The following is a 46,370-nucleotide window of genomic DNA, read 5'->3' on the forward strand; positions in this document are numbered from 1 at the left end:
GGCCACCCGCGTTGGACGGGGCCGCCGCTCAACGTCAGATTTCGGTTCACTCGGCCAAGAGGAGCGCGTCCCCTACGTCGATGCCAAGATACCCACTGTGTTCTCGATCTTAAAGTGACCGAAGAGTATCTGGATAGCTCGGATGTTGCCCTTCGCCTTATAGATCATCGGCGCTTTTGTGCGCCGAAGTGAGTGAGGCCTATATTCTTCTGGATGCAGACCGATCGCAGTCGTCCATCCGTCAACGAGGCGGGCATGGTCTGCTTCCGTGCAGGCAAATGCGTCAGCTTGCTGGGCGACGAATCCGAAGCGTTCGTTGGAAGGCCACGAACGTTCCCATCAGCCACACTATGGCGGCGAAGGTGCCTATCCACGCACCCAACAAGCACATGCGTCCGAGCAGCAGTCCAAGAGGAGTCCAAAAATCATCAGGTCGCCGAGCCTCATCGACATCTGCCTGAGCAAGCAGAGGGCAGCTATCGCCGTAAACTTCTGTGGCAGAAGATGTACAGAAAAAGCCGCGTACTCCGTGGTTGTAAGCCAGAAGCGAGAACAGCGACATGTAGGCTAATGCGCTGAAGACCAGGATAACGGCTCCCGTCACCATGGCGCGATTTACCGACTTCCTACCTGCATTAACCGAGAGTTGATAGACAAGTACCAAAACGACCAAATGGGAAACCGCAGTCACTTGAACTATGGCTGATGGCCAAGGTGGCGCGATGCCGATAAGTACGGTTACGAGGACAAGTGCCGTGGCGGCAGTTCCGGCCGCTCCACCCCAAACCCAAACACCCCGCTCGCCCTGCTCGCACCCCGCATCCCGTCCCCAAAATCCGGCACCTCATATTCAGCGATCAATCGCAGCCGCGACAGCGGCAGATCGTTGCGGCGGGGGTCGCCGACCAGCACTTCGATGCCTGATGCCAGGCAGCGATCGAGGAACGGGATGACCCGCAAGGCAACCTCGCTGGAGTAGAACACGTCGCCCGCCAGCACGAGGTCGACGGGCGGTGGCGGGCCTTTGGTGATATCCTTGCCGATGATGGTGATCTCGACGCCGTTGGCGGCGGCGTTGAGGCCGATGGCGGCGATGCCGTTGCGGTCGATCTCGGCGGCGATCACTTCTGCAGCGCCGGCCCTGGCGGCGGCGATGCCGACCAGGCCCGAGCCGGCGCCGAGGTCGAACACGCGGCGTCCTGCCACGCTTTGCGGATGGTCGAGAACATGGCGCGCCAGCACCGCGCCGCCGGCCCAGGCATAGGCCCAGTAGGGCGGTTGCGGCTCGGCCTCGTCGATATCGTCGTGCGGGCCGACGAGCCGCCTCAGCCCGCTGCCGGGATGCGGCGTGTAGAGCTGGATTTCGGGAACCGCGCGCACAGCAGCCAGGCGCAAATTCGCCTTGATGAAATCAGCCGGGTCGAGGCTTCGGCCCGGCGCTTCGATACCGGCCGGGTTGTCAGCCACTATTCCCGCAACGCCCGCCGCAGGATCTTGCCGACCGGTGTCTTCGGCAATTCGGTCCTGAACTCGATGAATTTCGGCCGCTTGTAGCCGGTCAGGTTCTCGCGGCAATAGGCGGTGATGGCTTCCGCCGTCAGGGCCGGATCCTTCTTGACGATGAACAGTTTCGGCACTTCGCCGGAATGCTCGTCCGGCACGCCGATCGCGGCCACTTCGAGCACGCCCGGATGCAGCGCCACGACCTCCTCGAGTTCGGTCGGATAGACGTTGAAGCCGGAGACGAGGATCATGTCCTTCTTGCGGTCGACGATCTTGGTGAAGCCGCGATCGTCCATGAAGCCCATGTCGCCCGACTTGAAGAAACCGTCCTTGGTCATCACCTTGGCGGTCTCGTCGGGCCGGTTCCAGTAGCCGGCCATCACCTGCGGTCCCCTGATGCAGATTTCGCCGACTTCGCCCAGCGGCACGTTGTTGCCGTCGTCGTCGCGGATGGCGATCTGTGTCGAAGGCAGCGGCAGGCCGATCGTGCCGGTGAACTCGCCGGAACTGAACTTGTTGGCCGTCGCCACCGGCGAGGTCTCCGAAAGGCCATAGCCTTCGCTGACCGGGCAGCCCGTCAGCGCCTTCCAGCGCTCGGCGACGCCCTTCTGCACCGCCATGCCGCCGCCCAGGGTCAGGAGCAGCGGCTTGAAGTCGAGCTTGCGGAAATCCTCATTGTTGAGCAGCGCGTTGAACAGCGTGTTGAGGCCCGGAAAGATATGGATCGGATACTTGCCCATCTCCTTGACGAAGCCCGGAATGTCGCGGGGATTGGGGATCAGTATGTTCTGGCCGCCCATCTGCATGCCCATCAGCGCGTTCACCGTCAGCGCGAAGATGTGGTAGAGCGGCAGCGCGCAGACGAGGTTGAGATGCGCGGGTTTCGGCTTGACCGTGTAGGCGTCCTGCAGCCACAGCGAATTCTGCTCGACATTGGCCAGCACGTTGCTGTGCAGCAGGGTCGCACCTTTCGAGATGCCGGTGGTGCCGCCCGTATATTGCAGAAAGGCGACATCGCTGGCCGCCACCGTGGCCGGCTTGAAAGTCATGCCGCGGCCAGCCTTGAGAGCCGCATTGAACTTGACGTGGCCGGGCAATGACCAGGCCGGCACCATCTTCTTGACGCGGCGCACGACCAGATTGACGATCGTCCCCTTCAAGCCGCCGAGCAGGTCGCCCATCGCGGCCACCACGACCTGCTTGACCGAGGTCCTGGCGATCACCGCCTGCAAGGTGTTGGCGAAGTTTTCGAGGATGACGATGGCCTGCGCGCCGGAATCCTTGAGCTGGTGCTCCAGTTCGCGCGGCGTGTAGAGCGGATTGATGTTGACCACGACGTAACCGGCGCGCGCCACCGCCATCATCGCCACCGGATATTGCAGCACGTTCGGCATCATCAGGGCGACGCGCGCGCCCTTCTGCAATCCGGTCGACTGCAGATAGGCGCCGAAGTCAGCCGAAAGCTGTTCGAGTTCGCTGTAGATGATTGACTTGCCCATGCAGGTGAAAGCCGGCTGGCCGGAGAACTGCTTGCAGGCGCCGACGAGGAAGTCGCCGATCGAATTGTAGGGAAGGGCGCCGATCTCGGCCGGCATGTTCTTGGGATAGCTGTTGAGCCACGGCTTTTCGGGCAGGCCGGCGGCAAGTTCGGTGAGCGCCTTCGGCAGCCGCTGGCTGGCCGCCGTCGCCGGCTTCGGCGCTGGTGCTGTCTTGGCTGGCGGCGGGCTCTTTGTCGCGGCCGTCCTGGCCGCTCCGGCCTTGGCTGCTCCAACCTTGGTCGCTCCAGCCTTGGCCGCGGGCGCCTTTGCCGGCGCGGCCTTGGCTGCCGGCTTGGTGGCGGCCTTTGGCGTGGTCGCGGCCTTTGCCGGGGGGGCTTTCCCGGCGGCCGCCGCCTTTGCGCTCACGGCCTTGCCTGCGGCCTTGCCCTGTCCATCGGCGCCGGCTGGTTTCGAGCCCGCCTTGGCCGATGCTTTCACCGGCGTCTTCGATGCTTTTGCCACCCGTTCCTCCCTAGCAATTCTTGTTCGCCTGTTCTTCTTGGCCCGTGCCGCGCTCGTCCCGCATTGCCCGAGACGCCCTCCGTCGCCGCCAGCCTGTGCATCTATGTATTGCCTCTATCGGCGGCGGTGCAAGTCTTGCCCCTGCGGCAAGTCGCCGAAAGATTTGCCGCCGAAAATCTTTCCCGTCGGCGGCGCTTGCGACCGGTATCCCGCAACCCCTCGATCGGCGGCGGGGCGGAAACGGAGCGCATGTCGTGGAATGGCTGATCAATAAAAAAATGCGGTCGTTAATAATCTCGTGAATGGAAAAAACTGCTAATTTTTTCTTCCATTTAACAAAATCGCGGATTTTTTTCCTGCTTCCCGCGGGGTAAGCAAACGGGGTGTTCCAAAGCCGGAAAAACGGTGCTTATATGCGCGCTTCGCGAGCCTGATAGAGGGGCTTGGAAGAACATCAGGGAGTGCTCAATGAAGAAGAAATTGACTTTTGCAGCCGCGTTGCTGGCTGCAAGCGTCCTGGGAGGCGTGGCCAACGCGAAAACTCTGGTTTATTGCGCTGAAGCGTCGCCGGAAGGTTTCGACCCGGCGCCGTACACCGCGGGCCAGACCTTCGATGCGTCCTCGCGTACCGTTTTCAACCGCCTTGTCGAATTCGATCACGGCAAGACTTCCGTGTCGCCCGGCCTGGCTGACAGCTGGACCATTTCGGACGACGGCAAGGAATATACTTTCAAGCTGCGCAAGGGCGTCAAGTTCGCGCCCACCGACTACTTCACCCCGACGCGCGATCTGAACGCCGACGACGTGGTGTTCTCCTTCGAGCGCCAGGTAGACAAGAACGGCCCCTGGTTCCAGTACATACCGGGCATTGCCTATCAGTATTACAATGACCAGTTCGGCGACAACATCACCAAGGTCGAGAAGGTCGACGACCTGACCGTGAAGTTCACCCTCAAGGAACCGGCGATCACCTTCATTCCGACGCTGGGCATGGATTTCGCCTCGATCGTTTCCAAGGAATATGCCGATAAGCTGCAGGCCGACAAGACGCCTGAACTCTTCAACCAGAAGCCCGTCGGCACCGGCCCGTTCATCTTCGTCGACTACCAGACCGACGCCGCCATCCGCTACAAGGCCAACCCCGACTATTGGGGCGGCAAGCAGAAGATCGACGATCTGGTCTTCGCCATCACCACCGATCCGGCGGTGCGCGCGCAGAAGCTTAAGGCCGGCGAATGCAACATCATGTCCTACCCGGCACCGGCCGACATCGCCGGCCTGCAGGCTGATCCGAACCTGACGGTCGCGGAGCAGGAAGGCCTCAACGTCGGCGCGCTGATGTACAACACCCAGCAGAAGCCGTTCGACGACGTGCGCGTGCGCAAGGCGCTCAACATGGCCATCAACAAGAAGGCCATCATCGACGCCGTGTTCCAGGGCGCCGGTCAGGTGGCGATCAACCCGATCCCGCCGACCATGTGGTCCTACAACAAGGACGTGAAGGACGATCCGTACGATCCGGACGCGGCCAAGAAGATGCTTGAAGAGGCCGGCGTCAAGGACCTCAAGATGAACGTCTGGGCCATGCCGGTGTCGCGTCCCTACATGCCGAACGCGCGCCGCACCGCCGAGCTCATCCAGGCCGACTTCGCCAAGGTCGGCGTCACCGTCAACATCGTCAGCTACGATTGGGGTGAATACCTCAAGCGCGCTTCGGCGGTCGATCACGACGGCGCCGTCATCGTCGGCTGGACCGGCGACAATGGCGATCCGGACAATTTCCTCGGCGTGCTCTTGAGCTGCGCTTCCGTCGGTTCGAACAACCGTGCGGAATGGTGCAACAAGGACTTCGACGCGCTCATCAACAAGGCCAAGACGGTTTCCGACCAGGCCGAGCGCACCAAGCTCTACGAACAGGCGCAGGTCATCTTCAAGGAGCAGGCACCGTGGGCGACGCTCGCCCACTCCAAGGTGTTCATGCCGATGCAGAAGACCGTCTCCGGCTTTGCGATGGATCCGCTCGGCATCCATCGCTTTGACGGCGTCGATATCGCCGAATAAGGTTCGCGAAACGGGGCGGCGCCATTTCGGTGCCGCCCCACCTCGCCCGCCATGCTGCGTTATATCCTCGGCAAGCTCGCCCTCATCATCCCGACCTTCATCGGGATAACCATCCTCGCTTTCGGCTTCGTGCGCATCCTGCCCGGTGATCCGGTGCTGGTGCTCGCGGGCGAACGTGGCCTGTCGCCCGAACGCCATGCGGCGCTGATGCACCAGTTCGGTTTCGACCTGCCGATCTGGCAGCAATATCTGGCCTATCTGACCAACATCCTCAGCGGCGATTTCGGCACCTCGTTTTCCACCAAGACGCCAGTGCTCAAGGATTTCCTGGTACGGTTCCCGGCAACGGTCGAACTCGCCATCTTCGCCATGATCTTCGCGGTCATCTTCGGTGTCGCCTTCGGCATCTTCGCTGCCATCCGCCGTGGCTCCTGGTTCGATCAGCTGACCATGGGCACCGCGCTCGCCGGCTATTCCATGCCGATCTTCTGGTGGGGGCTGCTGCTGATCATCGTTTTCTCCGGCACGCTGCACTGGACGCCGGTTTCAGGCCGCATCGATCTTCTTTACTTCTTCAAGCCCGTGACCGGCTTCATGACCATCGATTCCCTGATTTCGGGGCAGAAGGGCGCCTTCCGCTCGGCGGTGTCGCATCTCATTTTGCCGACCATCGTGCTTGGCACGATTCCGCTGGCGGTCATCGCCAGGCAGACGCGCTCGGCCATGCTCGAAGTGCTGGGCGAGGACTATGTCCGCACCGCGCGCGCCAAGGGCCTCGCGCCACGCCGCGTCATCGGCCTGCATGCCTTCCGCAACGCGCTGATCCCGGTCGTCACCACCATCGGCCTGCAGGTCGGCACGCTGCTCACCGGCGCCATCCTGACCGAGAGCATCTTTTCATGGCCCGGCATCGGCAAATGGATGATCGACGCCATTTCCAAGCGCGACTATTTCACCGTGCAGGGCGGGTTGCTTTTGATCGCGCTGATCGTCATGTCGGTGAACCTTATCGTCGACGTGCTCTACGCCGTCATCAACCCGCGTATCCGGGCGAATTGACATGACCAATGAAGGCCCAGCCACCGTCGAAGCCGCGACCGTCGTCAAGCCGCAGGACGCGCGGCTGCAGATGTTCGCCGAGTTCTGGCATTATTTCTCGATCAACAAGGGCGCGGTGATAGGCCTCTTCGTCTTCGCGCTGCTGATCCTGGTCGCCATCTTCGCGCCGCTGCTCGCACCGCACTCGCCCGATGACCAGTTCCGCGATTTCTTCCTGACGCCGCCAGCCTGGCAGGAAGGCGGCAACGCGCAGTTCCTGCTCGGCACCGACGCCGTCGGCCGCGATATGCTGTCGCGCCTGATCTACGGTTCGCGCTTCTCGCTCGCCATCGGCTTCGTCGTCGTCACCACGGCGCTGGTCTCCGGTGTCATCCTCGGCCTGCTCGCGGGTTACTGCCGCGGCTGGGTCGACACGCTGATCATGCGCATCATGGACATCATCCTGGCCTTCCCGTCCCTGCTGCTCGCGCTGGTGCTGGTCGCGGTGCTCGGCCCCGGCCTCGTCAACGCCATGATCGCCATCGCCTTCGTGCTGCAGCCGCACTTCGCCCGCCTCACCCGCGCCGCCGTGATGGCGGAGAAGAACCGCGAATATGTCGTGTCGGCCAAGGTCGCCGGCGCCAGCCACCTCAGGCTGATGCTGGTCACCATCCTGCCCAACTGCATCGCGCCGCTGATCGTGCAGGCGACGCTGTCCTTTTCCAACGCCATTCTCGAGGCAGCCGCATTGGGCTTCCTCGGCATGGGCGCGCAGCCGCCGACGCCGGAGTGGGGTACCATGCTTGCCGAGGCGCGCGAGTTCATCCTGCGCGCCTGGTGGGTGGTGACCTTCCCCGGTCTCGCCATCCTGATCACCGTCTTTGCCATCAACCTGATCGGCGACGGCCTGCGCGATGCGCTCGACCCCAAGCTGAAGAGGTCGTGAGCATGTCCCTGCTCGAGATCAAGAACCTCACCGTTTCCTTCGACACCGCCGCCGGGCCGTTCATGGCCGTGCAAGGCATCGACCTTTCGATCGAGCCGCGCGAGGTGCTGGCGATCGTCGGCGAGTCCGGTTCCGGCAAGTCGGTGTCGATGCTGGCGGTGATGGGGCTGTTGCCCAACACCGCGACCGTCAAGGCCGACCGCATGGCCTTCGACGGCGTCGATCTCTTGAAGCTCAGCCCGTCCGAACGCCGCAAGATCGTCGGCAAGGACATCTCGATGATCTTCCAGGAGCCGATCGCCAGCCTCAACCCGTGCTTTACCGTCGGTTTCCAGATCGAGGAAGTGCTGCGCTTCCACATGGGCATGGACCGCGCCCAGCGCCGGGCCCGCGCCATCGAACTTATGAAGCTGGTCGGCATCGCCGATCCGGAAGACCGGCTGAGCTCGTTTCCGCACCAGATGTCTGGCGGCCAGTGCCAGCGCGTGATGATCGCTATCGCCATTGCCTGCAATCCGAAGCTCCTGATCGCCGACGAGCCGACCACCGCGCTCGACGTCACCATCCAGAAGCAGATCCTCGATCTCCTGGTCTCGCTGCAGGCCAAATACGGCATGGGCCTGATCATGATCACCCACAATATGGGCGTCGTGGCAGAGACCGCCGACCGCGTCATCGTCCAGTACAAGGGCCGCAAGATGGAAGAGGCCGACGTGCTGTCGCTGTTTGAATCGCCCAAGAGCAATTACACGCGCGCCCTGTTGTCGGCGCTGCCGGAGAACGCCGTCGGCGACCGCCTGCCGACCGTTTCCGACATGCTGTTCGAGCCGGCTCCCTCGGCTGGCAACAAAGCCGGCGCGGGAGCCTCGGCATGAGCACCACGGTCCTCGAAGGCAAGAACATCGTTCGCGACTATCACATCGGCGGCGGCCTGTTCACCGGCCCGCGCACCGTGCATGCGGTCAAGGGCGTCTCCTTCAAAGTGGACAAGGGCAAGACGCTCGCCATCGTCGGCGAGAGCGGCTGCGGCAAGTCCACGCTCGCCCGCATCATCACCTTGATCGATCCCGCGACATCGGGTGACTTGTTCATCGACGGCAACAAGGTCGACATCGCCCGGGGCGGTCTGGCCAGGGAGATGCGCCGCAAGGTGCAGATCGTCTTCCAGAACCCTTACGGGTCGCTCAATCCGCGCCAGAAGATCGGCGACGTGCTGGGCGAGCCGCTTTTGATCAACACCGACAAGCCGGCCGCAGAGCGGCGCGACCTCGCCATGAAGATGCTGAAGAAGGTCGGCCTCGGTCACGAACACTACAACCGCTATCCGCACATGTTCTCCGGCGGCCAGCGCCAGCGCATCGCCATTGCCCGCGCGCTGATGCTGAACCCGAGCCTCTTGGTGCTCGACGAGCCGGTCTCGGCGCTCGACCTGTCGGTGCAGGCGCAGGTGCTCAACCTGCTCGCCGACCTGCAGGACGAGTTCCAGCTGACCTATGTCTTCATCAGCCACGATCTTTCCGTCGTGCGCTACATCGCCGACGACGTGATGGTGATGTATTTCGGCGAAGCGGTCGAATACGGCTCACGCGACGAGGTCTTCTCGGACCCCAAGCACAGCTACACCAGGACACTGTTCGCCGCCACGCCGCGCGCGGACGTGGCAAGCATCAAGGCGAGGCTGGCGAAGAAGAAGGCGGCTTGACAGGCTTTCCATGGTCGTTCTCGCCGGGCTTAACGCGCGGTTACCTCCCCACCTGGCGCCGCCATCGTCGGGCTTGTCCCGAGGATCTGTCAGCCTATCAAGAAAATCCGCCATACGGGCATAGGACAGTAGGTCCTCGGGACAAGCCCGAGGACGACGCCAGGTTTGGTGATAGCGGTGCGCGCCAAAGGAAGGTCTCGGGGAAACGCTACCGAGATGGCTCGGCCCGACCCATTTTTGCGAACGGCCGGGCAGAAATTGCCTCCGTCTACGACAGCTTGGCGATAACAGCCCGCAACGCCTCGCCGAACTTCCGGACCTCCGCGACCGTGTTGTAATGCACCAGCGAGGCGCGGATGGCGCCGCTGTCCATCGACAGGTTGAGGCGCTTCATTAGCCGTGGCGCATACATGTGGCCGTCGCGGATGCCGATCTGCATCTCGGCCATTTCCTCGACGATCCGCTGCGGTGACAATTTGCCGATGTTGAAGCAGAAGGTCGGCACGCGCTCGTTGATGCGGGCCTCGTCGGCGACACCGTAGATGGTCGCCCCGCAGCCCTTCAGCACGCCCATCATCTCGCGCGCCAGCAGCAACTCATAGTCTCGGATGGCGCCCATGCCGGCGACGATGTTCTCGCGCCGCGAGCGGTTGTTGGAGGGCGCCAGATTGCGGCCGATCAGCTCCAGATACTGCACGGCGGCATCCATGCCCGACACGTTCTCGTAGATGAAGGTTCCAGCCTCGACCTTGTAGGGCGGCTCGTCGGGGATGAAATCCTCGCGGAAGGTCGGCAGCCGCTTCAGCGTCTCGAAGCGGCCCCACAGAAAGCCCATATGCGGCGAGAAATTCTTGTAGCCGGAGCAGACGAGATAGTCGCAGCCCCATGCCTGCACGTCGATCAGCCCGTGCGGTCCGTAATGCACGCAGTCGAGAAACACTTCGGCGCCGGCGGCATGCGCGATATCAGCGACGGATGCCACATCCACGATCGAGCCGATCGAATGCGCCGTTACCGTGCAGGCGATCAGGCGTGTCCGTTCCGAGACCAGCGGCTTGAGGTCGTCGACATGCAGGTTGCCGTCCTCGCGCATGCGCCACCATTTGAACTTCGCGCCGGCTGATTCCAGCGCCAGCCAGGTGGCGATGTTGGCATCATGGTCCATGTCGGTGATGACGATCTCGTCGCGTTCTCCCAGCATCTGGCCGATGCCGAGGCTGACCAGGCGGATGAACGAGGTGGCGTTCATGCCGAAGCAGATTTCCGCCGGGCTGTAGGCGTTGATCAGCAGCGCAACGCTTGTGCGTGCATCGGCGACCGACTGGTCGACGGTGACGCTGCGCCCATAGCGGCCGCCGCGCTGGACATTGTGCGAGACCAGATGGTTGGTCACCGCGTCGAGCACGCTTTGCGGAATCTGCGCGCCGGCGGCATTGTCCATGAAGATGAAATCGCCGGCCCGCTGCAGGGCAGGGAACATGGCCCGGAGTTTTTCGACGGGGAACGCGGCGGCGTTCGTGGTGTCGGTCTGGTGCGTGTTCACGGACTATGCTCCTGCGAAGAGTTTGACGGGTGGGGATCGGTAGGCAAGGTCAGCGCGTCTTCTCGGTCTGGAAGCGGCGCTCCAGCAGGCTGACCAGCCGGACCATTGGCCAAAGGAAGATCAGGTAGACCAGCGCCGCGCCGATCAGCGGCGAGGGGTTGGCGTAGAGCGACTGCGCGTTGGTTGCCTCCTTCAACAATTCAGGCAGCGCCACGGTGGAGGCCAGCGAAGTGTCCTTGAACATCGAGACGCAATTGCTGGTCATCGGCGGGATGACGACGCGCACCGCCTGCGGCAGCACCACCTTGCGCAAGGTGAGCAGGAACGGCAGGCCCAACGCATGCGCGGCCTCGAACTGACCGCGCGGAATGCTCTCTATGCCGGAACGGAACACTTCCGCCGAATAGGCGGACATGATGATGGCGAAGGCGGTCACCGCCGATGCCCAGGACGACAGGCGGATGCCGAGGAAGGGCAGCGCATAGTAGATCAGGATCAGCACCACCAGCACCGGCAAGGCGCGGAAGATGTCGGTGTAGCCGACCGCCAGCCAGCGCACGGGCTTCGGCGCATAGAGCCGCAGCAGGCTGATCACCAGGCCGACCGGAATGCCGATGCCGATGCTGAGCAGGCCGAGCAGCAGCGTGTTCAGGAAGCCGCGCAGCAGCGCCGGCAGGCTCGACGCGATGACGTCGGCGTTGAAGAAAGTGTCGATCAGCGACATCGCGGCATTCCCGAACGGTGTTGCGTCATCTGACGCCGGAGCAAGAATGCTCGAGGTGGAACCGGTCGCCAATGGCGACATGGTCTGCGCGAAGCTCGGCGCTGGCTTGAAATAAACCGTGCCGGCCTGGAAAGCCGGCACGGTTTCAGCACATTGCCGCTCAGGCCTTGGGCAGCGGCATTTCCTTGACGGTCGAGGAATCGGCAGGTGCGTCGCTGCCGAACCACTTCTTGTGGATTGCGGCCAGCGTGCCGTCCTTCTTCATTGCCGTCAGCGCGTCGTTGAGCTTGCCGAGCAGCGGATGGTCCTTGGTCATCATCAGCCCGTACTGTTCGCCGGTCTTGATGCGCTGTTTGACCTTCAGGTCCTTCATCTTGGTGAAGGAATACTCCATGCCGGGAATGTCGCTGACGGCGGCGTCGACACGGCCAGCGCTAAGGTCGAGCAGCAGGTTCTGCTGGGTGTCGTAGCCCTTCACGTCGCTGAAGCCGTCGGCTTCCTGATGCGCCTTGACCCAGGTCTCCCCGGTCGAGCCGGACAGCACGCCGACGACCTTGCCCTTGAGGTCGGCCTCGGCGTTGATCGGGCTGTCGGACTTGGTGGCGATGCCCATGTCGGAATCGTAATAGGGCTGGGTGAAGGACTGCGACTTCAGCCGCTCCGGCGTGATGGTGATCGAGGAGATGGCGACGTCGATGCGCTTCGAGGTGGTGGCGGCGAACAGCGCCTGGAAGCCGAGGTCGGCGATATCGGTGGTCATGCCGACGCGCTTGGCCGCTTCGTTGACGATGTCGACCTCGAAACCCTCGAAGGTGCCGCTCTCGTTCTTGTATTCGAAGGGCGGGTTGGTCGGGTAGGCGCCGACATTGAGCACATCGGCGGCATAGGCTGTTGCCGGTCCCGCGGCGATGCCGACCGCGGCTGCGAGCAGGATGAGATTGCGACGGTTGAGCTTCATCTGTGGTTCCCTCTGGGGTGTCCCCTCTGGTTGTTGATCGGGCGGGCTGCCCCGCACGGTTTCTTGCCGTCCCGCCTCCCAGCGGGGCGTCAATTCATGATGGCGACCATAGGTTTGAGTGCGGCAGCGATCTGTTCGCTGCGTTATGCGCGGTCACGCCGAAATTGCCGATGGTGTCGATATGCGGGTCGCGGATCGGGGTGCACACGCCGTCGAAAGCATGGCGCACGCTGGACGATGAATGGGGCAGCACAAACGACAAAGGACCGAAACCCCTCCCACCCGGAGCACCGCGACGGACTGTCGGGAAAACCTCCCGCCCAACAGTCGGCATCGATTTTGAATGCTTATCCAAAGTGGGGCGCTTTTCAAGGCGAAAGTTTTAAGCTTAAAAGTTGCTCCGCCCCATTGCGCGGCCAATGCGCATCCTTGCCTAGCCGCCTTGCTCCAGTTCGGCGCGCGCGGCGGTGCAGTTGGCTGCGGCGCCGGCACCAAGAAACATCGTGTCGCTGGCGAGCACGAAGAAGCTCGCACCCGTCAGCGCCCATCGTCCGACAGTCTGTGGGCTGGCGCAGAATATGCCCGATGGCTTGCCGTGCGCGATTGTCGCGCGGACGATTGTCCGTATCGCGTTTGTCAGCTTGTCGGCGCCTTCCGGTCCAACCGCGTCGATCGATACGGAGAGGTCGCCAGGGCCGACGAAGATCACGTCGACGCCGTCGACTTCGGCGATCGCTTCAATGTTGGCCAGCCCCTCCGCTGTCTCGACCTGGACCGCGACGACGACCCTGTCATTGGCGGCGGCCAGATATTCGGGGATACGATAGCCGTAGCCGGCGGCCCGGCCCGGTCCGACGCCGCGCTCGCCGAGCGGCGGATAGCGCGAAGCCTTCACGGCGGCTTCGGCCTGGGCCGCGGTCGACACGCGCGGCACCAGCACGCCTTGCGCGCCGCTGTCCAGCGCCGCCTGGATGGCTTCCGGCGCATGGCCGGGAACGCGCACCATCGCCGGCACGCCGTGGACGTCGGCGGCGCGCACCATGGTCTCGATCGTGTCGCGCGAGATCTGCGCGTGTTCCCAGTCGATGCACAGGAAATCGAGACCGGACAGCGCCATCACTTCGACCGCGACGGGATGCGGAATGGCGACGAAGGAACCGATGAGATTGGCCCTGCTGATGCACTTCTGGCGGAATTCGCTCATGTCTGTCCCTTTTCTCATCCCGCCGGATTCATATCCGCAAACACCGGTCACGCGAAGCTATTTCAGGCTTGAAATATTCCCGCGCCGGCCTAGCCTGTGAGGCTTCAGCCGCGAGTTTTCCAAGATGATCAAACCGCATCCCCTGCAGGGCTCCAACAAACTGAAGCTCGGCGTCTTCTCGACCAACGCCGATGGCGGCCTGGCCATTACGGATGTGCCCGAACGCTGGACGGCAAGCTGGCAGGACAATCTGACGGCCGCCCAGATCGCCGACCGCGCTGGGCTGGAATTCATGCTGCCGATCGCGCGCTGGCGCGGCTTCGGCGGCCGCAACAAGGTGCGCGAATGGTCCTTCGAGACCTTCACCTGGGCGGCGGCTCTCGCGGTGGCCACCGAGCAGATCGGCCTGTTCATGACCGTGCATGTGCCGCTGGTGCATCCGCTTTATGCGGCCAAGGCGCTGGCGACGGTCGACCACATCAGCCAGGGCCGCGCCGGCCTCAACATCGTTTGCGGCTGGAACCCGAAGGAATTCGGCATGTTCGGCACGCCGCTGGTCGAGAAGGGCTATGAGCAGGCCGCCGAATGGATTGAAATCCTGGAGCGGCTTTACGCATCGAGCGAACCGCTCGACTATGAAGGCATCTACTATCGCCTGAAGGAAGCGGTCAGCCGGCCCGCCAGCCTTCAGGTTCCGCGCCCGGTGACCATGAACGCCGCGTTCGGCGGCCCGGGCCGCGATTTCGCGGCCGCTCATTGTGACTACCTGTTCACGACTTTTTCCGAGATGGGCGATGCCGGCAAGCATGTCGCCGATATCGGCGAGCGGGCCGACAAGATTGGCCGCGATGTCGGCGTCTACACCGTGGCGCATGTCGTCTGCCGCCCCACGATGGAGGAGGCCCGGGCCTATTACGACAGATATGCCATCGATCTCGCCGACCACGAAGCCGTCGATGCTCATATGGCCGGCAAGAAGGAATTCTCGCAGTCGCATGACCCGCACGCCTATGACCGTTACCGCCAGCGTTTCGCCGGCGGCGCCGGCACCTATCCGCTGGTCGGAACGCCGCAGACGATTGCCGCCGACATGGCCGCAATATCAGGGCACGGCTACCAGGGCATCGCACTGTCCTTCGTCAATTACACGCAGGAGCTACCCTATTTCTGCGATCACGTGCTGCCGTTGCTGAAGCAGGCGGGGCTTCGTGAATAGGATCATTCCGGGATAACCGCTGTGGCCTGGATCTCGATCTTGGCGCGATCTTCGACTAGGGCCACCACCTGCATGGCGGCCATCGCCGGGAAATGCCGGCCGATCACCGCGCGGTAGGCTTCGCCGATCCCTTTGAGGTTGCCGAGATATTCGGCCTTATCGGTGAAATACCAGGTCATCGAAGTGATGTGGTGTGGTTCGGCACCCGCCTCGGCCAGCACCGCGACGATGTTCTGCAGCGTCTGCTTGACCTGGCCGGCGAAGTCGTCGGTCTCGAACTGGCATTGGCCATTCCAGCCGACCTGTCCGCCAACGAAGACGAGCCTGCCGCGCGCCGCGACGCCATTGGCGTAGCCGACCGGTTTTGCCCAGCCTTCCGGCTGCAGGATCTCGTGCATGTCAACTCTCCGCCTGTCCAATATCGGGTCCGCAATATCCGCGTTCAAAAACAATCCAATCCATTGGCGCGACCCTCTCAGGCCGCGCCCATCACCTGCCGCGCGATCACCACCTTCTGTACGTCGGAGGCCCCCTCATAGATGCGCAGCGCCCGGATCTCGCGGTACAGGCTCTCCACGATGTGGCCCTTGCGCACGCCGTCGCCGCCATGCAGTTGGACGGCCTTGTCGATCACGTCCTGAGCCTTGTCGGTCGCAAACAGCTTGGCCATCGCCGCCTCGCGAGTGACGCGGGCGGCGCCCATGTCCTTGGTCCACGCGGCGCGATAGACCAGCAGCGCCGCGGCATCGACATCCAGGGCCATGTCGGCGACATGGCCCTGCACCATCTGCAGTTCCGCCATCGGCGCGCCGAACAGTTTGCGCTCGGCCACCCTCTTGATGCTTTCGTCGAGCGCGCGCCGAGCAAAGCCGAGGGCGGCGGCACCGACCGTCGAGCGGAACACGTCGAGCACCGACATGGCAATGCGGAAGCCGTCGCCGGGCTTGCCGATCAGCGCCGAAGCCGGCAGGCGCACCTTGTCGAAGGAAAGCCGTGCCAGCGGGTGCGGCGCGATAACCTCCAACCGCTCTGCAATGCCAAGGCCCTTGGCGTCGCCCGGCACGATGAAGGCGGAAAGCCCCTTGGCCCCTGGTGCCTCGCCGGTGCGCGCGAAGACGATGTAGAGATCGGCGATGCCGCCATTGGAAATCCAGGTCTTCTCGCCCGTGAGAACATAGTCCTCGCCGTCGCGGGTCGCCGTCATCTCGGTGTTGGCAACGTCGGATCCGGAGCGCGGCTCCGACAGGGCAAAGGCGGAGATCGCCTTGCCGGCGCGGGTTTTCGTCAGCCATTGCTGCTGGTCAGGCGCGCCGAACAGGCTGAGCGCACCTGTACCCAGACCCTGCATGGCGAAGGCGAAGTCGGCGAGCCCGTCGTGACGCGCCAGCGTCTCGCGCGTGATGCACAGAGCGCGCACGTCGAGGGGGGCGGGATTGTCGCTGTCGAGCGCCGTCGGTTTCAGCCAGCCGTCACGGCCGAGCCTGGCCACCAGGTCGCGGCAGGCGGCGTCGACGTCATGATGGTCGACAGGAAGGTTTTTCGCGCACCAGGCTTCCAGGCTTTCGGCCAGTGCACGGTGGCGGTCTTCGAAGAACGGCCAGTTGAGAAAACTCTTGTCAGCCATCAATTCCCCTCGAACACGGGCTTTTCCTTGGCCACGAACGCCTTGTAGGCGCGCTCGAAATCGCGCGTCTGCATGCAGATCGCCTGCGCCTGCGCTTCCGCCTCGATTGCCTGGTCCAGCCCCATCGACCATTCCTGGTTGAGCTGCGTCTTGGTGATGCCGTGGGCAAAGGTCGGGCCGGAGACGATGCGCGCCGCCATGTCGAGCGCGTCGGCCTCGATCGCGGCGGCGTCGACCAGCCTGTTGTAGAAGCCCCAACGCTCGCCTTCGGCTGCCGTCATCGTGCGGCCGGTGTAGAGCAGTTCGGCGGCGCGGCCCTGGCCGATGATGCGCGGCAGGATCGCGCATGCGCCCATGTCGCAGCCGGCAAGGCCGACGCGGGTGAACAGGAAGGCCGTCTTGGCTTCCGGCGTGGCGATGCGGATGTCTGAACTCATCGCGATGATGGCGCCGGCGCCGACCGCGACACCGTCGACCGCCGCGATGATCGGCTTGCCGCAATTGAGCATCGCCTTGACGAAATCGCCGGTCATGCGGGTGAAGGCGAGAAGCTCCTTCATGTCCATCTTGACCAGCGGGCCGATAATGTCGTGGACATCGCCGCCTGAACAGAAATTGCCGCCATTGGACAGAAACACCACGGCGTCGACGTCGTCGGCATAGACGAGGTCGCGGAACATGTCGCGCAGCTCCGCATAGCTGTCGAAGGTCAGCGGGTTCTTGCGCTGCGGCCGGTCGAGCCGGACCTTGGCAATCCTGCCCTCGACCTCCCAGAGAAAATGCTGCGGCTTGAGGCCGGCCATCTTTGTCATTCGCGTCCCTCCCAGTTGCTGCGGAACGAGGTCAGCATGCCGGTCAGCCGGCGCGCGTCCTCCTCGCTGACCTTGCCCAGCAATTCACCGATCCAGCCCTCATGCGCGGCGGCAATCGTGGCAAAGGATTTGGTGCCTTCATCCGTCAGCCGCACCATCGAGGTGCGGCGGTCGCCATTGCGCCGGGCGCGCGTCACCAGCCCTTCCGAAACCAGCCGGTCGACGATCCCGGTGACGTTGCCGTTGGACACCAGCAGGAAGCGCGAAAGGTCGCTCATCAGCATGCCTTCCGGCGCGCGGTAGAGTGCTGCCATCACGTCGAAGCGCGGCAGCGTCGTATCGAATTCCTTCTTCAGCCGCTCGCGCAGCTCGGCCTCGATCGTGCGTGAGGCGCGCAGCAGCCTGATCCACAGGCGCAGCCGGTCCTTGCCGGTTCCCGACGGCGCGGGCAGGGGGCCGGCTACCATGTTTCGCCTCCTGAGATCGAAATTGCCTGTCCGGTGATCGACGCCGCCGCATTGCCGCACAGCCAGATCACGGCGGCGGCCACTTCCTGCGGCTGGATAAAGCGGCCCTGCGGATTGCTCGAAGCAAGGTTCGCCCGGGCCTCGGCAACCGAGCGGCCGGTCTTGTCGACGATGCGCTGGACGGATTCCTCCAACATGTCCGTTTCGACGAATCCTGGACACACGGCGTTGACGGTGACGCCCGATTTCGCTGTCTCCGCCGCCAGCGCCCGCATCAGCCCGACCACGCCATGCTTGGCCGCCACGTAAGGCGCGACATAGGCGTAGCCTTTCAGTCCGGCGGTGGAGGCGACGAAGACGATGCGACCTGCTTTGCGCGCGGCCATGCCGGCCAGCGCCGGCTTCACCGTCAGGAAGGCGCCGGTCAGATTGACGTCGAGCGTTCGCTGCCAGTCGGCAAGCGCGGTCTTGTGCGCCGGCGTGCTGCCGGCCATGCCGGCATTGGCGACGACGATGTCGAACGGTCCGCGCGCGGCTTCCGCCTCCTTGTACAGCGCTGCCATCGCAACCTCATCGGTGACATCGGCGGCGATGCCGTGAATGCGCGCATTCTCGCCGGCCACCTTGGCGAGTTCGGCCTCGCGCCGCCCGCTTATAGTGACAGCCACGCCGGCCTCGGCCAGCGCGAGCGCGATGGCCCGGCCGACGCCGGAGCCGCCGCCGGTGACCAGCGCGTGACTGCCGGCGATCCTTGCGGCCGCAATCATACTTTCAGCCCCGCCGCCGCATCGCGCTCGGCCAGCCGGTAGATCTGGTCGCGCCCGGGCAGATAGGGATCCGGCCATTTGACGCCACGGTCGCCGAGCGTTACCGCCGCATGCAGCGTCCAGTAGGGGTCGGCCAGATGCGGCCGCGCCAACGCCACCAGATCGGCGCGGCCGGCCATCAGGATCGAATTGACATGGTCCGGCTCATAGATGTTGCCGACCGCCATCGTGGCCATGCCGACCTCGTTGCGGATGCGGTCAGAAAACGGCGTCTGGAACATGCGGCCGTAGACCGGCTTGGCGGCAATCGAAGTCTGGCCGGCCGAGACGTCGCATATGTCGACGCCCGCCTCATGCAGCATGCGCGCGATCTCCACCGCGTCGGCCGGCGTCACGCCTTCGATGCCCACCCAGTCATTGGCAGAAATGCGCACCGAGATCGGCTTGCGCGCCGGCCAGGCGGCGCGCACCGCGTGGAAGATCTCGAGGGGATAGCGCATGCGGTTTTCCAGCGAACCGCCATAGGCGTCGCTGCGCTGGTTGGTGACCGGCGTGATGAAGGACGACAGGAGATAGCCGTGCGCGGCATGGATCTCCAGCATGTCGAAACCGCAGCGATCGGCCATCTCGGCCGAGGCCACGAATTCGTCGCGCACTCTGTCCATGTCGGCGCGGTCCATGGCCTTCGGAACCTGGTTCTGCGGCGACCAGGCAATCGCCGAGGCCGCCATGACAGGCCAGTTGCCGGAGTCGAGCGGCACATCGGTGCCTTCCCAGCCGACACGGGTCGAACCCTTGGCGCCGGAATGGCCTATCTGGGCGCAGATCTTCGCTTCCGTCTCGGCATGGACGAAGGCGACCAGCCGCTTCCACGCCACCTCATGTTCGGTCGCGTAGAAACCGGGGCAGCCGGGCGTGATGCGGCCCTGCGGACTGACGCAGGTCATCTCGATGTAGACCAGCCCGGCGCCGCCCTTGGCGCGCTCGGCATAGTGGGCGAAATGCCAGTCGGTCGGGCAGCCGTCGACGGCCTTGTACTGCGCCATCGGCGAGACGACGACGCGGTTGCCGAGCTGCATGTCGCGCAGCTTGAACGGCGCGAACATCGGCGCGCGGCGTTGCCGGTTGCCGCCCGCACCCGCCTGACGCTGGAACCACTCCTCGGCGCCGCCAAGCCATTTGGCATCACGCAGCCGTAGGTTCTCGTGGCTGATCCGCTGCGAACGCGTCAGCAGCGAATAGTTGAACTGAACGGGATCGAGACCGAGATAGCGCTCGACCTCCTCGAACCATTCCAGCGAATTGCGCGCCGCCGACTGCAGCTTCAGCACTTCGGTGCGGCGTGCGTCTTCATATTTGCGGAAGGCGGCGTCGAGGTCCGGTTCGGTCTCGACATACTCGGCCAACGCCACCGCACTCTCCAGCGCCAGCTTGGTGCCGGAACCGATCGAGAAATGCGCCGAGGCAGCCGCGTCGCCCATCAGCGCCAGGTTCTTGTGGGACCAGCGTTCGCACAGCACGCGCGGGAAGTTGATCCAGGCCGAGCCCCTGATGTGGTTGGCATTGGTCATCAGCGCATGGCCACCGAGATGTTTTGCGAAGATGCGCTCGCAGACCGCGATGGACTCCTGCTGCGACATCGCGCCGAAGCCGAAGGCAGCCCAGGTTTGCTCGCTGCATTCGACGATGAAGGTCGCGGTCTCGCTGTCGAACTGGTAGGCGTGCGCCCACACCCAGCCATGCTCGGTCTTCTCGAAGATGAAGGTAAAGGCGTCGTCGAACTTCTGGTTGGTGCCGAGCCAGACGAACTTGCATTTGCGCGTGTCGATGTCGGGCTTGAAGATGTCGACGAAGGTGTTGCGCGCCCTCGAGTTCAGCCCGTCGGCGGCCACGACCAGATCATGCGTTTCCATATAGGGCCGCGGATCGGCGATGTCGCTTTCGAACATCAGCTTGACACCGAGTTCGCGGGCACGGCGCTGCAGCAGGATCAACAGCCGCTTGCGGCCGATGCCGCAGAAACCGTGGCCCGACGACACCGTGCGCACGCCGTCATGGATGACGGCGATGTCGTCCCAGTAGGCAAAATGCTTCTTGATCCAGACGGCGCTGACCGGATCGTTCTTCGCGAGATTGTCGAGCGTTTCGGCTGACAGCACCACACCCCAGCCGAACGTGTCGTCCGGGCGGTTGCGTTCGAACACCGTCACCTCGTGCGCGGCGTCCCTCAGCTTCATCGAAATGGCAAAGTAGAGGCCGGCTGGACCGCCGCCGAGAACCGCAACCTTCATCCGTGCGATCTCCTCTTCGCTTGCTGCATCTTCAAGTATCGCGCCGGAGCCAAGATATTTCAAGCTTAAAGTTTTATGCCGAAACGATTGTCGGCAAGCCCGTGAGGCGCGCTTGCGTGTCCTCCCGCAAGCGCGCCCGCAACGATCACTTGTCGGGGTTCTTCGGGCTCCACAGCACGGTATCGGCGCCCTTCTCATAGGCCATGCCGTCGGGATAGCTGATAGCTTCGAGCTGCAGTCCCCACGGCGCCTGGAAATAGAGGATGGTCTGGCCGGCGGCGGGCCCTTCCTTGACCGGCAGCGGCCCCATCCGGGTCTTCACGCCCTTGCCGTCGAGATAGGCTTTCGCCGCGGCGACATCGTCGACATAAAGCGCGATGTGGAAGCCGCCAATGTCGCTGTTCTTCGGCGTCAGATCCTTCTGGTCGGGAGCGGTGTATTTGAAGAGCTCGATGTTTGATCCATAGCCGCAGCGCACCATGGTGATCTCTTCGATGACAGCCTTCGGATCGACGCCCAGCACATCCTGCATGAAAGTGCCCTTGTCGTCGGCGAAGGGCCCGAACGACATCGCCTTCTTGCAGCCGACGACCTCTGTGAAGAAGTCGACCGCCTGCTTCATGTCGGGGACCGTGATGCCGGTATGGTCGTGGCCGCGCATGCCGGGGATCGAATCCGCCGAAGCCGCTCCCATCGAGCCGAACAGGATCGCGGCCAGCATCGTGCCGCGGGTTGCGTGGTTCATGTTACCCTCCATTCGCGGGCTGATTTCGTCCCCATGCACGTCCGAGGCCCGCTGTTCGGCGTGCGGGATAGACAGTCTTATGCCGGCGCCTTCGCGGGCGGCCGCAGCCAGTCGGCATCGATCTCGGGCAGTGGAATGGCGGCGATGAGGTCGCGCGTGTAGGCCTCCCTGGGATTGTCGAACAGCGCGTCCGTGGCGCTCGCCTCGACGATCCTGCCTTCGCGCATGACGATCACCTGCTGGCAGAGCCGCCGGATGACCGACAGATCGTGGCTGATGAAGGCGACCGTCAGGCCCATCTCCGCCGCGAGCTTCTCCAGCAAGGTGAGGATCTGCGCCTGCGTCGACACGTCGAGACCGGAGACGATCTCGTCGGCCAGCACGAATTTCGGCGACAGCGCCAAAGCGCGCGCGATGCCGACGCGCTGGCGCTGGCCGCCCGACAGCTGGTGGCGATAGCGGCTGGCGAAGCTTTGCGGCAGTCCGACCCGCTGCAGTGCTTCAGCCACTCTGGTCCTGAGATTGTCGCCAAGCCCGTTCTGCTTCAGCGGCGCCGCGATGATGCTGGCAATGGTGCGGCGCGGGTTGAGCGACGACATCGGATCCTGGAAGATCATCTGCAGGTCGCGCCGCAATGGCCGCAGCTCCGCCTCCGGCAGATGGGTGATGTCGCGGCCCTCAAAACGGACGCTGCCGGCGCTGGGTTCCAGCAGCCGCACCAGCGCGCGGCCAAGCGTCGACTTGCCAGACCCGGATTCGCCGACGATGCCGGTCACCGAGCCTTTGGGCAGGTCGAAGTCCAGGCCTTTCAGAATCTCGGCCAGCGGCGCGCGGCCGATCAGCGGCTTGCGCGTCATGTCGGGCAACGCCACTTTCAGCCCGCGCACGGAAAATAGCGGCTCAGCCATGCGGCCGCCTCCATGCCTGGTCCGCCATGGCGATCTCGGCCGCCAGTCCCGCCAGCACCGTTTCGTCCACCGGCTTCAGCGAAGCCAAGGGATCGGTATAGCGCGGCGTCGCGGCCATCAGTGCCCGCGTGTAAGGGTGCTGTGGTGCCGCGAACAGTGCGGCGGTTTCGGCCTCTTCCACCACCTTGCCGGCATAGAGCACCGACACTTTCTGGCTGATCTTGGCGACGACGCCGAGATCATGGGTGACGAACAGGATCGCGGTGCCATGTTCGCGCTGCAGCTCGGCGATCAGCAGCAGGATCTGCTTCTGCACGGTCACGTCGAGCGCGGTGGTCGGCTCGTCGGCGACGATCAGCCTTGGCTCGGCGGCGAAGGCGGCGGCGATCAGCACGCGCTGGCGCATGCCGCCGGACAGTTCGTGCGGATAGCTTTTCAGCACGCGGTCGGGATCGCGTATCTGCACCTCGTCCAGCAACTGCCTGACGCGTTTGTCCGCCTTGTCGCCGCTCCAGCCGAGGATGCGCACCAGCCGGTCGGTCATCTGCGGGCCGATGCGCCGCGACGGATTGAGTGCCGTCAGCGGGTCCTGCGGGATCAGCGCGGTGCGGGCGCCGATCAGCGTGCGCCGCGCCTTGGGTTGCAGCTTGCCGAGATCTTCGCCTTCGAGCCGCATATCGCCCTCGACGACGCGCACGCTCGACGGCAGCACGCCAAGCACGGCCTTTCCGATCATCGTCTTGCCGGCGCCGCTTTCACCGACCAGCGCGCGCACTTCGCCGGGCTGCACGGCAAGCGACACCGAGCGCAGCACGCGCTGGCCGTTCGCCAGCACGGCGCTGAGATTGTTGATATCGAGACAGGCGTTCATCGCAGCACCGGATCGAAGCGTGCTTTCAGCGCCTCGCCGAACTGGCTGAACGACAGCACGGTCAGGATCAGCGTGATCAGCGGAAACACCAGCACCCACCAGGCCTGATGGATCGACAGCCGGCCCTCGGCGATGATGCCGCCCCAGGTCGGGTCGTCGGTCGAGATCGACAGATTGACGAAGGACAGGATCGCTTCGACGATGACGGCGATGCCCATTTCCAGCGACAGCAGCGCCACGATCGACGGCACCACATTGGGCAGAACCTCGCGCAGCATGATGCCGACGCGGCCATAGCCGGCGATGCGGGCATTCTCGACATAGTCCATGCGCGACTGCCCCATCGCTTCGGCGCGGATCACCCGACAGAAGCGCGTCCAGTCGATGATCGCGATGGCCAGGATGACGGAACTCAGGCCCGTGCCGAGCACGGCGACCAGCAGGATGGCGAACAGCACCGGCGGAAACGCCATCCAGATGTCGACGATGCGCGAGATGGTGCGGTCGGCCCAGCCGCCGAAATAGCCCGCGATCAGCCCCAGCGTCGAGCCGACGAGGCAGGCGGCGATCGCCGCCGCGAAGGCGACGATGAAAGCGATGCGGCCGCCGAAGATCAGGCGCGAAAGCAGGTCACGGCCGAGGCTGTCGGTGCCCAGCCAGTAGCCGGGCTCGGCGCCGTCGAGCCAGAACGGCGGCAGCCGTTCCAGCATTAGATCCTGCGCCAGCGGATCCTGCGGCGCGACCAGCGGCGCGAAGATCGCGGCCAGAAGCGCCAGCAGCAGCCAGCCACCGGCCAGCCACAGCCTCGGGCTCAATCCGCGCTTGGCGATGCGGGCGTCATCCATGGCGAAGCTTCGGATTGAGCAGCGCATACATCATGTCGACGGCAAGGTTGATGAGCACGAACAGCAGCGCGAACACCAGCACGATGCCCTGGATCAGCGGCAGGTCGCGGTTGATGACGGCGTCGATCGCCATGTTGCCGAGGCCCTCATAGGAAAACAGCCGCTCGACGATGACCGTGCCGCCGATGAGGAAGGTGAACTGCACGCCGACCAGTGTCAGCGTCGGCAGCGCCGCGTTCTTCAGCGCCTCGCGCAGGATGACCTGCGTCTCCGAAAATCCTTTGACCCGCGCCAGCACGACATAGTCGAGGTCGAGCACTTCCTTGAGCGACTGTTTCAGCAATTGCGAGATGATGGCAGCAAGCGGCAGCGCCAGCGCGACCGCCGGCATCAGCATGTGCTTCAACAGATCCCAGGTCAGGTCGAAGCGCAGCCGAAGCAGGCTCTCGAAGAAATAGAACTGGGTGACGAAGGGCAAATCGAGCTGCGGCGAGACGCGCCCGGAAATGTCGAAGATCGGCACCAGCACGCCAAACAGCAGGATCAGCACAAGGCCCCAGAGGAAGTCGGGAATGGAAAGTGCGGCGCCGCTGGCGATGTCGATGCCTGCCTCCACCGCCGTGCCGCGCTCCCGGGCGCCGAGGATCGCCATCGTGCCGCCGAGCAGCACCGCCATGACCAGTGCGACGATGGCCAGCTCCAGCGTTGCCGGCAGCCGGTTGAAGACCAGGCCGAGCACGTCTTGCCTGAGCGAGATCGAGGTGCCGAAATCGCCCCTGACGACGCCAGACAGCCAGATAAAGAACTGCTGCACGATGGTCTTGTCGAGGCCGTAGAGCGCACGCAGCCGGGCTATGTCGTCATCGGTGGCGCCCGGCGGCAGCATCATGGCGATCGGGTCGCCGGGCGCGACGCGGATCACGACGAAGACGACGACGGCCACGCCGAACAGCGTGATCAGCATCGTCATGAGACGGATCAGGAATCGTTGCAGGAGCATGTGCGCCTAATCATTTTGGGGAACTCCCCCTCATCCGGCCCTTCGGGCCACCTTTTCCCCGAGGGGAGAAGAGGTCGCGGACGGCCGAGCCCGTCTCTTCTCCCCACCGGGGAGAAGGTGGCCGCGAAGCGGCCGGATGAGGGGGCCTGCCGGGCGAAGACCGGCAGGTGCAAGGCCGATATCAGGCCGGGGTCATCAGATGCGGCAGCAGCGCGCCCGAGATGTGCTGGACGACTTTGACGCCCTTGGCATGCACGATCGGCTGCGCGAACTGCACCACCGGCAGCACATAGGCCTGCTCGGCGATATACTTGTCGACCGCCTTCCAGCCGGCGATGCGCTTGGCCTCGTCCTTCTCTCCCCACAGCGGGCCGATCTTGGCGTCGAGGTCATCGGTCTTCCAGGACGAGTGCGGCGAGGGGCCGAACATGGCAAAGCCGGTCGATGTGGTCGGATCGCCAATGGCGTTGCCCCAGTTATAGAAAGCTGCCGGTGCCAGCTTGTGCGCGGCGCGCAGTTCATAGTGCTTGGCGATCTCGTAGACCTCGATCTCGGCCTCGATGCCGACCTTGCGCCACATGCCGACGATGGCCTGCACCATTTCGTAATCCTTGGGCTTGAAGCCCTTGGTCGTCTGAATGGTGATTTTGGCCGGCTTCTCCGGCGAGTAACCGGAGGCCTTGAGCAATTCCTTGGCCTTTTCCGGATTGTGCTCGACCTTGATCGACGGATCGTAGGCCGCGTATTCCGGCGTCTCCAGCGTGTCGATCGGTTGGCCGTAGCCGCGCAACAGCCGCTTGACCAGCAGTTCCTTGTCCACCGCCATCACGGCCGCCTGGCGGACATTCTTGTCCAGCATGGCATCCTTGTTGTTGAAGAAGATCATGCCGATGTCGGAGACATTCTTGATCGAGCCGGCAAGCCCGTCCTTGGCGATCAGGCGGTCATATTCCTCATAGGGGATTTCGAGCGTCACCTGCGAGGAGCCGGATTCGATCTCGGCGACGCGGCTGGCCGCGTCGGTGACGAACTTGATCGTCACATTGTCGAAGGCCGGCTTGCCGCCCCAATAATCCGGATTGGCCTTCAGCCGCAGGAAGGCGTTGCGTTCGAACTTGTCGACCATGTAGGGGCCGGTGCCGATCGGTGCCTTCTCGAAGCCTTCCGCGCCGACCTTCTCGTAATAGGCCTTGGGCAGGATGTAGCCCGTCAGGAACGACATCCACTTGAAATAGACCGGATCGAACTGCACCACGTCGCCGGTGATCTTGTTGCCGTCGATCTTGAAATTGTTGACATTCTTCCAGACAAACTGGATCGGGTTGCCGGTCTTTTCGTCACCCGCGCGCTGCAGCGACCAGACCACGTCTTCCGGTGTGAAGGGCGAGCCGTCATGCCACTTTACGCCTTCGCGCACCGTCATCATCACCTTGGTGCGGTCGTCGTTCCAGCCCCATTCGGTGAGCAGGCCGGGCGCGAAGGACAGGTCCGGCTTCTGCGGAATGAACTGGTCGAATACCGACTGGTAGAGACCCTGGATGGTCGGGTTGACCGCCGACGGGCCGGTGGTCGGATCCCAGGACGGCAGGTTGACGTTGTAGGCGATTGTCAGTTCGCCGGCAGCGGCCCTGGCGATTTTCGGCAGGCCGACGGCCGCCACTCCAAGAGCTGCCGCACTGTATCCGAGCAATTCGCGTCTGTTGATTGTCATGGTCGTTCCCCTTGTTGGTTTATTGTCTTTGCGCGGCTTGGTCTGTTCATGGTTCGGGCTTCGTGGGCAGCAGCGCCTTGCCTCTCGTCGCCTCATGAAATCGTCTGGCCTACCTCCCGCCAAGCTGTTGCGCGAGCATGAAGCCGGAGGCGGCACCGGTGCCGGCGCCAGGCCATGTCGCTGCGCCCGTCAGATGCAGATTGGCGACCGGCGTGTTCCAACCGGCGTAGCCGCGCGCCGGCCGGAACAGGAAGTTCTGCGCCAGATGATGGCTGCCGCAGACCTGGTCGCCGCCGACCAAATTGGGGTTTTCGCGCTCGAGATCGACGGGCGAGAACACCGCGCGGCCGAGGATTTTCGAACGCAGCCCAGGTGCGTAGCTCTCGATGATGTCGAGCACGCGCTCGGCATAGGCGTTCTTGACCTGATCCCAGGACGCCGGTGCGATCTTGCCGGCGGCATCGCCGACGATTTCGGCGGGCAGCATGCGCACCTGAACCCAAAGCACGTGCTTGCCCTGAGGCGCGCGCGTTGGATCGACCGCGGTCGGCTGGCCGACGACCAGAACCGGTTCGTCCGGCAGCATGCCTGATATCGCCTGCTGATAGGTGCGCGACATCGCATCGAGCGATGGCGACAGATGCACATAGGCGAACTGGCGAAGCTCCGCCCCGGCGCGCCAGTCCGGCAATTCGTCGAGCGCCAGGTGGATCATCATTGTGCCCGGTGCATGCCGAAACGTCCGCATGGCCGTGTCGAAGCCGGCATCGCCCGAGCCGTTGGGCAGCAGTTTGCCGGTCAACGCTTTTGGCGCGATGCCGGCAATGACCGCCCTGGTGGCCGTATGCGTTTCGCCGGATGCGAGCCGCACACCTGATGCCTTGCCGCCGGATACCGTGATCTCGGCCACATCGGCGCCGGTGACGATCTTGCCGCCGGCGGACGTCACCATGCCGGCCAGCGCCCGGATGATCGTATCAGCGCCACCCTTGCCCAGCACCATGCCGAAGCTCTGGTTGGCCATCGATTCCAGATAGGGGAACACGGCGCCGCCGGCGATATCGGGCGCGAAGTCGAGATGCATGCCCCAGGTGGCGAGCGTTGCCCTGACATGGGGAGACTCGAAATTTTCATCCAGCCAGGCGCGCGGCGACGACAGGAGCAGCCGGCCGGTATCGAGCGCGCCTGACATGCCCTTCTTGCGCCACAGGTTCCAGGCGGTGCCGGCAAGCGAGCGCGCACTCATCGGCGAGCCCAGTAGCCGGAACAGATGCTCGGCCTCGCCGGGGAAGGCGCCGACCAGCCTGCGCCAGGTCGCGGCATCGGCGGGCGAAAAGGCAGCCATGCGGACAGCGGTCTTTTCCAGATCGTTGCTGACGCCGAACCAGCGTCCGTCCGGGAAAGCGCTGGCGAAACAATCGGCGACCGGCGCGAACTCCAGCCCCTGCGCTTTCAATTCATTTGCATATTTCCGGTGGAAGGCGGAGCCGGCAAACAGGCTCAGATTCATCGCGCCGAAATCGTGGCGAAAGCCGGGAAGGGTGAATTCGCGGGTTTGCACCGCGCCGCCGATTGTTGCATTGCGCTCGAAAATGCCGGTTTTCCAGCCTTTGAGCGCCAGATGCGCGGCGCATGCCAGACTGTTGTGGCCCGCCCCGACAAAGATGGCGTCGAACTCGCTCACGCCCCGTTCCCATTTCCTTTATGCTTAAAGATAATTGCAGATGCATATGTTTTCGTCTAGTAGGATATTAAGGGCCGAGACGAGCCTTGATCATCACGAGAAAGAGGGAACATCAAACCATGGACACGCAAAAACTCCTCGGCGAAGTCGCCGGCCAGCTGCTTTCGGGCGCCATAAGGGTGGTCGACCTGTCGGCGCCGCTCGGGCCCGACACACCGCTGATCAAGCTGCCGCCGGAGCTCGCCGTCGACACGCCGAAGGTCGAGATCCACAACATCTCCCGCTATGACAAGAACGGTCCGTGGTGGGCCTGGAACTGGCTGAAGCTCGGTGAGCATTCGGGCACGCATTTCGATGCGCCGCAGCACTGGATCAGCGGCAAGGATTATCCAGACGGCGCCACCGACACCATTCCGGCGCAGAATTTCATCGGTCCGGTCAATGTCATCGACTGTTCGAAGGAAGCCGCCGCCGATCATGATTTCCTGCTGACCGTCGATCATATCAAGGCCTGGGAGGCCAAGCACGGCGCCATCAACCCTGGCGAATGGGTGGTGATGCGCACCGACTGGTACAAGCGCAACGGCTCGGAAGCCGAATTCCTCAACGCCAACGAGACCGGCCCGCACACGCCTGGCCCGACGGCCGAAGCCATCCAGTTCCTGATCAGCAAGGACATCAAGGGCTGGGGCTCGGAGACGATCGGCACCGATGCCGGCAAGGCTGGCGGCATGGAGCCGCCATTCCCGGCCCACACGCTGATGCACAAGGCCAACCGCTACGGCCTCGCCAGCCTCTGCAATCTCGACCAGCTGCCGCCCAAGGGCGCCATCCTGATCGCGGCACCGCTGAAGATCGAGCACGGCACCGGCAGCCCGATCCGCGCGCTGGCGCTGGTAGCAGGGAAATAAGGTCGAGGGTCTTCGGGAGAAGATCATGCTGGCGGACAATGGAGTGAAGGTGGAGAAGGGGTGGCAGCCTTGCAGCGCTGGCGCTCACCCCTCTCTGTCCTGCCGGACATCTCCCCCTCAAGGGGGGAGATTGGCGGCTTCCGCGCTTCGCTTTTCCTTGCGGCGTTGGCGACTGGCGAAAGCCGCGATAACAGCCGATCTCCCCCCAACAGGGGGAGATGTCCGGCGGGACAGAGAGGGGCGCCGTAGAGCGCCACCCCACACGATTGAACGACCCTTTGCGACGCCCGGGAGCACCCCTCTATGACCGCCCCCGATCACATCATCATCGGCAGCGGCATCAACGCGCTGGTCTGCGCGGCGATGCTGGGCGGCAAGGGTGCCAAGGTGCTCGTGCTCGAGCGCAACGACCGCATCGGCGGCTGCATGCGCACCGAGGAGATCACCGCGCCCGGCTTCATCCACGACGTGATGGCGACGACTTTCGTGCTGTTCATCACCTCGCCGGCCTTTGCCGCGCTGGGCGGCGACCTTGCCCGCCACGGCCTGGAATTCTGCCACACCGGCACGCCGACGGGCGTGCTCACGCCTGATGGCAGCCACGCCGTGCTCACCACCGACCGCGCCGCCAACATCGCCGCGTTGAACGGGATCGCGACGGGCGAGGGTGACAGGCATGCGGAAGATGTCGGCGGCGTCGAACGCAATGCCGGCCTGCTGTTCGGCCTGCTCGGCGGCGCGCTGTGGTCCTATCCGACCGCGAAGCTTCTGGCCGGCGATGCCTGGCGGCGTGGCCCGCGCGGGCTTGCCGCCTTCCTCGGCGATGCCCTGGTGCCGGCGCGCGGCTGGCTCGAAAGCAGCTACCGGTCCGAATTGGCCCGCGCGCTGTGGGCGCCCTGGGTGCTGCATGCCGGGCTTGGACCGGAGGACGCCTTCTCCGGCCAGATCGCCAAGGTGATTGCCTTCGCGCTGGAAGCGGCCGGTGCACCGATCGTCAAGGGCGGGGCAACGAACCTGCTCGCCGCCTTCGAGGCGCTGATCCGGGAACGCGGCGGCGATATCCGCACTGGCGCCGACGTCGCCTCGATCGTCCAGAGCGGCGGTCGCGCCTCAGGCGTACGGCTGGCGTCGGGCGAGACCATCGCGGCCGGCAAGAGCGTCATCTGCTCGGTCACACCGACGCAGCTTTATGGCCGCCTGCTCGGTAAGGAAGCGCCGAAGGATGATGTCGAGGCGACGCTGAAATACCGCTACGGCAAAGGCAACTTCCAGATCCACTACGCCCTCGACAGGCCGCCGTCATGGCGCGGCGAAGGCCTGGACAAGGTGGCGCTGCTGCACCTGACGCCTGGGCTCGACGGCGTCTCGAAAGCCTGCAACGAGGCGGCGCGCGGCATGCTGCCCGAAGTGCCGACAATCTGTGTCGGCCAGCCGCACGCGCTCGACCCATCGCGCTGTCCTCCGGGCAAGGCAATCCTGTGGCTGCAACTGCCCGAGGCGCCGCGCCACATCAAAGGCGATGCCGCCGGCAAGCTCGAGGCGCCGGCTGACGGCCGGTGGACGGACGCGCTGCGCGAAGCCTATGCGGACCGCGCCGAAGCGATCCTCGCCAGCCATATAGACGGTTTCAAGCAGAGCGTCCTTGCGCGGCGCGCCTATTCGCCGGCCGATCTCGAAGCGATGAACATCAATCTGGTCGGCGGCGATCCCTATGGCGGCTCCTCGACCATCGACCAGGCCTTCCTGTGGCGGCCGTTCAAGACCAGCCGCAACCACCAGACCGGCATCAAGGGCCTTTATCATATCGGCGCCTCGACCCATCCGGGCGCCGGCCTTGGCGGCGGCTCCGGCTTCCTTCTGGCGGGGAGGCTGTGATGGACGGCAAGGTCGCCGAAAAGCACCAGCGCATTTCCACCCTCGGCCAGATCGGTCTGCAGCAATTCGCGCCCTATCTGATGAACCGTATCATGGGCCGCTACAACGCCACCTTGCGCGACGATTTCCGCAAGCAGGGCCTGACCATTTCGCAGGTCCGCACGCTCGCGGTGCTTTCGGTCACCGACGGCGTCACCGTCAACGATCTCTCGGTCTACACGGTCATCGAGCAGTCGACCCTGAGCCGCACGCTGGATACGTTGGAGGGCCAGGGCTTCGTGCGGCGCGAGCAGGGCGTCACCGACAGCCGCATCCGCCACGTGTTCCTGACCGACGAGGGTCGCGCCGAGTTCACCCGCGCATGGCCGGCCATGCATGACGCCTTCGAGGCAATGTTCGACGATATCGACGATGCGGAATATGCAGCACTGATCGCCACGCTTTTGAAGATGCTCAAGAACATTCGCAAGCACGACATCTAGACGTACGCGCCGGCCCCATGGCCAGCAACGGAAGGTTGGAAAAATGGCCGAACGGTCTTTTGCCAAGGAAGTCGAAAAGCTGAGGCTCGGCGCCGGCGAAGAATTCGCCGGTGAAGGCATTCTCGCCATCACCAAGGCGCTGCTGCAATGCGGCGTCGGCTATGTCGGCGGCTATCAGGGCGCGCCGATCAGCCATTTGATGGACGTGCTGGCCGACGCGCAGGATATTCTGGGAGAGCTCGGCGTGCATTTCGAGGCGAGCGCCTCCGAAGCGACCGCCACCGCCATGCTCGCGGCCTCCGTGCACTATCCCATCCGGGGAGCTGCCACCTTCAAGTCGACCGTCGGCACCAATGTCGCCTCCGATGCGCTGGCCAACTTGGCGTCGGGCGGTGTGACCGGCGGCGCGCTGATCATCGTCGGCGAGGATTATGGCGAGGGCTCCTCGATCATGCAGGAGCGCAGCCATGCCTTCGCCATGAAGAGCCAGGTCTGGCTGCTCGACCCGCGCCCGAATCTGCCCTCGATCGTCAAGGCGGTGGAGGATGGTTTCGAGCTGTCCGAAATCTCCAACACGCCGGTCATGCTGCAGGTGCGCATCCGCTGCTGCCATGTGCATGGCCATTTCATCGCCAAGGACAACAAGCGCCCGCCGATGACGGTGGCCGATGCGCTGTCGGCACCGCGTCGCGACACCGGCCGCATCGTGCTGCCGCCCGCCTCCTTCCTGCACGAGAAGGAGAAGGTCGCCAAGCGCTGGCCGGCGGCCGTCGACTTCATCCGCAAAAACAAAATCAACGAATTCTTCGGCTCGGACCACGGCTCGGTCGGCATCGTCATGCAGGGCGGCATGTACAATTCCGTCATCCGCGCTCTGCAACGTCTTGGGCTTGCCGACACCTATGGCGAGACCGATGTGCCGCTCTATGTGCTGAATGCCGTCTATCCCCTGGTCGACGACGAATTCCTTTCCTTCTGCGAGGGCAAGCAGGCGGTGCTGGTGGTCGAGGAAGGCCAGCCCAACTACGTCGAACAGGCCTTTGCCGCCATGCTGCACAAGGCCGGGCGCGGCACCAGGCTGGTCGGCAAGGAGTATCTGCCGATGGCCGGCGAGTACACCGGCCAGGTCATGCTCGACGGCATCGGTTCGTTCCTGCGCGCCGAAGCGCCGCATCTCCTGCCGGGCGAGGTGCGCGCCCCCAACAAGGTGGGCGACGGCGTCGACACAGCCGACTTGATCAACGTCGTGCCGGGCCGCCCGCCAGGCTTCTGCATCGGGTGTCCGGAGCGGCCGATCTTCGCCGCCACGAAACTGGTCGAGCAGGAACTCGGCAAGCACCACATCGCTTCCGACATTGGCTGCCATCTGTTCTCGATCATGCCGCCCTTCGAGCTCGGCGCCACGACGATGGGCTATGGATTGGGGCCGGCCTCGGCCTCGGCCTTCAATTCGCCCAACGCCAAGCGCCGCTCGATCTCCTTCGTCGGCGACGGCGGCTTCTGGCACAACGGCCTGACCTCCTCGATCGGCAATGCGGTCTTCAACAAGAATGACGGCGTCATCGTCATCGTCGACAATTTCTATTCGGCCGCCACCGGCGGGCAGGACATATTGTCGTCGCGCGCCTCGAACCGGACCAAGTCGACCAAGCACCCGATCACCGAGGCGGTGAAGGGCATGGGTGTCAAATGGCTGCGCCACATCGACCGCACCTATGATGTCGGCAAGGTGCAGGACACGTTGCGCGAGGCGCTGACGACGGAGGAGAAGGGCCCGAAGGTCATCGTCGCTTCGTCCGAATGCATGCTCAACCGCCAGCGCCGCGAAAAGCCGCTGGTCGACAAGGCAATCAAGGGCGGCGAGCGGGTGGTGAAACCGAAGTTCGGCGTCGACGAGGACATCTGCACCGGCGATCATGCCTGCATGCGGCTCTCCGGCTGCCCGTCGCTGTCGGTCAAGTCGCTCGACGATCCCTTGCGCGACGATCCGGTGGCATCGATCGACCAGAACTGCGTCGGCTGCGGCAATTGCGGCGAGGTGGCGGATGCCGCCGTGCTGTGCCCATCCTTCTACCGCGCCGATGTCGTCCACAATCCCGGCCGCTGGGACCGTTTTCTGGAAAGCGCGCGCCGCGCCGTGATTGGCATGATGCAGCGCCGCCGCGAGAGCCGCCGGCTGGTGTTTGCCGATGCTTGACCAGGCCCCGCCCCTGCGTCCGAAATCCGGCGCCACCGACAACGAGCGGGTCATCAAGCTCGCCTTGCTGGCGGTCGGCGGCCAGGGTGGCGGCGTGCTTGCCGACTGGATCGTCGACGTTGCCGAGCGCAACGGCTATGTCGCGCAATCGACCTCGGTCGCTGGCGTCGCCCAGCGCACCGGCGCCACCATCTACTATGTCGAGATGGCCCGCCACACCGGCCGGCTACCGGTGTTCGCGCTGTCGCCCTCGCAGGGCGACGTCGACATATTGATCGCCGCCGAGCTGATGGAAGCCGGCCGCGCCATCATCAGGGGCTTCGTCACGCCCGATCGCACCACGCTGATCACCTCCTCGCACCGCATCGCTGCCGTGTCGGAAAAGGTCGAGCCGGGCGACGGCCGGGCTTCGTCCTCCAAGGTGCATGCGACGGCGGAAGCCGCGGCGAAGCGCTTCGTCGCCTTCGACATGGAAAAGATCGCCTCCGACAATGGCTCGATGATCTCCGCCAGCCTGCTTGGCGCGCTGGCCGGGTCCGACGCGCTGCCGTTCACGCGCGAGAGCTATGAGCAGGCGATAGGTGCTGGCGGGCGGGGCGTGAAGGCCAGCCTTGCCGCCTTCGGCGCTGCCTTCGACCGCGCACGCGGCGCGGCGGCGGCAGCTTCGCCAAAGCCGGCGGAGCCGGCGATTGTCGAATCCGCTTTGGGCGCCGGCCAGTTGCGTGGCCCGCAGAACCTTGTACAGGGCTGGCAGGCTCTTGCCGCCCGCATCGACCTGATGCCCGTTGCCGTGCGCGACATGGCGCTCCGGGGCTTGCGAAAGGTCGTTGACTATCAGGACATCGCTTATGGGCGCGACTATCTCGACCGGCTGGACAAGGCCGTGGCGCTGGATGATGCCGGCCACGCCCATGCGCTCTCCATCGCCGCCGCCAAGCACCTGGCCAACGCGCTCTGTTACGACGACATGATCCGGGTCGCCGATCTGAAGACGCGCTCGACCCGCGACCAGCGCGTACGCAAGGAAGTCGGAGCCAAGGCTGGCTCGATCCTGCAGGTGACCGAATATTTCCATCCGCGCATCGAGGAGTTCTGCGGCACGCTGCCAGCGGGGCTGGGCAGCTACATCGAGAACAGGCCGAGGCTGGCTGGCTTTCTCGACCGCCGCATCAATCGCGGCCGTCGCGTCCGCACAGACAGTTTCGCCGGCTTTGCCATGCTCTGGTTCATCGGCGGCCTGCGCCGCTGGCGCCGCAGCCTGCTGCGCCACAAGGTCGAAATGGCGCATGTGGAACGCTGGTATGCGCTGGCGCTCAGCCATGCACGCGAAGACTACGCGCTGGCCGTCGAGATCCTCAACTGCCGCCGGCTGATCAAGGGCTACAGCGACACCCATGTCCGCGCCCAGTCGAAATTCGACCGTGTGCTCTCGGCGCTTGATCTGCTCAAGGGCCGCGACGACGCCGCCGACTGGATCAGGCGGTTGCGCGAGGCGGCGCTGAAGGACGAGAAGGGCGACATGCTCGACGGCGCGCTGAGGACGGTAGCGACGCTCGGTTCGGTCCCGGCAAACTGATTCGCGGCAACCCGGTGCCGAGGGTCGTTCCCTTGGAAATCCTCCTCGAATGGCTCGCCCCTGGAACTTCGGTTCCTGTCGCATCGTGCGCAATCCAGGAATGGTGGCTGGCTATCGCGAACTCCGGGACGCGCCATTAGTCAGCCCCAATGTTGCTGCTTGGTCTGCGTCTTTCCGGGCAGCCGCCGTGGGGGCGGTCATACAGGGGCTTCCTTTCGATCGGGATTCCGAATTCGTGAACGTCGTTCATTTTTATCTTGAACATCGTTCAAAATCTGGTAAGCTGCGAACGTGAACAATGTTCATTGGTGCGTCGGCCACACAAAAGACATCCGATCCTGCACCACGCAACAAGATGGAACGCAGCAAGGAAGTTTAACCAGCTCACTGTTATCCCCGAATTGAAACAGTGCGCGCAACCGCGAAGCCAAAGGCATATTGCCTGACGGGTCTCGCCAAATGGAAATCGCCATGACCACGCATCTGATGCTGTCGCGACGTTTTGCACCGCTTTTCTGGACGCAGTTCCTGTCCGCCTTCAACGACAATTTCCTCAAGAACACACTGGTGTTCCTGATCCTTTTCACACTGGCCGCCGGACAGGCGGCTTCGCTGGTTACCTTGGCTGGAGCCGTGTTCATGGCGCCATTTCTGCTCCTGTCCGCTCTTGGAGGCGAGATCGCCGACCGCTTCGACAAGGCGCTGATCGCGCGCCGGCTGAAATTCGCCGAGATCGCCGCCGCGGCAGTCTCCGTCGCCGGTATCGCGCTGTCGTCGATCCCGGTGCTGATGGTGGCGCTGCTGATGTTCGGCATCATCTCGGCGCTGTTCGGTCCGATCAAATACGGCATCCTGCCCGATCACCTCGAGCGCAAGGAACTGCCCAAGGCTAACGCCTGGATCGAGTCGGCCACCTTCGCCGCCATCCTCGGCGGCACCATTGCCGGCGGCGTCGTTTCCGCCGATGGCATCGGTGTCTGGATCTTCGGACCGATCATGATGGCGCTCGCCGTCGGCTGCTGGTTCGTCAGCCGCTACATTCCGCCAACAGGTTCGGCTGCGCCCGACCTCGTCATCGACAAGAACATCTTCCGCTCGACCTGGCGTCAGGTCGCGGAGTTGCGCACCGACATGCGCATCTGGCGCGCCGGCCTGATGACCTCATGGTTCTGGCTGATCGGCGCCATCGTGCTTTCGATCCTGCCGACGCTGATCAAGGATTCTCTCGGCGGCAACGAGATCGCGGTCACCGCCTATCTCGCCGTGTTCGCCGTCTCCATCGCCATCGGCTCGGCAATCGCTGCCTGGATGTCGCAGGGGCGCATGGTGCTGCTGCCGGCACCGGTCGGCACGGCGCTGCTGGCGCTGTTCGGCCTTCATCTTGCCTGGACGATCTGGAGCATGCAGCCTTCGACCAAGGCCGACACCCTCGCGGCCTTCTTCGCCGGGCCGAACACGTTGCGCGTTGCGCTCGACCTTGCCGGCATGGCCATTGCCAGCGCCTTCCTGATGGTGCCGACCTTCGCAGCCGTACAGGCCTGGTCGCCCGAGGCGCGCCGCGCCCGCGTTGTTGCCGCCGTCAGCATCGTCAATGCCGGCTTCATGACGGTCGGCGGTATCGTTGTCGCCTTGATCCAGACGAAAGTCTCGACCGGCGGTATCCTGTTCGGGCTTGCCGGGGCCAACGCCGTGGCCGCCTGGCTGATGCTGAAATTCCTGCCGACCAACGCCTTCCGCGACTTCGTCTCCATCCTGTTCCGCGCCTTCCTGCGCCTGGAGGTCGAGGGTATGGAGAACCTCAAGGCGGCCGGCAAGGCGCCGATCCTGGCGCTCAACCATGTCAGCTTTCTCGACGGTCCGCTGGCGCTGACGCTGACCGACGAAGAGCCGGTCTTCGCCATCGACTATACGATCGCGCAGGCCTGGTGGATGAAGCCGTTCCTGAAGCTGACCCGCGCCCTGCCGCTCAATCCTGCCAAGCCGATGTCGACGCGCACGCTGATCAAGATCGTGCAGGGCGGCGATCCGCTGGTCATCTTCCCCGAAGGCCGCATCACCGTCACCGGCGGGCTGATGAAGGTCTATGACGGCGCCGCCATGGTGGCCGACAAGACCGGTTCGATGGTTGTGCCGATCCGTATCGACGGGCTGGAGAAAAGCCCGTTCTCGCGGCTGACCTCGCAGCATGTGCGCCGCCGCCTGTTCCCGAAGGTCAAGGTGACTATATTGGAGCCGGTCAAGCTGGAAGTGCCGCCGGAGCTGAGAGGCCGTCAGCGCCGCGCCGCGGCCGGTGCGGCCCTCTATCAGGTCATGTCGGATCTCGTCTTCCGCACCCAGGACATCGACAGGACGGTACTGGAAAAGATCATCCTGACCGCCAAGGAACGCGGCATGAAGCGGCTCGCCGTGCAGGATCCGGTCACCGGCTCGCTGAGCTACGGCAAGCTGCTGACGGCGGCCGCCGTACTCGGCGAGAAATTCCAGAACCTCTATGCTGATCAGCAGACGCTCGGCATCATGCTTCCCAACGCGAATGGCTCATGCGCCACACTGCTTGGCGTCATGTCGTCGGGCAAGGTCCCGGCGATGATCAACTTCACCGCGGGCGCCGCCAATATCCTGTCCGCCTGCAAGGCAGCCGAAGTGAAGACCGTGCTCACGTCCCGCGCCTTTGTCGAGCAGGCCAAGCTCGGAGCGGTGGTCGAGGAAATCGGCCGCTCGGTCGACATCGTCTGGCTCGACGATCTGCGCAAGACAATCGGTCTCAAGGACAAGCTGCTCGGCTTGCTGCGCAAGTCCACGCCGCGCGCGCAGCGCTTGCCCAACGATGCGGCCGTGATCCTGTTCACCTCGGGCTCCGAAGGCACGCCGAAGGGCGTGGTGCTCACCCACCGCAACATCCTGGCCAATGCCGCGCAGGCGGCCTCGCGCATCGACTTCCACTCGGGCGACAAGGTGTTCAACGTCTTGCCGATCTTCCATTCCTTCGGCATGACGGCCGGCACGGTGCTGCCGCTGATCTCTGGCGTACCGGTCTATTTCTACCCGTCGCCGCTGCATTACCGCATCGTGCCGGAACTGATCTACGCGTCCAACGCGACGATCATCTTCGGCACCGATACGTTCCTCAGCGGCTATGCCCGCACCGCGCATCCTTACGACTTCCGCTCGATACGCTATTGCTTTGCCGGCGCCGAACCGGTCAAGGCGTCCACCCGCATGACCTATATGGAAAAGTTCGGGGTGCGCATCCTTGAAGGGTATGGAGTCACCGAGACCGCGCCGGTGATCTCGATCAACACGCCGATGTACAACCGCTCCGGCAGCGTCGGCAAAATCATGCCCGGCATGGAGTATCGCCTCGATCCGGTGCCCGGCGTCGAGGATGGCGGGAGGCTGCATGTGCGCGGCCCCAATGTGATGGCGGGTTATCTGCGCGCCGAGAAGCCCGGCGTGCTCGAACCGCTGCCGGACGGCTGGCATGACACTGGCGATGTCGTCTCGATCGACGAGGGCGGGTTCATCACCATCCGCGGCCGTGCCAAGCGTTTCGCCAAGATCGGCGGCGAGATGGTTTCGCTCGCCGCCGTCGAGGCGTTGGCGGGTGAATTGTGGAAAGGCTCGTTGTCGGCCGTCGCTTCCGTGCCGGATGCACGCAAGGGTGAAAAGCTCATCCTCATCACCGAGGCGCCCGGTGCCACACGCGCCGATTTCCTGGCCTTCGCCAAGGCGAACGGCGCCATGGACCTGATGGTGCCCGCCGAAGTGCGCGTCGTCCAGAAAGTGCCGGTGCTCGGCTCCGGCAAGCTCGACTTCGCCGGCGTGACCAGGCTGGTGCGTGGTGAGGATCGGCCGGCCGCCAAGGTCGAGGCCGCCTGATCGAGGCGGCATGCGCGATGGCGCAGGCCTGCGCGACGCTTGAGGAAAGCGTCGCGCAATGACGAAAATGTGATCTTGCCCTTGCGACGGGTTTTGCCCAGCCCCTCCGTTTCACGCTGGTTAGGGGTGAAATCACGGAGACAAAGCATGTTCGCAAAGTATTTTCTGCCCTTCGCCCTGGCGGCGGGCACCTTGATGCTGTCCGGAGCGGACTCGCAGGCCATGCCGATGGCGAAGCCAAGTGCCGCGCCGCTACCGATCGAAAGCGTCGGTTGGCGCTGCGGGCCTGGCTGGCACATGAACCGCTGGGGCAATTGCGTGCCGAACCGGCGCGTGATGATCCGCCCGGCGCGCCACTGGCATCCCGGCTTCTGGGCACATCACCGCTGGCATCCCGGCTATTGGGGCTGGTGATCCCGGGAAAACAGATACCCGCTTCGGAAAAGCCGGAGCGGGTATTCTTCATTCAGGCCATCAAGCAACGAGATCCGGCATAGGCTTCACCGCCGCCGAGTCGGGAAACACCTTGTCGCCGAGCGCCGTGGCCGAGAGACCGAACTGGTCGGCGAGCAGGCCTTTCAGCACCGCCCTGACATCGCTGGTCGGTGCGAGATCGCGCTGCTGATAGAGTTGCGCCGGCTTCAGGCCTGGCCAATCGGCGATGACGCGGCCGCCTCTGATCGCGCCGCCCGCGAGCAGCACGACCGTGCCGGTGCCATGATCGGTGCCGACCGTGCCATTGATCCGCGCCGTGCGGCCGAACTCGGTGATGGCGACGATCGCCGTGTCCTTCCAGCGTTCGCCAAGACCTTTTTCGAATTCCTCGAAGGCGCCGTCCAGGCCGCCGAGCAATGTGGCGAGCCGGCCCGTCGCACCGCCCTCGTTGACATGCGTATCCCAGCCGTCGAAGGCGAGAGCGGCGACGCGTGGCCCGTCATCGGCGGCGATCAGCCTGGCGGCTCCCTGCGCGGCCTGCCGCATGCCGGCGGCGCTGTCGAGGCCGCCTCTCGGTTTCATGACATTGCCGTTCATCTGGTCGTCGAGCGCCATCCTGTCGGCGTCGAGCCCCTTTTGCAGTGCCACCGCCAGCACCGGGTCGCGGTGCTGGTAGAGGTCGAGAACCCGCGCCGCGAGGTCGCCGGTCGGCGCGGGCAGGGATTGCGGCGCCCAGCCGAGCACAGGGGCAGCACCTCGGATCACCAGCGGCGTCGACGGGCCGACGGCCAGGCCGCCAAGCGTCGCCACGCGGTCGCCCGCCGGCAGGTTCTCGAGAGCCCGGTTGAGCCAGCCGGTGGCGACATGGCCGGGGCCGGCAAAGCCGCTTTCCAAGACATCCTGTCCGTCGAAATGCGAGCGCTCGCGATAGCCCGTCGCGGCCGCGTGAACGACAGCCGCCTGGTTTGCCTTGAACAGCCGGGCAAACACCGGCATCGCCGGATTGACGGCAAAGAAGCCATCGAGCGGCAGTGCCGCGTGCGGGCCAGCGAGCGAGAGCGCAATGTCGCCATGCAGGCCGGCATAGTCCGGATCGTCGACCGGGCCGACAGCTGACAGGCCGTCCAGCGCGCCGCGCAGCACGATGACGATCAGGCGCGGGTCGCGATTGTCGGCGGCACGGGCAAAGCGCGGCAGATAGGCCCAGGCAAACAGCGCTCCGCCGGTCGTCAATACGGCGCGGCGGGACGGGTGAGGGGGAACACACAGCAGGCTCATGGCATCATCTCCGGGCGTTGTCGGTACTGGCGCTATCGGCGCTGGAATTCGGGCGCCATCAGCAGCAGCGCCAGGCCTTGCTGCTTGGACTCGGCCCGGGCGACCGCCTCACGCGTCTGCGGCGAGGCGGAGCTGCCGATGACGGCATCGAGTATATCGTTGGGATTGCCGATGTCTTTCACTTGCCGGGCTGCCTGCCAGGCGATGTCGAGGCGGACCTTCATGCCTTGCGCCGATGCCCAGCCATCCGCCTGGTCGGGAAAGCCGTTCGGTCCCGGCGGTTGCCAGAGCGGTTCGCCCAGGGCGTTGAGCCAGTTGAGCGACGGACCAGGGTCGTTGGTCGGCCCGGGGCCGGCGGCCCTGCGGATGGCCGTGATATAGTCTAGGGGTGATCGCATCTTTGCCAAAGGCGTCGACCACGCCTCCGGCATGTCGACGAGTGCCGCCGCCAGTGCCCTGAGATTGCCGTCGCTCTTGACGAACACCTTGACGAGGCGCGCGACCGCCGCCGCCGGCGGATCGTCCGCTATGAAATGCCGGGCAAGTTGCGTGGCGACATGGTGCGCGGTCGCGGGATGAATGGCGATGTCGTTGAGCGCGGCCTCGGCCTGGCCCATGCCGCCGGCCGAATAGGTTTTGCCCAGCAACACCTCGTCGCCTGGCTCATGGGCGTTGGCGTTGAAGACGGAACTGCCCGGTTCGCCCAGCCGTCCCTCCCGTCCGGCCATCGTCCAGCCGGTGAGGATACGCGCGAAGCTGGTGACGTCGGCCTGGGTGTAGCCGCTGCCGACACCCAGCGTGTGCAACTCTAGGATCTCGCGGGCAAGGTTCTCGTTGAGGCCGCGCTGGCGGTTCTTGCCGGCACGGGAATCCGGGCCGATCGATTGCTGGTTGTCGAGATAGAACAGCATGGCCGGATGCCGCTCCACTGCCATCAGCATGTCGGCGAAGCGCCCGAGCACGAATGGCCGGATGGCTTCCCGTTCGAAGGCACCGGCGCTGGCGCGCACGATGTTGTCCTTGGCCACGGAGACGCAGAAATGGTTCGACCAGAAATAGACCAGGCGTTCGACGAAGCCGACTTCGACCCGCAAAGCCTTGTCGAAGCGGGCCTGGGCTTCAGCCCGGTACAAAGTGGCTTCAACCGGTGGTGTTGCCGGCTTGGCGGCGGCCGCCGGCGGCGCGCCGGCCGGCACCTTCGCCTTTACGGCTGCACTCGGCATGGGCGCGGCACCCGTCATGGCCGTGGCCGCCGCCTTCGTCGTGTGCGCGGCAGTCGTCAGGCTCCTGTCAAGCTTGCGCTGGAAACCTGCCGCCATGCTGGCCTGGATGGCCGGCGTGCTTCCCAGGAGGTCGGCATAGGCCGGATCGTCATAGGCGATCATGGCGATATCCGGTTGCCGAAGTTCCGCCTTGAGACAGCCGCGCGGATCACCCGCCAGTCTGTCGCGGTCGCCGGGCCGGGCGCCAAGCCCGAAGCGGTTGAATACGATCAGGATAGGATCCGGCAGGGCCGAATCCGGCGCCTTGGTCGCGACAGCCATGTCAGCGCTCCATGATTGGATCTCACGCGCGATGCGCGACGCCCGATCGGGCTGTTTCCTGAGCGTTCAAACCGGCGATAGGGGCCGGACAGGCAGCGCGCCGCCCGGCCCCCAGCTGCGCCTACCAGCGGCGCCAGCGGTGCCAGTGACGGTGCGGATGCCAGGCGTAATAGGCCGGGCCATGCCAATAATAGTAGCGCGGATACACCACGACACGGTTAGGGACGCAGCGTCCCCACGGATTGGGGTGCCAGCCAGGCCCGCAGCCCCACGCCACATGCTCGACCAGTGCCGGGGCGCCCGGCTGGGCCACCATCGGCATGGCGGAAGAGGTCGCGACGGTCGCGGCGGTTCCGGTCAAGGCAAGGACGGCGGCTGCCGCATACTGTGTCAGGCTGTTCATGACGATACTCCGAATGTTCCGAGAGAATGAAAACCTGTTCGTACCGATTGGTCCGGCAGGTCTGCCCTTCTCCTGGTTAAACGGCCCTGTGGGCGTTTTCCGTCGGCGGTCACGGCGATTTTTTTGGCTCTGCCTTCGACGGAGGCCCGGCGCGTCTGGACAGCCCATCCGCCAGCACGGCGCGACCCTCGGCGGAACCCGCCGCCGCGAACTCGACGATGCGCTGCTCCAGCCGCGTGCGCAGGGTAATGTCGGCATTGCGGGCCCGCTCCAGGGCCGCCGACAGCGCTGCCGTGTCGAGGACGGGTTGCAGCAACAAGTCCGCCGCCTCGCGCCTGGCCTGCTGGCCATCGAGGATGATGTCACGCGATTCGCGGCGGACCTCGCGCAGCGCCTTGCGAAACAGAATGCGCTGCTGGTCGGGAAGACGGCCGCCGGCCGCTTCCAGCGAATAGCCCTGGGCCGGCTTGCCGCTTCTTATCCAGACGGCGCCACCCGCAAGTGCCCCGGCCAGGAAGACATTCAGCGCCACCGATGCGATGATGAGGTTGCGGCCCGCGCTCATAGGTCCTCCTCGACCGTCTCGCCATCGGGGCCGGCGTCGCCGAATGCGGTCGCATTGGCGTCGAGCACATAATGGTCGGGCTGAATCTCCGGTGTGACGACGCTCACCAAGGCCAATCCGGCGACGGCGCCCGCCAGACCGATGCCGGCCAGTCCCAGACCAAGCCACCAGAAACGCTTGCGCCGGCGTTGCACGAGATGCCGGTCGGCGGTCCGCAGGATGCCGCCGTACAGCGCCGCGCCGGGCGCCTTGACGTCATAGCTGTCGAGCAGGGCATCGAGTTTTCCGGCGTGCCCCAATATGGCCGCGCCCGTCTCGCTCGCGGCGAAATTCGTCCCCGCCATGCGGTCGGCCTGGGGCCACCGCCGTAAATCGCCACCATAAGCCGCTGCCAGAGCCGCAAAGCGCTTGGCATCCATTGCCGGTTCTTTCCTGGACCCGTCAGACATCAGTCTATCCTTTGCAGGTTGACGCCGCGTGTCCGAATGATGGGCTTCCCGGAAACCGGCCACCGCACGATCGCGAGGTGTTGTGAATGCCTCGCATTCACGGCCGCGCCTTCTTCACTCATGCACGCCATCCCTTGCCAGGATCGCCTGCAGGGCGCGGCGGCCGCGCGAAAGCAGGCTTTCCAGGGCATCGACACTGATCTCCAGGGTCGCCGCCGCCTCTATGTTGGACATCTCCTGATAGTAGACCAGGATGATCGCCTCGCGCTGACGCGGCGCGATTGCCTGCAGGGCCTGCTCGATCAGATGCGGCTCTTCGCGGGCATCGGGAAGCGGGGCGGGATCGACAACATCCGGGACCTCGTCGGTCACCCATTCGCGGCGCCGGCGCAGCCGGTCGTAGCACAGGTTGAGCGTGACGCGGTGAATCCAGCTGTCGAAGCGTGCATTGCCGCGCCGCCAGCCCGATGCATGACGCCAGATGCGCACGAAGGTCTCCTGGGCGACATCCTCGGCTTCCGCCGCGTCGCCCAGCATGCGCGAGGCGAGCGCCAGGATACGCGGCAGCTTGCGCGCGACGAGCGTCCGCACCGCCGCGGGGTCGCCGGCGCCTACCTGGCGAACCAACTCCTCGTCCGGGTCGGCGCTCATCGGCTGGCGCACTCCCGATGTCCATCACGCGTCATAGCCTCTTGGTCATTGCTCCGGCTTGGGAGCGGATTTGTGGCCCGGCATCTCGTCGGCCGTCAGAATGCCGTCGCCGTTCTTGTCCAGCCTGGCAAAGCGCTTGGCAAAGAACGCATCGAGCTCGGCCCGGTCGATGAAGCCGTCATGATTGGAATCGATGCGCGCGAACGATTTGGCCGGGTCGCCCTTGATGTTGCGCTTGGCCTGAAAGGCCTCCCACTCCAGCAGGCTGATCTTGCCGTCGCCGTCGGTATCGGCGGCCATGATCGCCTTTTCCCGCCGCTTCTGGAACTTGGCGAGCGTAATGTCGGACTTGCCAGTGGGTGATGGGCCAGTGGGTGATGGGCCAGTGGGTGATGGGCCAGCGGGCGATGCGGCGGCGGGCGACGTAGAAGCAGGTGGCGTCGCGGCCGGCGGCTGTGCCGCTGTCTGTGCCAGAGCCGCGGTGGTCAGCAGGCTCAAGGCGGCGGCAAGGATCGAACGGCGCATCATGCTTGACGTCTCCGGTTGGCGTGCCATGGCCCGATGCCAGGATCACGCTTCAGCCGTTAAACGTCGCGGGCGGAGAAATCCGTCGGTCGCCAATGCCGATTACCATGCCGCCGGCGATGCCACGCCTTGGCGCCACGAGAGGCTGCAGGAAATTACATCCGGCACGCTGAACTCGCGCCGGGCCGGCAACCCCTTTTGCGAAGGCGGGAATTATGCCGATTGGTCGGCGGCAACCAGCTGATCCGATTTGAAGCCCGCATGCTGCGGGGTCCACACCTCACCCTCTTTGTTGAACCAGTGGCACAGATACATGCCGGAAGCGGCACCATCGCTGACCGTCATCTTCGGGCCTCCCGACTTCAGCTTGACGACGTCTCCGGTCTTGAAAGTGTTGGGCATTTGGACCTCCCATGCTGACATGGGCATTTCATACCAAAACCGGGGTCCCGACAATGGCGGATAGATCCCTGGACTACCGTCTTGCGTGGCAGCACCAGCTGAGGGCGTGGGGCAAGTTCCGGCGATCAGTCGACCTCGATCACGCGCCGCGCCGGCTTGTCCATCGGCTGCGGACGGCGCGCCGCCTCGGGCTTGGGCTGCGCCACTGCTTCGTGCCGCAGCCTTTGCTCCCTCAGGCGGGTCGTCTTGGCGTCCCTTGCGTCACGTTCGGCATCCAGCACCAGCCTCGCCTCGCGATCGGCCCTTGCAAATCTTTCCTTGTCGACGCGTCGTGGCAATTTGCTACCTCCTGTCCATGCAACCATCGGCAGGAAATGTGCGAAGCAAGTATCTGTTCCGAAGAAATAAAAGTCCGATTTCCATCATTTGTTGTTGAGGTTTGGAAAATACCGGACCGCGCGCTTGTCAGCGCCTTCTCTGCCCGGAGGAGTTTTGAAAAACTGGTGCCGCTTAGGTGACTCGAACACCTGACCCCATCATTACGAATGATGTGCATCCCTACGTTTTGCGCGGTTTTG

Annotated in this window: 41 protein-coding genes and 1 pseudogene; 13 read left to right on the forward strand and 29 right to left on the reverse strand. The window is 64.5% G+C overall.

The window, feature by feature from the left end:
- Positions 1-46: 46 nt before the first annotated feature.
- The 3 genes and pseudogenes from FJ967_RS33835 to FJ967_RS29690 all read right to left on the reverse strand — a co-directional run.
- A pseudogene (locus FJ967_RS33835) lies at positions 47-258 on the reverse strand (tyrosine-type recombinase/integrase); the annotation flags it as partial.
- A 480-nt stretch (positions 259-738) separates the two neighbouring features.
- Positions 739-1,467 carry a 50S ribosomal protein L11 methyltransferase gene (locus tag FJ967_RS29685; RefSeq protein ID WP_246675434.1) on the reverse strand — a complete coding sequence of 243 codons (729 nt, stop codon included), beginning with the start codon at positions 1,465-1,467 and terminating at the stop codon, positions 739-741.
- Positions 1,467-3,503, reverse strand: coding sequence for a long-chain fatty acid--CoA ligase (locus FJ967_RS29690; RefSeq protein ID WP_140735869.1), 2,037 nt, complete (start codon positions 3,501-3,503; stop codon positions 1,467-1,469). Before FJ967_RS29690 ends, FJ967_RS29685 begins: the two co-directional genes overlap by 1 nt.
- A 468-nt stretch (positions 3,504-3,971) precedes the next feature.
- Here FJ967_RS29690 and FJ967_RS29695 point away from each other — a divergent pair, with 468 nt between their 5' ends.
- The 5 genes from FJ967_RS29695 to FJ967_RS29715 all read left to right on the forward strand — a co-directional run bounded on the left by FJ967_RS29695 (position 3,972) and on the right by FJ967_RS29715 (position 9,250).
- A complete protein-coding gene (locus FJ967_RS29695; RefSeq protein WP_140735870.1) occupies positions 3,972-5,564 on the forward strand; it encodes an ABC transporter substrate-binding protein in 1,593 nt (530 codons plus the stop codon).
- A gap of 51 nt (positions 5,565-5,615) precedes the next feature.
- On the forward strand, positions 5,616-6,623 hold the full coding sequence (locus tag FJ967_RS29700; protein ID WP_140735871.1) for an ABC transporter permease subunit: 1,008 nt from the start codon (positions 5,616-5,618) through the stop codon (positions 6,621-6,623).
- Positions 6,624-6,693: 70 nt separating this feature from the next.
- Positions 6,694-7,548: an ABC transporter permease subunit gene (locus tag FJ967_RS29705; protein ID WP_181176195.1), complete on the forward strand. Its 855-nt coding sequence runs from the start codon at positions 6,694-6,696 to the stop codon at positions 7,546-7,548.
- Between the two features lie 2 nt (positions 7,549-7,550).
- Positions 7,551-8,423 (forward strand): ABC transporter ATP-binding protein, encoded by an 873-nt coding sequence (locus tag FJ967_RS29710; RefSeq protein WP_140735911.1) that lies wholly within the window; start codon positions 7,551-7,553, stop codon positions 8,421-8,423.
- Positions 8,420-9,250: a dipeptide ABC transporter ATP-binding protein gene (locus tag FJ967_RS29715; protein WP_140735873.1), complete on the forward strand. Its 831-nt coding sequence runs from the start codon at positions 8,420-8,422 to the stop codon at positions 9,248-9,250. The genes FJ967_RS29710 and FJ967_RS29715 overlap by 4 nt, the downstream gene beginning before the upstream one ends.
- Before the next feature lie 268 nt (positions 9,251-9,518).
- Here the strand turns inward: FJ967_RS29715 and FJ967_RS29720 are convergent, their stop codons facing one another.
- The 4 genes from FJ967_RS29720 to FJ967_RS29735 all read right to left on the reverse strand — a co-directional run bounded on the left by FJ967_RS29720 (position 9,519) and on the right by FJ967_RS29735 (position 13,679).
- Positions 9,519-10,793, reverse strand: coding sequence for a cysteine desulfurase-like protein (locus FJ967_RS29720; RefSeq protein WP_140735874.1), 1,275 nt, complete (start codon positions 10,791-10,793; stop codon positions 9,519-9,521).
- Positions 10,794-10,842: 49 nt separating this feature from the next.
- Positions 10,843-11,517 (reverse strand): amino acid ABC transporter permease, encoded by a 675-nt coding sequence (locus FJ967_RS29725; RefSeq protein ID WP_140735875.1) that lies wholly within the window; start codon positions 11,515-11,517, stop codon positions 10,843-10,845.
- Positions 11,518-11,677: 160 nt separating this feature from the next.
- Positions 11,678-12,475 (reverse strand): ABC transporter substrate-binding protein, encoded by a 798-nt coding sequence (locus FJ967_RS29730; RefSeq protein ID WP_140735876.1) that lies wholly within the window; start codon positions 12,473-12,475, stop codon positions 11,678-11,680.
- A 433-nt stretch (positions 12,476-12,908) separates the two neighbouring features.
- On the reverse strand, positions 12,909-13,679 hold the full coding sequence (locus tag FJ967_RS29735; RefSeq protein ID WP_140735877.1) for an HpcH/HpaI aldolase/citrate lyase family protein: 771 nt from the start codon (positions 13,677-13,679) through the stop codon (positions 12,909-12,911).
- Positions 13,680-13,803: 124 nt separating this feature from the next.
- On the opposite strand from FJ967_RS29735, the gene FJ967_RS29740 reads away from it, so the two are divergent.
- Positions 13,804-14,895 carry an LLM class flavin-dependent oxidoreductase gene (locus FJ967_RS29740; protein ID WP_140735878.1) on the forward strand — a complete coding sequence of 364 codons (1,092 nt, stop codon included), beginning with the start codon at positions 13,804-13,806 and terminating at the stop codon, positions 14,893-14,895.
- A gap of 2 nt (positions 14,896-14,897) precedes the next feature.
- Here FJ967_RS29740 and FJ967_RS29745 read toward each other — a convergent pair whose 3' ends face one another.
- The 13 genes from FJ967_RS29745 to FJ967_RS29805 all read right to left on the reverse strand — a co-directional run bounded on the left by FJ967_RS29745 (position 14,898) and on the right by FJ967_RS29805 (position 28,620).
- Positions 14,898-15,293 (reverse strand): RidA family protein, encoded by a 396-nt coding sequence (locus FJ967_RS29745; protein ID WP_140735879.1) that lies wholly within the window; start codon positions 15,291-15,293, stop codon positions 14,898-14,900.
- Between the two features lie 77 nt (positions 15,294-15,370).
- Positions 15,371-16,519, reverse strand: coding sequence for an acyl-CoA dehydrogenase family protein (locus tag FJ967_RS29750; protein WP_140735880.1), 1,149 nt, complete (start codon positions 16,517-16,519; stop codon positions 15,371-15,373).
- On the reverse strand, positions 16,519-17,331 hold the full coding sequence (locus FJ967_RS29755) for an enoyl-CoA hydratase family protein (protein WP_140735881.1): 813 nt from the start codon (positions 17,329-17,331) through the stop codon (positions 16,519-16,521). The genes FJ967_RS29750 and FJ967_RS29755 overlap by 1 nt, the downstream gene beginning before the upstream one ends.
- Positions 17,328-17,798 (reverse strand): MarR family transcriptional regulator, encoded by a 471-nt coding sequence (locus FJ967_RS29760; protein ID WP_140735882.1) that lies wholly within the window; start codon positions 17,796-17,798, stop codon positions 17,328-17,330. The genes FJ967_RS29755 and FJ967_RS29760 overlap by 4 nt, the downstream gene beginning before the upstream one ends.
- Entirely contained in the window at positions 17,792-18,565 is a 774-nt protein-coding gene (locus FJ967_RS29765) for an SDR family NAD(P)-dependent oxidoreductase (RefSeq protein WP_140735883.1), read from the reverse strand. Before FJ967_RS29765 ends, FJ967_RS29760 begins: the two co-directional genes overlap by 7 nt.
- Positions 18,562-20,856 (reverse strand): bifunctional salicylyl-CoA 5-hydroxylase/oxidoreductase, encoded by a 2,295-nt coding sequence (locus FJ967_RS29770; protein WP_140735884.1) that lies wholly within the window; start codon positions 20,854-20,856, stop codon positions 18,562-18,564. The genes FJ967_RS29765 and FJ967_RS29770 overlap by 4 nt, the downstream gene beginning before the upstream one ends.
- Before the next feature lie 145 nt (positions 20,857-21,001).
- Entirely contained in the window at positions 21,002-21,601 is a 600-nt protein-coding gene (locus tag FJ967_RS29775) for a VOC family protein (protein ID WP_140735885.1), read from the reverse strand.
- A 77-nt stretch (positions 21,602-21,678) separates the two neighbouring features.
- Positions 21,679-22,509, reverse strand: coding sequence for an ATP-binding cassette domain-containing protein (locus tag FJ967_RS29780; protein ID WP_140735886.1), 831 nt, complete (start codon positions 22,507-22,509; stop codon positions 21,679-21,681).
- Positions 22,502-23,380 carry an ABC transporter ATP-binding protein gene (locus FJ967_RS29785; protein WP_140735887.1) on the reverse strand — a complete coding sequence of 293 codons (879 nt, stop codon included), beginning with the start codon at positions 23,378-23,380 and terminating at the stop codon, positions 22,502-22,504. The genes FJ967_RS29780 and FJ967_RS29785 overlap by 8 nt, the downstream gene beginning before the upstream one ends.
- Positions 23,377-24,225, reverse strand: coding sequence for an ABC transporter permease (locus FJ967_RS29790; RefSeq protein ID WP_140735888.1), 849 nt, complete (start codon positions 24,223-24,225; stop codon positions 23,377-23,379). Before FJ967_RS29790 ends, FJ967_RS29785 begins: the two co-directional genes overlap by 4 nt.
- Entirely contained in the window at positions 24,218-25,225 is a 1,008-nt protein-coding gene (locus FJ967_RS29795) for an ABC transporter permease (RefSeq protein WP_140735889.1), read from the reverse strand. Before FJ967_RS29795 ends, FJ967_RS29790 begins: the two co-directional genes overlap by 8 nt.
- 181 nt (positions 25,226-25,406) lie before the next feature.
- On the reverse strand, positions 25,407-26,936 hold the full coding sequence (locus FJ967_RS29800; RefSeq protein ID WP_140735890.1) for an ABC transporter substrate-binding protein: 1,530 nt from the start codon (positions 26,934-26,936) through the stop codon (positions 25,407-25,409).
- Positions 26,937-27,045: 109 nt separating this feature from the next.
- Positions 27,046-28,620, reverse strand: a complete 1,575-nt coding sequence (locus FJ967_RS29805; protein ID WP_140735891.1) for an NAD(P)/FAD-dependent oxidoreductase — start codon at positions 28,618-28,620, stop codon at positions 27,046-27,048.
- Positions 28,621-28,739: 119 nt separating this feature from the next.
- On the opposite strand from FJ967_RS29805, the gene FJ967_RS29810 reads away from it, so the two are divergent.
- From FJ967_RS29810 to FJ967_RS29845, 7 genes are all read left to right on the forward strand, one after another.
- Positions 28,740-29,531 carry a cyclase family protein gene (locus tag FJ967_RS29810; RefSeq protein WP_140735892.1) on the forward strand — a complete coding sequence of 264 codons (792 nt, stop codon included), beginning with the start codon at positions 28,740-28,742 and terminating at the stop codon, positions 29,529-29,531.
- Positions 29,532-29,834: 303 nt separating this feature from the next.
- Positions 29,835-31,406, forward strand: coding sequence for an NAD(P)/FAD-dependent oxidoreductase (locus FJ967_RS29820; RefSeq protein WP_140735894.1), 1,572 nt, complete (start codon positions 29,835-29,837; stop codon positions 31,404-31,406).
- Positions 31,406-31,888 (forward strand): MarR family transcriptional regulator, encoded by a 483-nt coding sequence (locus tag FJ967_RS29825; protein ID WP_140735895.1) that lies wholly within the window; start codon positions 31,406-31,408, stop codon positions 31,886-31,888. Before FJ967_RS29820 ends, FJ967_RS29825 begins: the two co-directional genes overlap by 1 nt.
- 43 nt (positions 31,889-31,931) lie before the next feature.
- Positions 31,932-34,085: an indolepyruvate ferredoxin oxidoreductase subunit alpha gene (locus FJ967_RS29830; protein ID WP_140735896.1), complete on the forward strand. Its 2,154-nt coding sequence runs from the start codon at positions 31,932-31,934 to the stop codon at positions 34,083-34,085.
- Positions 34,078-35,661, forward strand: a complete 1,584-nt coding sequence (locus tag FJ967_RS29835; RefSeq protein ID WP_140735897.1) for an indolepyruvate oxidoreductase subunit beta family protein — start codon at positions 34,078-34,080, stop codon at positions 35,659-35,661. The genes FJ967_RS29830 and FJ967_RS29835 overlap by 8 nt, the downstream gene beginning before the upstream one ends.
- 471 nt (positions 35,662-36,132) lie before the next feature.
- Positions 36,133-39,540, forward strand: a complete 3,408-nt coding sequence (locus FJ967_RS29840; RefSeq protein ID WP_140735898.1) for an acyl-[ACP]--phospholipid O-acyltransferase — start codon at positions 36,133-36,135, stop codon at positions 39,538-39,540.
- Between the two features lie 147 nt (positions 39,541-39,687).
- Positions 39,688-39,954, forward strand: coding sequence for a hypothetical protein (locus FJ967_RS29845; RefSeq protein WP_140735899.1), 267 nt, complete (start codon positions 39,688-39,690; stop codon positions 39,952-39,954).
- Between the two features lie 60 nt (positions 39,955-40,014).
- On the opposite strand, the gene FJ967_RS29850 is transcribed toward FJ967_RS29845, so the two are convergent.
- From FJ967_RS29850 to FJ967_RS29890, 9 genes are all read right to left on the reverse strand, one after another.
- Complete coding sequence (locus FJ967_RS29850; RefSeq protein WP_140735900.1) at positions 40,015-41,253, reverse strand: DUF1501 domain-containing protein; 1,239 nt, start codon at positions 41,251-41,253, stop codon at positions 40,015-40,017.
- Positions 41,254-41,285: 32 nt separating this feature from the next.
- A complete protein-coding gene (locus FJ967_RS29855; protein WP_140735901.1) occupies positions 41,286-42,797 on the reverse strand; it encodes a DUF1800 family protein in 1,512 nt (503 codons plus the stop codon).
- Positions 42,798-42,918: 121 nt separating this feature from the next.
- On the reverse strand, positions 42,919-43,200 hold the full coding sequence (locus FJ967_RS29860) for a hypothetical protein (protein ID WP_140735902.1): 282 nt from the start codon (positions 43,198-43,200) through the stop codon (positions 42,919-42,921).
- Positions 43,201-43,309: 109 nt separating this feature from the next.
- Positions 43,310-43,765, reverse strand: a complete 456-nt coding sequence (locus FJ967_RS29865; RefSeq protein ID WP_140735903.1) for a periplasmic heavy metal sensor — start codon at positions 43,763-43,765, stop codon at positions 43,310-43,312.
- Positions 43,762-44,184 carry a hypothetical protein gene (locus FJ967_RS29870; RefSeq protein WP_246675435.1) on the reverse strand — a complete coding sequence of 141 codons (423 nt, stop codon included), beginning with the start codon at positions 44,182-44,184 and terminating at the stop codon, positions 43,762-43,764. Before FJ967_RS29870 ends, FJ967_RS29865 begins: the two co-directional genes overlap by 4 nt.
- A gap of 144 nt (positions 44,185-44,328) precedes the next feature.
- A complete protein-coding gene (locus FJ967_RS29875; RefSeq protein WP_140735905.1) occupies positions 44,329-44,865 on the reverse strand; it encodes an RNA polymerase sigma factor in 537 nt (178 codons plus the stop codon).
- A gap of 45 nt (positions 44,866-44,910) precedes the next feature.
- The gene (locus FJ967_RS29880; protein WP_140735906.1) at positions 44,911-45,393 is read right to left on the reverse strand and encodes an acid-shock protein; all 483 of its coding nucleotides are present in this window, start codon (positions 45,391-45,393) and stop codon (positions 44,911-44,913) included.
- 210 nt (positions 45,394-45,603) lie between these two features.
- On the reverse strand, positions 45,604-45,792 hold the full coding sequence (locus FJ967_RS29885) for a DUF2158 domain-containing protein (protein WP_140735907.1): 189 nt from the start codon (positions 45,790-45,792) through the stop codon (positions 45,604-45,606).
- Between the two features lie 125 nt (positions 45,793-45,917).
- Positions 45,918-46,130: a hypothetical protein gene (locus tag FJ967_RS29890; RefSeq protein WP_246675436.1), complete on the reverse strand. Its 213-nt coding sequence runs from the start codon at positions 46,128-46,130 to the stop codon at positions 45,918-45,920.
- Positions 46,131-46,370 lie beyond the last annotated feature (240 nt).

The organism is Mesorhizobium sp. B2-3-4 (genome assembly GCF_006442315.1).
Classification (GTDB): domain Bacteria; phylum Pseudomonadota; class Alphaproteobacteria; order Rhizobiales; family Rhizobiaceae; genus Mesorhizobium.

Bases quoted from the DNA above. Each gene is read 5' to 3' on its own strand.
- FJ967_RS29825 (WP_140735895.1), top strand. From the start codon at position 31,406: ATGGACGGCAAGGTCGCCGAAAAGCACCAGCGCATTTCCACCCTCGGC.
- FJ967_RS29880 (WP_140735906.1), bottom strand. From the start codon at position 45,393: ATGATGCGCCGTTCGATCCTTGCCGCCGCCTTGAGCCTGCTGACCACC.
- FJ967_RS29840 (WP_140735898.1), top strand. From the start codon at position 36,133: ATGACCACGCATCTGATGCTGTCGCGACGTTTTGCACCGCTTTTCTGG.
- FJ967_RS29715 (WP_140735873.1), top strand. From the start codon at position 8,420: ATGAGCACCACGGTCCTCGAAGGCAAGAACATCGTTCGCGACTATCAC.
- FJ967_RS29860 (WP_140735902.1), bottom strand. From the start codon at position 43,200: ATGAACAGCCTGACACAGTATGCGGCAGCCGCCGTCCTTGCCTTGACC.
- FJ967_RS29705 (WP_181176195.1), top strand. From the start codon at position 6,694: ATGTTCGCCGAGTTCTGGCATTATTTCTCGATCAACAAGGGCGCGGTG.
- FJ967_RS29770 (WP_140735884.1), bottom strand. From the start codon at position 20,856: ATGAAGGTTGCGGTTCTCGGCGGCGGTCCAGCCGGCCTCTACTTTGCC.
- FJ967_RS29745 (WP_140735879.1), bottom strand. From the start codon at position 15,293: ATGCACGAGATCCTGCAGCCGGAAGGCTGGGCAAAACCGGTCGGCTAC.
- FJ967_RS29740 (WP_140735878.1), top strand. From the start codon at position 13,804: ATGATCAAACCGCATCCCCTGCAGGGCTCCAACAAACTGAAGCTCGGC.
- FJ967_RS29885 (WP_140735907.1), bottom strand. From the start codon at position 45,792: ATGCCCAACACTTTCAAGACCGGAGACGTCGTCAAGCTGAAGTCGGGA.
- FJ967_RS29845 (WP_140735899.1), top strand. From the start codon at position 39,688: ATGTTCGCAAAGTATTTTCTGCCCTTCGCCCTGGCGGCGGGCACCTTG.
- FJ967_RS29695 (WP_140735870.1), top strand. From the start codon at position 3,972: ATGAAGAAGAAATTGACTTTTGCAGCCGCGTTGCTGGCTGCAAGCGTC.
- FJ967_RS29850 (WP_140735900.1), bottom strand. From the start codon at position 41,253: ATGAGCCTGCTGTGTGTTCCCCCTCACCCGTCCCGCCGCGCCGTATTG.
- FJ967_RS29700 (WP_140735871.1), top strand. From the start codon at position 5,616: ATGCTGCGTTATATCCTCGGCAAGCTCGCCCTCATCATCCCGACCTTC.
- FJ967_RS29820 (WP_140735894.1), top strand. From the start codon at position 29,835: ATGACCGCCCCCGATCACATCATCATCGGCAGCGGCATCAACGCGCTG.
- FJ967_RS29765 (WP_140735883.1), bottom strand. From the start codon at position 18,565: ATGATTGCGGCCGCAAGGATCGCCGGCAGTCACGCGCTGGTCACCGGC.
- FJ967_RS29790 (WP_140735888.1), bottom strand. From the start codon at position 24,225: ATGGATGACGCCCGCATCGCCAAGCGCGGATTGAGCCCGAGGCTGTGG.
- FJ967_RS29780 (WP_140735886.1), bottom strand. From the start codon at position 22,509: ATGGCTGAGCCGCTATTTTCCGTGCGCGGGCTGAAAGTGGCGTTGCCC.
- FJ967_RS29725 (WP_140735875.1), bottom strand. From the start codon at position 11,517: ATGTCGCTGATCGACACTTTCTTCAACGCCGACGTCATCGCGTCGAGC.
- FJ967_RS29755 (WP_140735881.1), bottom strand. From the start codon at position 17,331: ATGACAAAGATGGCCGGCCTCAAGCCGCAGCATTTTCTCTGGGAGGTC.
- FJ967_RS29835 (WP_140735897.1), top strand. From the start codon at position 34,078: ATGCTTGACCAGGCCCCGCCCCTGCGTCCGAAATCCGGCGCCACCGAC.
- FJ967_RS29875 (WP_140735905.1), bottom strand. From the start codon at position 44,865: ATGAGCGCCGACCCGGACGAGGAGTTGGTTCGCCAGGTAGGCGCCGGC.
- FJ967_RS29810 (WP_140735892.1), top strand. From the start codon at position 28,740: ATGGACACGCAAAAACTCCTCGGCGAAGTCGCCGGCCAGCTGCTTTCG.
- FJ967_RS29730 (WP_140735876.1), bottom strand. From the start codon at position 12,475: ATGAAGCTCAACCGTCGCAATCTCATCCTGCTCGCAGCCGCGGTCGGC.
- FJ967_RS29785 (WP_140735887.1), bottom strand. From the start codon at position 23,380: ATGAACGCCTGTCTCGATATCAACAATCTCAGCGCCGTGCTGGCGAAC.
- FJ967_RS29795 (WP_140735889.1), bottom strand. From the start codon at position 25,225: ATGCTCCTGCAACGATTCCTGATCCGTCTCATGACGATGCTGATCACG.
- FJ967_RS29830 (WP_140735896.1), top strand. From the start codon at position 31,932: ATGGCCGAACGGTCTTTTGCCAAGGAAGTCGAAAAGCTGAGGCTCGGC.
- FJ967_RS29760 (WP_140735882.1), bottom strand. From the start codon at position 17,798: ATGGTAGCCGGCCCCCTGCCCGCGCCGTCGGGAACCGGCAAGGACCGG.
- FJ967_RS29870 (WP_246675435.1), bottom strand. From the start codon at position 44,184: ATGGATGCCAAGCGCTTTGCGGCTCTGGCAGCGGCTTATGGTGGCGAT.
- FJ967_RS29735 (WP_140735877.1), bottom strand. From the start codon at position 13,679: ATGAGCGAATTCCGCCAGAAGTGCATCAGCAGGGCCAATCTCATCGGT.
- FJ967_RS29800 (WP_140735890.1), bottom strand. From the start codon at position 26,936: ATGACAATCAACAGACGCGAATTGCTCGGATACAGTGCGGCAGCTCTT.
- FJ967_RS29710 (WP_140735911.1), top strand. From the start codon at position 7,551: ATGTCCCTGCTCGAGATCAAGAACCTCACCGTTTCCTTCGACACCGCC.
- FJ967_RS29865 (WP_140735903.1), bottom strand. From the start codon at position 43,765: ATGAGCGCGGGCCGCAACCTCATCATCGCATCGGTGGCGCTGAATGTC.
- FJ967_RS29775 (WP_140735885.1), bottom strand. From the start codon at position 21,601: ATGAACCACGCAACCCGCGGCACGATGCTGGCCGCGATCCTGTTCGGC.
- FJ967_RS29750 (WP_140735880.1), bottom strand. From the start codon at position 16,519: ATGGCTGACAAGAGTTTTCTCAACTGGCCGTTCTTCGAAGACCGCCAC.
- FJ967_RS29855 (WP_140735901.1), bottom strand. From the start codon at position 42,797: ATGGCTGTCGCGACCAAGGCGCCGGATTCGGCCCTGCCGGATCCTATC.